Genomic DNA, 57,228 nt, shown 5'->3' on the forward strand with positions numbered 1-57,228 from the left:
AGCGCTACTACGAAGTCCGCCGCATGAAGGTGCCGATCAACCAGCTCGTCGTCGCGGCTGACGCGGTCCACTTGGCGAGGGCGCAATGACCGTGGGGGACTCGCCCATGACCCGTATGGACGGAACCAAACCTCGCGGTGCCAGACGTGTGGGCACATTCGACGGGCGGCGCCGCGGCGTTGGGTGCTGCATCCGCCTCTGGCGGACGACGGGTGCCAGATCCAGGTGAACGCCGACGCGGTCACATGGTGAGGCAATAGCCTTCCCCGTATGTCGCACGTCGTCGAGCTCTTCTGGCGCGCAATCACAGCCGCTGACTTCTTCAACATCGAGCGCAAGCGCAAGTACGCCCCTGCGGGTGGCGGTGGCCAGACCTACATCAGCATCTCCTTCCGTGGCCTCTCCTACGCCGAACTAGGCAAGTTCCTGGGAATCACGCCGCCGGGGTTGGTAGGGACGACTCGGCCCGAGAAGACACTGAGGGCCGTCGTGACCGCCTACGACCCGAAGGCTGCTGCGGACCTGACCTTCCGAGCGCGCTACCGTCCGCCGCAGTCCGACGATCGGTACTACATCGCGACGCAGAATCGCCAGTACCCGAATCAGTTGCGGCACCCAGCGTGGACGGCGCAATATGGCTTCCCGCAGGCGCACGACGAGGTTTCGTCGTCCCAGGATCCCCGCATGCCGGACCTCACCTACCTGAAGGTGTGGGTGGCGAAGCTTGACGACGGCTCGTATGCGGCTGGCTACTTCAACTCCGGTTCCGTCCCTCCGGCGCTAGCGTCCGTGACTGCTCTTCGCCCGCTATTCGAGCCATATGACGAAGGGAATTCGGCTGGTGTCATCGATCTCGGCGGACGTGGAATCACGTTGGCTGACCTCGCGGGCGACGCCAACCCGGACCAAGAGCTGGCAAGAGAGTCGCCCGAAATCCTCGAGGCCCTCGATGCCACCAAGCGAGCGTCGGGTCGCCGAGCAAGCGGCCAGGGACTACGAGCCAGTGCTGCCGAGCGTCAGGCTATCGAGAGGCGGGCAGTCGAAGTCGCAACCGCTGCGCTGAAGGCAGACAAGTGGAAGGTGGAGGACGTGGGGCTCTACCGGCCGTACGACCTCCACTGCACACGCAGGGGCGCAGAGAAACGTGTTGAGGTGAAGGGCACGACTGGTGATGGGTCCGCCGTGCTTCTCACTCCTGGTGAGGTCGCGCATGCTCGCGACAATGCCAACGTCGCGCTCATGATTGTTTCCGGCATCACTCTCACGGCCCAGAGCGACGGCTCGGTTGTGGCATCGGGCGGTGTCTTGCGAGTCATGGACCCCTGGGCCATCGATGGCGATGGGGAGCTGACGCCGACCGGCTACGGCTACCGGCTGGTGTAAGCCCGCTCAGTCCGTTCGGATCATGTAGAGGTACTCGGTGACCGTGCCGCCTACGCCACCTCGGTTCGACTTGAATCGCTGATGCGGGAAGTCGAAACGCTTCACCTCGCCGAACTCTGAGAAGAGGCCGGTCATGGTGCCCACGTCAAGCAGGCCGTCCTCGCTGTAACTCACGAAGAACAGTGAGCAGTCCATCTTGTTGAACGTCGCGGCGAAGGCATCCGCAATGTTCCGCTTGCTGCAGAAATCCGAGTACTGATCCCACCAGTCACGGAGTCCGCTAACGCCGATGGCCTCAGGGTCGTCACCTCGGGCCAACGTCTCCAGGATGTGGTAGTTGGCGGCGTACTGGCGCTTCATGTACGGCGGATCCAGGTAGCAAGCGTCCGCGCTGATCTCGCTCGCAATCTCCTCGACAGCACCTTGAAGGACGATGTGGTCCTCGGTAGGCCCTTGCTCGAAGCCAGTCGGGCGCAGTGTGATTTCGCGGAGGGCGCTGGAAGACCAGGTCGAGCGGTAGTGACCGTACGTGCCCGCGATGTTCGCAACACGGTTCGCCGCGAGCACGAGGTCGTGGTGCAACAACGACGACTCGACATCTGACAACCTCGGCTGCCAAGCTCGGAGTTGCTCGCGGATCGCGTCGATTCGTGCAGCGTTTGTTGAGCTGAAGTACTTGCGGGCGGCACACCCGGCAGCGGGCGTTCCGTCGGGGCTGTACTCCCGCCAGAACAGACCCTCAGTCGGTTCAAGAGCGTTCAGGCTCGCGAGGACTCCGGCGTAGTTCATCCCGAGGCCATCGAAGGACGGAGCCGCATCAAGCTGCAATCGGACCCGTGCGTGATGGACTGCGAAGGTGAGGAGATCGCTAGCCACAACTCGGTATCCGCGCTGGCGGAGAGCCGCTGACATGGAGGCGGTTCCGCACATCGGGTCCGCGACGACGGCTTGGGGGGGCAGGTAGTCCGCCACCACGCCGAGGATTACATCGGCGATGCGAGTCTTGTTGCCGATGTAGCGGTATGACATCAGGCAGCTCTCTCGGCCTGCAGGCGACCAGCAGCCTCGGTCCGAAGATGCGCGAAGGCCTGCAGCGACTGAGTGCCAGAGAGAACGGAGTCGACCCAGGCACACCCTTCTGAGTCCAGTCCATACAGGCCGGCCACTAGCCGGTCTACTGCGGACTCGGCTTCTGCACGGCCTTCCATGGGTGCTGAGCGTACGTTGCGCGCCGCACGCGCGATTGCCTGGGCCTGGAGCCAGTCGGGCGTGTCAGGCTTCGGAGTTGGGATGGGGAGAGTCGACAAGACCTTTGGTGTGACGTATGGGTGGGACCGCCACTCCGTTTCGCCGGTTCGCGAAAGGTGGACTGCGAGCAGGACACGCGAGCACAACATGCCCTCCAAGTAGTCCAGCACAAACTCTGGGGCGTGGGGCTTCGGCGTGTAGTGAAAGACGACCTGCGTGGTGTAACTGCCGGAGGTGTCAAGCGACGCGTTGAGTCCAAGGCCGGTCTTGCGAACGAGCAGCTTGTCACCTGCGTAGAGCGACTCGTCCTTGTACTGCACTCCGTCAAGTCCGATGCGCAGCCAGCGTGAAGGCGATGCGTCGTAGCGACGCACGTCCTCGCCGACGATCAGAGGCACCCATCCTGCGGGGTCTGCGGGATCCTGAAGTGAAGCGGCCGTCACGACCTCCCAGGAAAACGTATTGCCGCATGCAGTGCACATGGGGTCTCCGGCTCGGGGAGGCTGGCGGTGAATGCCGCACGCCCCGCATCGGACTAAGGCTCCAGACTTGCCCATTTCAACGCCGCGGCCGGCTGTGACCCAGGAGGTCCATTTTCCCCCACGCGACTCGATGTGGCGGATGCTTCGAGCTGCTTCCGCGGAGCCCGCCGGCAGGAAGTTCGCTGCGGGATCCGCGGCCCACTCCCGCTGCTCGCACACCGTTTCGATCCGTGTGACCTCTTCTGCCAAGGTGACGCTTCCGTCGCGAATGCGTCGGCGGGCGTGGTACGGAAGGCGAATGCACTGGATCGTTCCGTCAGTGACCTCGCCTGTCGTGAAGACAATCACGGCGACGCCGCGGAAGACACCTTCGAACCACCCCTCACCTAGTCGGGCGACTGAATGCAACCGCGTGCGGGTGAGCAGAAGACGGCGAGCTGCCTCGTGCTCGGGAAGGAAGATCGCATCGGGCAGGATTGCCGCGACCGTAGTGCCGACCGGCAGTGCCTTGACGCTCCACTCAACGAAGAGGTCCCAACTGTCGTACTGCCCGTTGGCGAGCTCGTAGCCGAGTTCCCGCAGTTCGGCACGAGAGATGTCGAGTTCCGCCCCCCAGGGCGGATTCATAATCGCGGCGTCCGCGTCGCTGACCGCGGGGGCTGTCAACCGCAGGGAATCAGCAACGAGTGTCGTCGCGCGCTCCCCCCAACGGACCTTGACCTCGTTGGTCGCGGCAGCCGAGAGATCGATGCCTACGACAGACTCCAGCTCAGGCACTTCGGCGCTGACTGCGCCGAGTAATGCGCCGTCTCCGCAAGCGGGGTCGAGTACACGCCGGATCGGGCGACGCGAGTGGCTGCGCAATAGCGAGGCGACCCAGCGCGCGAGTAGATCCGGCGTGTAGACAGCGCCTAAGAGTCGCCTATCTGACTGCGGTCGGATGCCTCCGACAACCGGCGTGGCCGCGTCCACCTCGAAGAGTGCGAGCTCCGCAGTCATTGGCCCTCCTCTCGGGCAGTTGGTCGAGGGCCTGCGGGGAGGCCGAGATCCGTGTCAGAGTAGTGAGTAGCACGCTACTCGTTAGGACCGACAGAACCCGACATGACAAGCCGCCAGCTCAACATTCGGCTGAGTCCGGATGCCCGGGATCAGCTCGAAGCGCTTGCCTTCGTGCGGCGGACATACGCTTCAACGTTGGCTCGGGACGTCGTGCTGGACTACCTCGGTCGGTACGCCAATGAGCCCGGGGTGAAAGAGGCCTTGGCAGCCCTTGCCGCCCATGACGCTGCCGATCAACCCAAGCGCAACGTGCACCGGCTCGACGTCGCGTGGACCGATCCTCCGCGCTGAAGTAGCCGACCCTCTGAGGTTGACCTCGCGAGTCGCCAGTCAGCAACTCGTCTCGGCGTCGCGGTGGAAAACCGAGCCTGTGGAAGGTGCTGCTGATACTCAGAGCGATACTGACTCTGACGTGCATGGAGTCTCCGGCGGCGCTCGTCGAGCGGGGACCTCGGGTATCGCACGCTCAGCCCGCCCGCGTCGGACCCCAATGTCACCGCTGAAAGTTGAGTTCAACTCCCCCCTCGCGCACCAGCAGACAGCCCGAGGGCCGTCCGTCCGACGAGGACGGACGGCCCTCGGTGCTTCCTGGGCCTCGGAGGCGACCGGAGTCGCTCAGTCGCGGTCCGGGTCGTACGGCGGCCGGAAGCCGGCGCGTCCGCTCGTGCCGGCCGAGCGCAGGGCGGCGCGACCGACGGCGCGAGCCGACCGGGTGAGGGAGGACTCGGGGAGACCGGAGATCGCCGGCGGCATCACCACGACGGGGCACATGGCGGCGTAGACGATCCGCTGGGCCAGCAGCGGCGACATCGACGGCGCCCGCGGCGCGTCGATCACCAGCACGTCGGCGTCGTGAGAGGCGTTGATCAGGCCGCGGCGCTTGCTGCCGTGGATCACGATGGTCTCCGCACCGTGGTCCTCGCCCAGCACCTCGGCCACGTCGCGGGCCAGGGCGGCCCGCTGCTCCTCCCTCGAGTGCTCGGCTGCCTGGGCGGCCGGGGACGGCGGTCCGGACGCCACCTCGGTCGAGGGTCCCGGGTGGACGCGGACGGCGACCAGCCGACCGCCGTTGGACCGGGCCAGCGACTGCCCCCACCTCAGCGCGGTCGGTGACTTCGACGTGGCGCTCACACCGACGACGACGGTGTAGGGCCTCTCCTGCTCGTTCATGACGCTCCCATGCTCTCGTCGTTCGGTGGCTGTCGGTCCTGCTCAGACCGGCAGGTGGGTGATCTGGTTGCCCTCCTCGTCGTGCTCGGTCAGCGGCGGGGCGATCTCCTCCAGGGACTTGCCCTCGGCGTCGACGCCCCACACCGCGGCCGTCAGGGCACCGAGGAGCATGACGGCCGTCGCCCCGAGGTAGCCCCAGAACATCGGCGTGCGGTCCGTGCCGTCCCCGATGAGTGCGCCGTAGAGGACCGGACCGAGGGCGCCGAAGCACTGCGCGATCGCGAAGAAGTAGGAGATCGCCTGACCGCGGACCTCCTGGGGGAAGATCTCCGAGACGGTGAGGTAGCCGGCCGACGCCCCCGCCGAGGCGAAGAAGAACGAGACGCACCAGAACGCGGTGTGCGTGTAGGGGTTGAGCGAGTCGGCCATGAAGAAGAACGCCGAGATGCCCAGCACGATGCCGCTGATCGCGTAGCAGCCGCCGATCATCTTGCGCCGGCCGACGGTGTCGAACAGCGGTCCGAGCAGCAGCGGCCCGAGCAGGTTGCCGACGGCGAAGGGGAAGAAGTAGAGCGCCGCGGTCGACGAGCTGAGGTCGTAGAAGTTCTTCAGCACCAGTGCGTAGGTGAAGAAGATCGCGTTGTAGAGGAAGCTCTGGGTGATCATCAAGGTGGCACCCAGGACGGTCCGGGTCGGGTAGAGCTTGAAGAAGACGTAGACCAGCTGCTTGGGGGTCAGACCCGAACCGGCCTTGATCCACTTGGCGTCCGAGTCGGGGTGGTCGGGGAGCTTGTTGCCCGAGTCCCGCACCTGCTGCTCGATCCCCTCCACGATCTCCTCGGCCTCGTCGGCGTGGCCGTGGGTGACCATCCAGCGCGGGCTCTCGGGGATGTGGCGGCGCAGGTAGATGATCCCCAGGCCCAGGATCGGGCCGATGAAGAACGCGATGCGCCAGCCGATGTCCTGGCCGAATCGGTCGGTGTCCAGGAGGATCGAGCTGGCCACGGCACCGAGGGCGGCACCGGCCCAGTAGGTCCCGTTGATCGCGAGGTCGACGCGTCCTCGGTGCTTGCCCGGGATCAGCTCGTCGATGGCGGAGTTGACCGCGGAGTACTCACCGCCGATGCCCATGCCGGAGATGAAGCGGAAGAGCAGGAACACCCACATGTTGGGGGCCAGACCGGCGAGCGCGGCGCCCACGAGGTAGACGACCAGCGTCAGGGTGAACATCTTCTTGCGACCGAGGGTGTCGGTGAGGCGGCCGAACAGCAGTGCTCCCACGACCTCGCCCGCGAGGTAGACCGTGCCGGCGAGCCCGACGTCGGCCGAGCTCATGTGGAGGGTCTTCTCGAACCCACCCGCGGCGACGATCTGGATCTCCAGGCCGTCCAGGATCCACGCGGTCCCGAGCCCGAAGATCACCATCCAGTGGAAACGCGACCACGGCATGTCGTGCATGCGGGCCGGAATCATGCTCTTGACCGGCTTCTCCTGCACTTCTGCGGAGGCGGACATGGAACACCCCTTCTCTCCCTCGACGTATGTGCCCTTTACCCGATGTGTCCTCACTCACACGGGTCGGCGCGAGCCGTTTCCGCGGCAGGCATGCCTCGACGGCACGTCTGGCGGTGCGCGGCTTCCGTGGCTCGGGCAGGTGTGGTTGCGAGGGGCGCTGGGTCCGTTCTCGGGCGTGACCCGGCCCGGACGTGGGTCCCTTTGCCTTCGTGCCCAATGGCACTCACGTCGCCCGCCCGACTGACCTACACATGACTCAGCGCCCAGACCCCGCGCCACTGTCGAAGCAGTTGAGGCAGACGCTCAGCGTCTGCAGACGGGGAGCAAGCCGTGGGCGCACTTCTTCCAAGCACGCAAGGGATTCCGAGGCTTCTGCCGCCTGATCCCCGCTGTGCCGCCCCCTCCCCTCACCGCGTCCCCGCCACCCCGGCCCATCCCCTCCGGAGGCTCGCATGAGCAGCTTCGCCCTGCCCCTACGTCACGGTCGGCGGACCGCCGCCGTCCTCGGTGCGGCGGCCCTCGTCGCGGCCACGCTCGGCTCCGGTGCGTCGGCCGAGACCGCGGTCGCGCCCGCGGGTCCGGCCCCCGGCTATCCCGCACCGGTGTCGCCGGACGTCGCGCCGGCAGGACCCCTGCCGGTGCGGGGCGGAAGCGTCCCGGTGACCAGCGGGCTCACCGTCGTCGGCGGCACGGCGAAGGCGTCGACGACCACGAGGACCGCCACCAAGGCCCCGTCCACCACGTCCACCACCTCCACCACGTCCACCACTGCGTCGACGACGAGCACGGCAGGCACCACGAACACCGTGGCGACCTCGACCAGGAAGGTCGCGCTGAGGGCGCTCGTGCTCGCGCAGTCCGACGACGACCTCGAGCTGCCGGCCTGGACCTCCACGCTGGACCGCCTCGGGGCGTCGTACGACGTCGTCCACACCCGGTCGCAGGACCTCACCGCCTCCTCCCTGGTGCGTCCCGACGGGACGGGCCGCTACAACGCCGTGCTGCTGACCGACGCCATGCAGGCCTACGTCGACGACTCGGGGGCGTTCGTGAGCGCGCTGTCCGCCGACGAGTGGAACCTCCTGTGGGCCTACGAGCGGGACTTCGGGGTGCGGCAGGCGACGCTCTACGCCAGCTACGGCTCGTGGCCGGAGGACTACTGCCTGACGCCGGTGTCGGAGGGCGGGACCGGCAGCTCGACGATCACCGCGGGGCTCACCGGTGCCGGCGCGCCGCTGATGAGCTTCCTCAAGCCGACCGCCCAGGTCCCGATCACCGAGTCCTACGTCTACCGCGACGCGATCGCCGACGGGTGCGACGCCCAGCCGGTCCTGACGGCCGACAACGGTGACGTGCTGGGGGTCAGGTCGGTCTCGACGGACGGCCGCGACCGGATGGCGCTGACCTTCACCTCCAACCAGTACCTGCTCCAGGCCAGGCTGCTCGCCTTCGGCCTGTTCCGCTGGGCCAGCCGGGGGATGTACTTCGGCGAGCAGCGGCACTACCTCGAGGTGGACGTCGACGACTGGTTCAACTCCACGGACGAGCGCTACCCCGACGCGACGATCAATTCCGACCCCGGGTTCAGCATGTCCGGGCACGACGCCTACAACGCGAGCCAGCAGCAGAAGGCACTGATCGCGTCGTTCCCGCAGCTGAGCGGCTTCCAGCTCAACCTCGCCTACAACGCCGGCGACGCCGACACCTCGGCCGGGAAGACCTGCTGGCCCAACGGAGGGATCAACCGGCTCACCGCGACCTCTCGGTGCCTCAAGGGCGAGTTCCAGTGGCTCAACCACACCTTCACGCACCCGAAGATGAACTTCACCGACTACGCCACGAGCTACTCCGAGATCACCCAGAACCTCACCGTCGGCAAGGACCTCGGCCTCAACGCGCCCAAGGCGGTGCTCAAGACGGGTGAGTACTCCGGGCTCGGCGTCTACAACCCGGACCCGGACAACGACATCGACCCGCCGATCGACCACGGGCTGATGGCGTCCAACCCCGACCTCCTGGCCGCGGCCAAGGCCGCCGGTGTCAAGTACGTGCACGGCAACATGTCGTTCGCGTCCCACCGGCCGGCGTGCTTCAACTGCGGCGTGGTGCACCCGATGGAGCCGTCGATCATGGTCGTGCCCGACTGGCCGACGAACATCGCCTACTTCGCCACCACGCCCGACGAGGAGACCTCGTTCTACAACTGGTTCTACGGACCTGGCGGGAAGTTCCCGTTCTTCCCGGCCGACCAGACCTACCAGCAGGCGATCGACCACGAGTCCGACCAGGCGCTGCTGCAGCTGACCGAGGGGTCGATCTACACGCACACGATGCACATCGGCAACCTGCGGGACTACGGCTCGGGCAGCACCCTGGCCTTCGACTGGATCAGGGCCGTCGCCGCGAAGTACACCGCGCTGTACTCCGTGCCGCTGCTGAACCCCACGTGGCCCGAGCTCGCGTCCTACGTCGCGGACCGCAACAAGCACTTCGACGAGCTGCAGCAGGGCGTCGGCGCGGTCTACGACCCGGTCAACAACAACATCACCGTGCTCACCCCCAAGGCCGGCAAGGCGACCGTCAGTGGTGCCAGGGCAGGTGGCGCCACCACGTACGGCAGCGACGTCTCGTCGGCGCTCACCCTCAAGCGCAACACCGCCCTCGTCGTCCCCGCGAGCCCGCTGCCGTGAGGATCGCCCTCGTCTCGGAAGGCACCTACCCCTTCGCCATGGGCGGTGTCAGCGTCTGGTTCGACCAGCTGATCCGCGGGATGCCCCAGCACTCCTGGGGAGTCGTCGCGCTCACGGTCGACGGCACCGAGGAGCCGATGTGGGAGGCCCCGCCCAACCTGGTCGGGGTGCGCACCATCCCGCTGTGGGGCCCCCACCGGTTCCGGCCCGGCGCGGAGGTGGGCGAGGAGTTCGTCTTCCCGTTCTCGGTGCTGGTGGCCTCGATGATGGCCCCGGTCGCGACGCGGTCCGAGCAGGCGTCGAAGGACCGCACGGCGTTCCTCGTCGCCCTGGAGGCGCTGCACGACCTGGCGCAACGCCAGGACGTCGCCGACGCCCTGACCTCGCCCGCCGCGCTGACCGTGCTGATGGACGAGTGGAACAGCCTGTACGGCGACGGGCTGAGCCTCGGCGACGCGCTGCAGGTGGCGCTGCTGCTGGAGCACATGCTGCGCCCCCTCTTCGCGGACGCGGTCCACGCCGACCTCGTGCACTGCTCGATGAACGGCCTGTCGATGTTGGTCGCCATGGCGGCCAAGTGGACCTACGGGACGCCGGTGCTGATGTCCGAGCACGGCATCTACCTTCGGGAGCGCTACCTGTCCTACGTCGAGGAGGACGCACCCCACGCGGTGAAGGTGCTGGTCCTCAGCTTCTTCCGCCTGCTGGCCGGGGCCGGCTACCTCGTCGCCGACGCACTCGCGCCGCACTCGAGCTACAACCGCCGCTGGCAGCTGGAGAACGGCGCGCGCCCCGAGCGCATGTGGACGATGTACAACGGTGTGTCCCCCGCGCACTTCCCCGAGGCCGTGGGTGAGCCGCACGTCCCGACCGTCGTCTTCATGGGGCGCATCGACCCGCTGAAGGACCTGCACACGCTGGTCCGCGCCTTCGAGATCGTGCACGCCGAGATGCCCGAGGCAGTGCTGCGCATCTACGGCGGCACCGCGGCGGAGAGCCGGGACTACCGCGACAGCTGCGTGAAGCTGGTCCACACGCTCGGGCTGGAGGACTGCGTCGTGTTCGAGGGCCGGGTCGACTCACCGGTCGAGGCCTACCACGCCGGGAGCGTCGTCGCCCTGAGCAGCATCTCGGAGGGCTTCCCCTACACGGTGGTCGAGGCGATGGCCTGCGCGCGCACCGTCGTCTGCACCGACGTCGGTGGCGTCAAGGAGGCGGTGGGCGCCTGCGGCCTCGTCGTGCCGCCGCGCGACAGCGCCGCCTTCGCCGCCGCCTGCCTGCGGCTGCTCCGCGACCACGAGCTGCGGCGGTCGCTCGCCGCGGGCGCACGGGCACGCATCCTCGAGCACTTCACGCTGGACCACTCCCTCGCCGCCTACTCGCGCCTCTACGACCACCTGACCGGGGTGGCCCCCCAGGAGGGTCCGCCTCCCGGGGCCGACGGCCTCGAGTGGACCGCGCTCGACGCCAGCCTCGTCGCCGGACCGGGGGTGGGTGAGCGATGAGCCGTCTCGACACGCCCTCGGCCGGCGTGGTCGCCGCGATGCAGTCCCTCGAGGAGCGGGTCGGTCCCGTCATCGCGCAGACCGTGGACGCGCTCCAGGTCGCCGCGCTCCTCGAAGCCGACGGCATCACCGACGAGGTCGCCCGCGACGTCTACGGCTGCAGCGACGTCTTCCGGCTGGCCGTCAAGGTGCGCCGACGCTGCCTGCCCGGCGCGGAGACGAGCCGGAGGGCACCGACCGTCCAGGCCTTCGGAGACCTGCGGGGCGTCGACCGGCACGGTCCGCGGCTCCTCGCCCACGGTCCGCTCTACCTCCTCCCGGCGACGCTCTTCCCGCCGGTGCTCGCGCTGCTGGGCTCGCACCGACTGGTCACCGGCCTCGTCGTGGGAGCCGGGCTCGCGTGGGTCTGGGCAGGGGTCTCGACGTGGCTGGCCTACCGGCTGCTCGGCCTGCACCGCGACACCGACGCGGCACGCCTGCTGCAGCTGTCCGCCCTCACCGGGCTCCCGCTCGCGGCCGGCGGCGCGGTGGTCGTGACGCTGACCAGTGGTGGGGGACCTGGGCTCGTCGCCGTGGCCTGCGGGCAGATGGCCTACCAGATGGGCGCCACGCTCCTGATGTTCCACCACCGCGAGCGACACCTGCTCCTCGCGATGCTCCCGGCCGTGCTCGCCGGCCTCACCTACCTCGCGCTGCCGCGGGCCGACGCGTCGGCCGTCCTGGCGGTCGCCGTCGGGACCGTGTCCGTCGTCGCGGTGCTCGTCCTCTCGCTGGACGACCTGCACGGGATCGCCCCACGCACGAGCCTCGCGGGGATGCTCCGGGCAGCGGCCGAGGCCCGGGACTCGGTCCGCACGGCGCCCGGTCAGGTCGGCCTCGTCGCGCTCCACACCGCGCTCTCGGCCGCCTACCTGCTCCACGCGCAGTCCCGCTACCTCGGGGGGTCGCTCCAGGTCTCGGCCGGCCTGCTGCCGCTCATCGTCGGGATGGGTCTCGTGGAGCTCCTCGCGCACCGCTTCCGTGCCCGGGCGCACGCGCTCCTCGGCGTGGTGAGCTATCCGTCCGAGCTCGCCGGACGGGTGCTCCGGCTCGTGATCGGCGACGTCGTGGCGTGCGTGGTCGGCGTGCTGGTGCTCGGCTCCGTCCTCCTCGTCGCCCTGGACTCCCAGGGTCTGCTGACCCCCGCGGGCGTCGCGATGACGGTGGCCGGTGCCTTCCTCGCCGCCGCCTACTACGTGAGCTTCCTGCTGATCGGGATGGGCATGCTCGGGCCCCTCATCGCGTCGGTCGGCCTCGCCCTGGCGGTGCACGTCCTCGTCGCCGCTCTCGTGCCGGCGGCCCGTCACGGGCTCGCCGACACCTCCGCCTTCGCCGGGACCGCCCTGCTGCTGCTGGTGGTCTCGCTGTCCCGACTCGTGCCGGCCGTGACCGACCCGAGGGCCCACGCATGACCACCACGTCAGAGAGGGAGAACCCGATGCACGCCGTCGTCCTCGCTGGGGGCAAAGGTGTCCGCCTGCGTCCCTACACCACCTCGTTGCCCAAGCCGCTGGTCCCGATCGGGGACCACCACGTGATCCTCGACATCATCCTCGAGCAGCTGGCGCAGCACGGGTTCCGCTCGGCCACGCTGGCGATCAACCACCTGGGCCGGCTCATCCGGGCCTACGTCGGCGACGGGTCGTCCTGGGGACTGGAGATCGACTACGTCGAGGAGACGCACCCGCTGTCGACGTGCGGCCCGCTGTTCGGCATCCCGGACCTGCCCGAGCACTTCTTGGTGATGAACGGCGACCTGCTCACCGACCTGGACTTCGGCGACCTGATGCGACGCCACGTCGCGTCGGGTGCGCCGCTCACGGTCGCCACGGTGCCGACCACGGCCAGGATCGACTTCGGCGTCCTGGACGTGCAGGAGCAGCAGATCCGCGGCTTCGCGGAGAAGCCGTCGATGGTCTACTCGGTCAGCACCGGGATCTACGGGATGTCCCGTTCCACGATCGAGCCCTACCCGGCCGGCCTCGCCTACGGCTTCGACCAGCTCATCCTCGACCTCATCGCCGAGGGCCGTTACCCGGCCAACTACCGGCTGGACGGCTACTGGTCCGACATCGGCCGACCGGAGGACTACGACGAGGCCAACCGCACCTGCGACGGGCTGCTCGAGAGGCTGCTCCCGGCCCGACGGGCAGCGGCGCAGGAGGTCCCGGCCCAGGTCGCGGCGGAGGTGCCGCGCCAGGTCCGCCGCGAGGTCCCGGACCCCGTCGAGCAGGCGACGGCATGACGACCGCACTCGTGCTCGGGGGGTCGGGCTTCCTCGGGCGGCACGTGGTCGCGGCGCTCGCAGCAGACCCCCGGATCACCCGGGTGCTGAGCCCCCCGCGGAACAGCTGCGACGTGATGACCGCCGCGCCGGGCAAGCTCCAGGAGGTGCTGGCGGGGTTCGACCCGGACGTGGTCGTCAACTGCACGGGCCGCCTCGACGGCAGCGCGGAGCACCTCGCCGAGGCCAACACCGCGGTCACCGCCAAGCTGCTCGCGGTGATGGAGCGGAGCCGTGCGCGCCTGGTGCGGATCGGCTCGGCCGGGGAGTACGGCGTGGTGCCGGTCGGGGTCCCGGTCGCCGAGGACGCCCCGGCCGCGCCGGTCGGGCCCTACGGTGCCTCCCACCTCGAGGCGACCCGCCTGGTGGAGCAGGCGCACCGCACCGGCCGGGTCGACGCCCTCACCCTGCGGGTGTTCAACCCCATCGGGACCGGCCTGAACGGCAGCACCGTCCTGGGCAGCGCGGCCACGCAGATGCGGGAGGTCCTGCGCGGAGCGCGGCACCACGTCCGCCTCGGCCCGCTCGGTGCCTTCCGTGACTTCGTCGACGCCCGCGACGTCGCCTCGGCCGTCGTCGCGGCGACGTTCGCGCCCTCGACCCGGCCGACGTACAACGTCGCCGGCGGGCGTGCCACGAGCGTGCGCGACGCGGTGAGCCTGCTGGCCCAGGTGGCCGGCTACACCGGGGAGGTCCGGGAGGCACCCTCGCTGCCCGGCCGCTCGGCCGGCGTGGACTGGATCCAGGCCGACATCGGTCGCGCCCGGGAGGACCTCGGCTGGCAGCCGCAGCACGCGCTGCGGGACTCGCTGACCTGCATCTGGCGCGACGTCGCGCCCGTCGACCGGCGTCCTGGGATGGACGCACCCACCGTGCCCCGCCGACCGGCGGCGGCCACCTCGATCCCACTTGGGGGAAGATCCTGATGAGCAAGAACATCGGCATCGTCGGCATGGGCTACGTCGGCCTGACCCTGACCGCCGCCCTGGCCGAGGCCGGCCACACCGTCCACGGCGTCGACGTGCAGCAGTCCGTCGTGGACGCGCTGTCGCAGGGGCGGCCGCACATCTTCGAGCCCGGCCTGGAGGAGGTGTTCCGGGAGCTGGTCGGGTCGCGGATCCTGATCAGCACCCAGCTGCCCCGCACCGGCCTGGACGCGGTCATCATCTCGGTGTCCACACCGGTGGACGAGGCGACCCAGGAGCCCAACCTGGCCAACCTCGCCGCCGCAGCGCGCGACATCGCCCGCTGGTGCGACCCGGACACGCTGGTGGTCGTCCGGAGCACCGTGCCCATCGGCGCGTCGCGCTCCGTGGTGCTCCCGGCGCTGCTCGAGGCCTGGCCCACCGCCCGCCTCGCGATGGCGCCGGAGCGCACGATCCAGGGTCAGGCCCTGCGCGAGCTGGTGGAGCTGCCGCAGGTGGTCGGTGGGCTGGACGAGCGCAGCCTCCAGGCCTGCATCGAGGTGTTCAGCGAGCTCTCGCGGGAGATCGTGCCGGTCTCGAGCCTCGAGGCGGCCGAGATGGTGAAGCTGTCGAACAACTGCCACACGGACCTGATCTACGCCTTCGGCAACGAGCTGGCGCTCATCGCGGGCGCCCACGGCCTCGACCCGCTGGAGGTCATCCGGGCCACGAACCTGCACTACCCGCGACCGGACCTGGCCAAGCCGGGCTACGTCGGCGGGGGCTGCCTGACCAAGGACCCCTATATCATGATCGACAGCTCCCGGGACCACGAGCCGTTCCTGGTGCGGCGGGCCCGTGAGCTCAACGAGCACATGCCGCGACACGTCGCCCAGACCGTGGTCGACATGCTGGTCGAGCGCCGCGGGACGGCGGCGGGCGCGTGCCTGGCGGTCCTGGGCTGGGCCTACAAGGGGGTGCCGGCGACCGACGACATGCGCGGGACCCCGATCGCGGCGATGATGCCGGTGTTCGCCGAGGCGGGCGTCACGGTCCTGGGGCACGACCCGGTCGTGACCGACGAGGTGATCCACGCCTACGGCGGGGAGCCGGTGAGCCTGGACAAGGCGCTCGGCGAGGCCGACGCCGTGCTGGTGATCAACGACCACCCCGACTACCGAGCCATCCAGGTCGACACGGTGTGGAGCGAGCGGCACCCCCTGTTCGTCTTCGACTCGTGGCGGGTGCTGGACGAGCGGGCCGTCACCGGGGCGGGCGCCCACTACGCGAGCCTGGGGTACGCCGGTCGGGGAGCCGAGCCGCAGGCGGTGCCGGCATGAGGGTCCTGGTGCTCGGCGGCGCGGGCTTCATCGGTGTCCACCTCTCCCGCCGCCTGCTCGCCGAGGGGGCGGACCTGACCATCGTCGACGACTTCTCCCGCGGGCAGGACGACCCGGAGCTCGCCGCCATCCGCGACCACCCGGCCGTCACCGTCGTCTCGGCGGACCTGACCTCGCCCGCGACGTGGGCTGCGCTGCCGCACGGCTGGGACCAGGCCTACCTCCTGGCGGCGATCGTCGGGGTGCGCAACGTCGAGCGCGACCCCGCCCGCGTGCTGCGGGTCAACACGCTGAGCGTCCTGCACCTCCTGGACTGGGTGCGGGGTGAACCGCGGGTGTTCTTCTCCTCGACCAGCGAGGTCTACGCCGGCGGGGTGGACGCCGGGATCGTGCCCGTGCCGACCGGCGAGGACGTGCCGGTGATGATCGAGGACGTCCGGTCCCCCCGGTTCGCCTATGCGATCAGCAAGCTCCTGGGCGAGGCGGCCTTCCTGCACGCGGCCACTCCGACCGGTGTGCGGGCCGTGGTGGGCCGGTTCCACAACGTCTACGGACCCCGCATGGGGTGCGACCACGTCGTCCCGGAGATGGCGCTGCGGGCGATGGGCGGGGAGGACCCGTTCCTCGTGCCCGGGGCCGACCAGTACCGCTCCTTCTGCTTCGTCGACGACGCCGTGGACGCGGTCGTCCGGCTCATGGCCGACGACCGGGCGGTGGGGCAGGTCGTGCACATCGGCGACGACACCGAGGAGACCAACATCGGGGACCTGGCCAAGCTGGTGTGCCGGGTCGCGGACGTCAGCCCGCGGATCCTTCCGCGTCCGGCGCCACCGGGCTCGGTCCACCGCAGACGCCCCGACCTGTCGAGGCTGCGGTCCCTGACCGGCTACGAGCCGGCCACCTCCCTCGAGGAGGGCGTGGAGCGCACGGTCGCGTGGTACCGCACGAGGTACGCACCCACATGACCCGGCGACCGCTGGCGTTCTACTACGGGACCGGTGCGGTGCCCGAGCTGACCGCCTACCAGCGGGTCGTGCTGCAGCGCGGCTCCTACTCACCGCTGCAGCTCGCTTCTCTGACAGGGGCACGCACGCACCCACTGGCGTACGTGTCCCTGTCGGAGGACGAGGGACCGCCGGCGCCCTGGCAGCGCCGGGACCGGGACCCGGACTGGGGCGGGGTGCGCGTGCACCTGGACGACCCCCGGTGGACCCGGCACGTGACCCAGCAGGCTGCCGAGGCCCTGGAGGCGGGCTTCGCGGGCCTCTTCCTGGACACGCTCAACGTGGAGTGGACCCATCCCGAGGACATCCCCCACCTGCTGGCCCTGGTGGCCACGCTCCGGGAGGTGGTCGGGACGGCCTACCTCCTCGCCAACCGCGGCTTCGCGCTCCTGCCGATGCTGGCCGAGCTGGTCGACGGGGTGGTCTTCGAGTCGTTCTCGGTGCGCTGGCTGGCCGGTGACGGCTATGCGCCCTGGCCGCCGGACGTGCTCGAGGGCCATGCTCGCGTCGCCGAGCGGCTGCTGGGCTTCGACCTGGACCTCTTCGCGCTCGACTACGCCGACGACGAGGCGCTGGCCGCCTTCGCCGAGCGCAGGGCCCGCCAGTTCGGGATGAGCTGCTTCGTCTCGGACCGGTTGCTCTCGCGCCTCCCCCAGCGAGCACCGGTCGGCTGAGCCCCCAGAGCCGACCGGTGCTCCCCTTCCCTCAGCTCACCAGACGGTGGGCGAGGTGGTCGCGCACGGGACGCGCCCACCGTTGTTGGGCAGGCCCAGCTGGAACCTCGCGGTGTTGAAGTGCCGGTTCCTGGAGTCGCTGCAGATCGTGCTCCACCGCTTGAGCATCGGCTTGTACTCCGCGACCCAGACCGCCTTGTTGAGCTTGGTGAAGCTCTGGAGGCCGGGATAGGTCTTGCCGTCGGCGGGGTTGTAGACGCTCGTGCACTCGCGGTACTGGTAGCACTCCTCGGTGAGGTTCCAGTCGAAGTACGGCGCGAGGTCGTGGGCCTGCTCCAGGTCGCCCTTCATGCCGACGCTCAGCCCGAGCTCGTGGGCCCAGGACGCGACGGCGATGTTGTAGCGGATCTGGTCGGCGTAGGTGAGCGGGAACCCGGACCGGTTGCTCCACCCGGTCATCTCGTCGGGCTCCACGGCGTCGAAGCCCTTGTCCTTGCAGCGCTGCATGCGTGCCTTCATGATCGGCGCCAGCTCGTCGACGCGACGGATGTCGAGCCAGTAGGAGTCGTTCCAGCCCGAGTCGGCGTTGCCCCAGATGCGGGGGGTGATGGCCTGGAACTTCGCGGCGTCGTCGCGGTAGGTCTCGTAGACGCCGACGTCGATGTAGCAGATCACCTTCTTGCCCATCGCGTGCAGGGCGCTGACCGTCGCCGCGGAGTTGTACTCCAGGTCGATGTCGTAGACGTCGGGTGCCGGCAGCGGCTTGCCGGTGGGGTCCTGCAACCCCATCTGCACGGGGTCGTCGAGGTCGAGCGTGTCCTCCAGGACCCACTGGAAGGCCAGGGGCCTGTCGGCGGTCGGTGACCAGACTCCGGTGGCGGCGCCGGCCGGGCTGGAGAGGCCGACGGCCGTGAGGCCGGCGGCGCTGGTGAGCGCGAGAGCGGCGAGCGCTCCCGAGCGGAGTCGGCGCACCAGCCGTGGGGCGTGGCGGTGCAGGTGGTGGGTGAACGACATGGAGTCCCTCCCAGGCTCTGTCGTGTGCGGGTCCCCCGAACACGGGAACACTAGGGAGGAAACGGATGAAGAAGAGTAAAACGGGACAAATGGGTGCAGCACCCAAGCATCTGTCTAGAGGACTAGTCCGCGCGCCGGGAGCGCGCGCCCTCACCACCGGCGCGGCGAGGTGGTCCGGCACGGCAGCCGGCCACCGCCGGTGGGCAGGCCGAGGCGGTAGCGCGCGGTGTTGACGTGGTGGGTCCGGGAGTCCGCGCAGATGCTGCGCCAGCGACTGCTGGAGAAGCGGTGGTACTCCGCGACCCACACCGCCTTGTGCAGCCTGGTGAAGCTCTGCAGCCCGGCGTGCACCCGACCGTCGGCCCCCGGCCCCTCGTTCCACACCCGCGTGCACTCGCGGTACTGGTAGCACTCCTCGGTGAGGTTCCAGTCGAAGTACGGCGCGAGGTCGTGGGCCTGCTCCAGGTCGCCCTTCATGCCGACGCTCAGCCCGAGCTCGTGGGCCCAGCGCGCGACCGCCTTGTTGTAGCGGATCTGGTCGGCGTAGGTGAGCGGGAACCCGGACCGGTTGCTCCACCCGGTCATCTCGTCGGGCTCGACGGCGTCGAAACCCTTGTCCTTGCAGCGCTGCATGCGTGCCTTCATGATCGGCGCCAGCGCGCGGACCCGTCGGATGTCGAGCCAGTAGGAGTCGTTCCAGCCCGAGTCGGCCCTGCCCCAGATGCGGGGCTTGATCGCCCGGAACTTCGCGGCGTCCTGGCGGTAGGTCTCGTAGACGCCGACGTCGATGTAGCAGATCACCTTCTTGCCGCGGGCGTGCAGCGCCCTCACCGTCGCCGCGGAGTTGTACTCCAGGTCGATGTCGTAGACGTCGGGTGCGGGCAGGCGCGCCCCGCCGAAGGTCCGCAGCCCCATCTGGACCGGGTCGTGCAGGTCGAGCCGGTCGGCCAGGACCCAGTGCAGCCTGGAGGGGTGCGCGGACGTCGGCCTCCACCACCCGGTCGCGGCGGCGCTCGTGGGGGCGGCGCGGACCAGGGTCGCGGCGCAGAGGAGGGCGAGCGCGACCAGGAGCAGACCGCGAGGGCGGGAGGTGGCCATGACCCAGCGTAGGTCGGTCGGACGGGCACCGTCAGGTCGGACGAAGGGTCCTCTTTCGGGGGTTCCGGTTGCCGGGCCCCCCGGGCTGGGGCAGAGTCACCCCGTGCCGTCCGAGTCCTCCGGCGACCCCTCGACCGGGGCGAGGAGGTTCACCTCCGTCCGGGAGTCCTGGGCCGAGTTCTGGGCCAGCCCGGTGCGCATGCGCGTCTACTACTCCCTGGTCATCGTCTCCGCGCTCGTCCTGCCCTGGGCGGTCCCGCTCGGCCTGGAGGTCACCGCCCCGGAGTGGGCGACCGTCCTCACGCTCGTCGCGATCTCCGTGCTCAACGTCGAGATCAGCCGGCACCTCTCGGGCGGGATCGCGACCACGCACCAGCCCCACAAGGCGCTGTCGGCCTGGGCGTTCGCCAGCGGGCTCCTCCTCGCCACCCCGTGGCTGCTGGTCGTCGTGCCGCTCTCCTACGCCCACGCCCGGTGGCGGGGCATCCGGGTGCCGCTGTGGAAGTGGATCGGCTCGGCGGCGTACCTCGTGCTGTGCGGCTACGCCGTCGCCTGGGTGCGTCACCTGCTGCTCGGCGACCGGGTCAACTGGATGGACGGCCAGGGCGGTCGAGGCCTCGCCGTCATGCTCCTGGCCGGGGTGGTGTTCCTGGCCCTGGAGGGGTCGCTGTTCTGGGGCAGCGCGCTCTTCAACCACCGCGAGGACGAGGTGTGGCTGCGCGCCACCCTGCTCAGCCCGAGCTTCTACCTCGCCGAGGGCGGCGTCCTGCTCGTCGGCGGCCTGCTCAGCGCGGTCTGGACGGGTGGGTCGTGGTTCAGCCTCTTCTTCGTCCCGATCTACGTGATGATCCAGCACGCCGTCCTGCTCGTGCCCCTGCGCGAGCGCGCCGCCGCCGCCGAGATGCTGGCGGCGAAGAACCGCGCGCTCGGCGAGCTCAACGAGGACCTCGAGGAGGCCAACCAGTTCAAGGTCGACCTGCTCGGCATGCTCGGACACGAGCTGGGCAACCCGCTCACCTCCATCGTCGGCTTCGCGGAGTTCGGTGCCCTCTCGGCCGCGCGACGCCGCGAGACCGAGTCGCAGCGTTCCTTCGACGTGATCGGGCGCAACGCCGAGCAGATGCGGACCGTCCTCGCCGACATCCTCAGCCTGGTCACCAGCGAGCGCGGCGCCCTGACCGCCGTGCCCGAGCCGTGCGTGCTGTCGCTGCGGCTGACCCACGTGCTCGCGGGCCTGCGCCGCGCCGACCTGCCGGCCGTCGACTGCCCACCGGACCTGACGGCCATGGTCCAGCCGTCACACCTGGACCAGATCGTCGGCAACCTGCTCAGCAACGCCGAGAAGTACGGCGGCGGGGTCGTCGCCGTGCGGGCCTCGACCGTCGAGGACGGCTGGGTGGAGGTGGCCGTCGTGGACCACGGGTCGGGGGTGCCCGAGGAGTTCCGTCAGCACCTGTTCAACCGCTACACCCGGGACACCGCCACCGCCGAGCAGGTGATCGGCACCGGTCTCGGGCTCTTCATCAGCCGCGAGCTCGCGCACGCCAACGGTGGGGAGCTGCTCCACCGGGAGGCCGAGCCGCAGGGGTCGGAGTTCGTGCTCCGGCTGCCCGGGACCCGACCGGGTCCTAGGGCAGTGGGCGTCCCATCGGTCGCGCCCGCGCGCTGACCATCGCCGGGTCCGCGGACCGGGCGCGCCACACCTCGAGGTCGCCCTCCTGCCGCACCCGCTGGTAGTTGCGGGCCAGGACCTTCATCGCGTGGGTGTCGTCCATGCCCCAGTCCTGCAGCTTGTCGGTGCGCGTGACCACCCAGGTCGCCCGCTGCTGGGCGAGGACGGGGGTGAGCTTGGTGAGGTCGGGGTCGTCGGTGAGGACCGGGACGCTCCACAGCTGGGGGTAGGGGCTGTTCATGTCGGCGGCCTCGAGGATGGTCGGGCGCCCGAACGCGACGACGGCGGTGCGGCCGAGGTGGGCGTGCTCGCGGAGGTAGGTCGCCACCGCCTTCTCGTCCGCCGAGCCCTGCGGCGGGTCCTGGAGGAAGGGCACGGTCACCACGCACGTGGCGGCGACCACGCCGCCGACGATCGCCAGGCGCGGCGCCCAGCGCCACCAGCCCGCCCGGGGGTGGAGCCGTCCCAGCGAGAGGGCGAGCACGAGCGTCAGCCCGGGCACGGTCCCGACCAGGTAGTGCAGCCAGAAGCCACCGCCCCCCTTGACCGAGAAGGCCTCGAACAGCACCAGTGCGGTCGCCACCCACGCCAGGGCCGGGTCGTCGGGACGGATGCTCCCGCGGGTGGCGGCCGGTCGCGCCGCCGCGCGCTCCGGCGTACGACGGACGCGGCGTGCCAGGGCGCGCCAGGCCCGGCGCGGGACCAGGAGGGTGGGGAGGAGCAGCAGGACCCACGGGGCCCCGCTGGAGGTGAACGCGCCGACCATCTCGCCCCAGCGCTCGGACTTGGCGTGGCTGGGACGACCGAGGACCTCGGCGGCGCGGAAGCGGTACATCACGACCGCGTCCCACAGACCGCCCAGGCTCGTGCCGCGCTGGATCGCCAGGAGCAGGAGCGGGACGACGAGCGCGACCGCGCCGGCCAGGGCGCCGAGGACGACGTCGCCCACCGGCCGCCAGGCCCGTCGTGCGGCGAGCACGAGCACCAGGCCGCCCAGCAGGACGCCGACGTCGAGGAGGTTCTGCTTGATCGAGAGGGCCGCCGCCCCCGAGGCGCCGGCGCAGACCGCCCACCACAGCCGGGCCCGGCGGGACGGGTCACCGACGGTGGCGCGGAGGGCGCCGAGGATGCCGGCCATGAGGAACGGGAGGGCGAGGATCTCGCCGTCGACCACGTTGACGTCGAGGTTGGGGGTGGAGAGCAGCGCGGCCGTGAGCACCCCGGCCCAGACCGCCGGCCAGGTGCGGCCACGCGTGAGGGTGCGGGCCACGGCCACGGCGAGCAGGACCGAGGCGACGGCGGCGAGCAGGCCGATGACCCGCAACGTGATGCTGCCGCCGAGGTGGGCGGCGAGGCTGTAGATCGCGGTGATCCCGGGCGGCCGCGAGACCCAGTAGTCGCCGTAGAGGCTGCTGCCGTGGGACCACTGGGCCCCCATGCGGAGGAAGCCGGCCTCGTCGGGGCTCAGCGGGGCGTGGATCAGCGCGAGGCGGACGCAGGTGACGCCGGCGAGGGCGGTCAACAGGACCGCGAGGGCGCCGCGGCGCTGCCAGCGGGGAGGAGCCTCGGCCCGCGGCCGGGCAGGCCGGGCAGGTGGGGTGGTTCCCGTGACACCCGCGTCACCGGTCGTCGGCTCGGGGCCTCCCGAGCCCTCCCAGGTCGTCTCTCTGCGCACACCCCCAACGTGCTCAATTGACCCGGCACTCATGCCAACAGCGGGTGACGTTCTTCTGGACGACACCTGGCTCCTTCCCTCTCTCGCGCCCCCGGTGTGAGCATCCCCACCTCTCCCACGGTTCTACACGGTCGGCGGGTGCCAGGCGTGGCCCGGCCGGACGGCCCTCCAGACCACCAGGTCGCCGGACCGGAAGGCCGGGCGGTAGTTGCGCGCGAGGAGCCGCTCCGCGCGGGTGCCGTCCAGGCCCCAGGCGGTCAGGGCGCGGGGGTCGACCAGCACCCACTGCGCACGCCGGTGACGGATCAGCGGCGCGAGCTGCCGCAGCCGGGGGTCCTCCACCCGCATCGGCAGGCTCCAGATCAGCGGGTAGGGGCTGCGCATCCCGGCGGCCTCGAGGATCGACGGGTGCCCGAACGTGACCACCGCGGTGCGACCCAGGTGGGCGTGGTCGCGGAGGTAGCGGGTGACGGCGACCTCCGCGGCCGGTCGCGACGGGGGGTGCACGAGGACCACGCCGAGGCCGACCACGGCGGAGGTGACCGTCGCCCCCAGGACGGTCCAGGTCGGCAGCGCCGGCAGGTGGCCGCTGCGGTGGCCCGTGGTGAGGGCCAGGACGAGGGCGAGCCCCGGCACGAGCCCGACCAGGTAGTGCAGCCAGAACGAGCCGCCCGCGGTGACCGAGACCAGCTCCCACGCGACCAGCACCGCCGCGACCCAGCCGAGCAGGGGGTCGGACGCGGTCACGGGTCCGCGCCTCGCGCCGGGGCGGTGCAGCAGCTCGGGCAGCCGCAGCAGCACCAGCGGGGCCCCGGTCAGGACCAGCGCGAGCCCGAGGTCGCGGGCCCGGGTGGCCGCGGCGTGGGTCGGGGCCGAGAGCACGTCCGCGGCGCGGAGCCGGAACAGCACCACGGCGTCCCACAGCGCCGGCGGCGACGTGCCCCGGGTCCAGGCCAGACCCAGCACCACGGCACCGGTCAGGGCGGCTCCCACGACCGCCCCGCCGGCGAGCAGCAGGGCCGCGCGCGGACGTCGTCGTACGGCGAGCACGACGGCCAGGCACGCGACGGCCACGACGACGTCGGCGAGGTTCTGCTTGACCGAGAGGGCGGCGGCGCCGGCCGCCCCCGCGGCGAGCGCCCAGCCGAGGTGGCCCCGTGGCGCCAGGGTGGCGCGCAGGGCGGCGACCAGGCCGGCGAGGAGGAACGGCAGCGCGAGGACCTCGCCGTCGACCATCGTCACGTCGAGCAGGCGGCTGGAGACGAGAGCGGCGACGAGGCCGGCGGTGGTCGCCGGGGCCCAGCGACGGTCGGGTGCGACCGTGCGGGCGAGCCGGGCGGCGAGCAGCACGGACACGACGGCGGCCAGGACACCGAGCAGGCGGAGGCCGGTCGCGCCGTGTGCGAGGGCGAACAGCGCCAGGAGCCCCGGCGGCCGGTCGACCCAGTAGTCGCCGTACAGGCTGCGTCCCGGCGACCACTGCCGGGCGATCAGCAGGAAGCCGGCCTCGTCGGGGCTGAGCGGCGCCGCCAGGAGCAGGAGCCGGACCGCCGCTGCCAGCGCGGCCGCCAGCACGACCACCTGGGTCGGGCCGGTCACGCGCGGACGCCGCATGCCTCCTCATCGTCGGCACCTGACCTGCCAGCGACCTGACCGGTGCGGGTCCGCGTCAGTGGGCGGTCGGCAGGACGACCTCGAAGGTGGCGCCGGGGCCGCCGCCCGGTCGCAGGCGCACGTCGCCGCCGAGGCTGCGCGCGACCCGCCGCGCGAGCGGGAGGCCGAGGCCGCGGGTGGTGAAGACCTCCTGGTCGCCGACCCCCGGCCCGTCGTCGCTCACCAGGACCCGCACGCGCCCGTCCTCGACCTCGGCGGTGACCGAGACGTGGTCGGCCAGCCGCAGGGCGTTGTCGACCACCGGTGCCAGGGCGCGGGCGGCGAGGTCGGCCGGAGCGGCCACCCCGGTGGCCGGCACGCGGACCGTGGTGCGGTCCTGCCCCCCGAGCCCGCGCACGACCTCGGCGACGGTCTCGGCCAGGTCGCAGCGCCCGGTGCCGTGGGCCAGGGCGCGCGCGACCTCGAGGAGGCTGGTGATGGTGGCGGCCATCGAGCGGCAGGACGCCCGGATCTCCTCGACGTCGGCCCGCAGGTCCTCGTCGAGGTCGTCGCGCTGCGCCACGAGCTCGGCGGCGGCGGCCACGGTCGTCAGCGGCGTGCGCAGCTCGTGGGCCAGCTCGGAGGTCAGCCGCTGCTCGGCGAGGATCGCGCGGGCGACCTTGTCCAGCAGCCCGTCGAGGGTGTGGCCGAGCTGCTCGATCTCGTTGCGGGGCGGCCCGAGGTCGAAGCGGCGGTCCAGGTCGTGCTCGCTCCACTCCTCGGCCGTGCGCGCCATCGAGGTCACCGGTGCGAGCACGCGGCGGCTGACCAGCGCCGCCGCCAGGGTCGTGAGGACGACGATCACGACGCCGGCGACCGCGGCGACGAGGAGCGCCTCCTGCTGCTCGTCGGCGTAGGGGTCCAGGGGCTCGGTCACCACGACGACCCCGACCGCACCGGTGCCCAGGACGAAGCGGCGGGCCATCACCTTGACGGCGCCGCGCTCCGTCGTGGCTCTCACCACCCGGTCGCGGGGGGAGGTCGAGAGCCGGGCGTAGAGCCGCTCCAGCCCGCGCGGCGGGACCCCGGCGACCGCGGTCGCCGCGGCGTCGTACACCACGACGTCGGGGGGCAGGCCGCGCACCACCGGGACGCTGCCGGTCGACAGTCCCCGCGCCTCGGCGACCACGCCCTCGGCGCGGGTGCGGAGCACCCGCTCGACGGCCGCGTCGGAGGTGTCCTCGAAGGCGAGGTGGGCCACGAGCAGGAGCACCAGCGCGGCGAGGGTGGCCAGGGCCGCGGTCGCGACGACCGCACGGCGGCGGTACGACGACAGCGGCTCCGCCCCCTGCGGGGTGCTCACGGGGTGCTCACGGGGTGCTCATCGCAACCGGAACCCGACCCCGCGGACCGTCTCGATCCGGACCGGGGACCGGATCTCCTCGAGCTTGGTGCGCAGCCGGCGCACGAAGCTGTCCACGGTGTTCTCGCTGACGATCGCGCCGTCGGGCCAGGCCGCCGCGACCACGGAGTGCCGCCGGACGACCTCCCCCGGGCGGGAGGTGATCGCGGCCAGCATGCGGAACTCGGTGGGGGTGAGCAGGACCTCGGCCGACTCGGTGCGGACGGCGTGGGTGAGGGGGTCGAGCACCAGACCGACGGGTCCGGGGTCGGCCACCGGTGCCCGGCGGCCGAGCACCTGGAGGCGGGCGAGCACCTCGCTCAGCTCGAACGGCTTGACCACGTAGTCGTCGGCGCCCACCGCGAAGCCCTCGAGCTTCTCGTGGGTCGCGCCGAGCGCGGTGAGGAAGAGCACCGGGGTGAGCTGCCCGGCCGACTTGAGCGCGCGGACCACGTCGCGGCCGTCGGCGTCGGGCAGTCCGATGTCCATCACGATCGCGTCGAGGGTCGCGTCGGTGAACTGGCGCAGGGCCTCCCCGCCGTCGTGGGCGACCACGACCTCGTGCCCCGCGCCGCGCAGGCCGCGGACGAGCAGCCGGCGGATCGGCTCGTGGTCCTCGCAGACGCCGATCCTGAGCGCGGTGGTCACGGGTCCTCCTGAGGTGGGAGGGCCCAGCCTGACGCAGCAGGGGGAGGCTGCGCCAGGCCGGGTGTCCGGGGTGGGGTCAGGACGGGTCGGCCTGACCGTGGGGGTGGTGGGGCAGCAGGTCGTGGCGGTGGTCGTCGTGGTGGCCCTCGGGCGGCTCCTCGTCGGCGCGGGTGACGGTCAGGTAGAGCACGACGGCCAGGATCGTGCCGAGGAAGATCAGGCTGGTCCACATCGTGCCGAGACCCAGGCCGCCCTCGCTGCGGTCGGAGGCGAGGAAGTCACCGATGTTGGCGCCCAGCGGGCGGGTGAGGACGTAGGCGACCCAGAACGACAGGACGGCGTCCAGGCCGGCCCGCCACGCGAGGAGCACGGCGATGCTGAGGCCCAGCGGCAGGAGGATCGAGACGCCCGGGCTCCAGCCGGTCAGGTCGAGGGTCCAGTCGCCCAGGGCGGTGCCGAGGGCGAAGGTCACCAGGACCACCAGCCAGTACCACGCCTCGCGCGGCGTCGTCGTGATCGAGTGGATCGACAACGTGCCCTCGCGGGCGTACCAGAGGCCGAAGACCACGGCGAGCAGGATCGAGAACACCGTGGAGCTGATCCACAGCGGGACGTCGTGGGCGTCGGTGAGGTTGTCGGTGAGCAGCGTGCCGAGGACCGAGATGAGGACGACGGCCAGCCAGTAGACCGACGGGACGTACCTGCGGAGGCGGAACTGGACCGCCATGACGACGACCGTCGCGACGCCGAACAGCACCGTCGTGGGGACCAGGCCGAAGCCGAGGGTCTCGTTGACGTAGTCGGCGAAGCTCTCGCCCACCGTGGTGCACAGCACCTTGATCACCCAGAACCACAAGGTGATCTCGGGGACCTTGCTGAGCATCTGCCGGGCGGTGCGCGAAGGGGCGGTAGCGGTCATGCCTCGAAGGGTGCGGGGTCGAGCCTGCACAGAGCCTGACTGGCGCGAGGACGCTCAGGACGCTCAGGGCGCGCGAGTCTCAGCGCCAGTGGCGGCGCAGGACCGTGGTGGCGGAGAAGGGGTCCGTGCCCTGGGCCGCGGCCAGGGCGCCCGCGCCGGCGGGGCTGCCGGTGAACAGCACCTGCCCGTCGCCGACCCAGTGCCGCCAGGCCGCGAGCAGGCAGGCCGCCCGCTCGGCGTTGACGCCCAGCATGTCGGGGACCTGGTGCCACACGACCCCGTCGGGAACGAGGGCGGCGAGGGCGGCGACGGCTGCCCGCGGGGTGCGCAACCGCACCCGGTCCGGCAGCTGGGGGCGGCCGGTGAACGTGGACCGCGACACCACGTAGCGCGGGGTCCCGACCGGCGCGAGCAGGTCGTCGAGGGTCTCGGCGAACAGGTGGGCGTCCTCCTCGGAGGAGTCGAGCCGGCAGCGGTGCTCCCCTCCGGCGTGCACCTCGACGACCACCGCCTGGGCCCCCGCCCGGGTCAGGCTCGCGGCGTGCAGCGCGTCGGCGACGGCCGCCGCGCACCGGGAGGCGGTCGGGGTGTGCCCGGCCCGCTCGGCCTGGTCCACCGCCCAGGCGGCGTAGGCGTGGTCCCGCCGTCGTCGCCGATCGCGAAGGACCGCCACCCCGCCCGCGACCCCGGCGAGGCCGCCGAGCCCGGCCAGGCCCACCAGGGTGGTCGCGGTGGTGAGCAGGGGCGTCCCCCCGGCGACCACCGCGGAGGCGAGGACGGCCCCGGCCGCGGTCGGGTCCTGCCAGCCCGAGAGGTCGTCGGGGCCGAGGTCGGGGTCGCGGACGTCGACCCCGTGGGGACCGAGCAGCACCGTCGGCGGCACGAGCGCCGGCCGGGAGACCGACTCGTCGCCGACCGCCACGACGGGGGCCGCGTGCGGGCCGACCACCCGCAGCGTGGCCGCCACCTGGTCGGCGTACGGCTCCCCGACGCGCCAGCGCGCCCGCACCTCCTCGCGTCTCCCGGCGCGCTCGCGCATGCGCGTGTTGACCGCGGCGAAGTCCGCCACCGGCGGCGGGGCGTACGGCGAGAACGTCGCGTCGAGGTGCGCGACGCCGTCGACGACGTCCCCGTCCCCGTCGACCCCGAAGAAGCCCTGGTGCTTGCGGACCAGCCGGCCCCAGTCGTTGGCGCCCTTGGGGTGGGCGTCGCTGACGCAGACGACCGTCCAGCTGGTCGCGACCTTGTCCGGCCAGGCCGGGTCGGTGCGCAGCGCGCGGCCGCGGGTCTGGACGACCGCCGTCAGGGTGGTCGCGGTGGTGAGGTCGACCAGGCCGGTGATGCTGCGCGCGTCCCACCCCTCGCCGAGCAGCCCGCGCGTGCCGACCAGCACCTGGGTGCCGCCCTGTTCGAGGAAGGCGGTGACGTGGCCGACCCAGTGCCGGGGGGTCCACGGGCCCTCGACCGTCGCGACCGGGCCGTCACCGACGACCTCCAGCCGGCCCGCCCACCGGGGGTCGCGGCCGGCGACGAGGTCGACCAGCGCCTCGAGCGTGGGCCGGGCGCCCGCCACCGTGGAGCCGGTGACCAGCATCGGGGAGAGCGTCGCGGTCGTGGGGTCGGTGACCAGCGCCTCCACGGCGGCCAGGGCCGACCCGGACTGCACGTCGAGGACGCCCTGGAGCCCGGTCGGCAGGGTCGCCGAGGCGCGCTCGTGGTCGCAGAGCACCAGCATGCGGGTCCGCGCGCCCAGCACGGACAGCTCGTGGGCGACGATCCCCACCGCGGCCGTCGTCTTGGCGTGGGAACGGGCCAGCACGCGGTCGATCGGGGTCCGCCCGCGGCGCACGCCACGGCGGGTCAGGACGTAGCCCACCGACGGGAGCGCCCGTCGTACGGCGTCCAGGACCTCGGCGTCGCGCGGGTCCTCGCTGCGCAGGAGGTGGCGCCGCGCCCAGTCGTCGACCAGGTCGGCCCAGTCGTCGGCGTCGGGGCCGCGGCGGTGCTGCTCCAGCAGCCGGGCGCCCTCGGGCAGGTCGAGCAGGCCGGTGTGCACCAGCCGGAGCGCCGCGTCGGTCAGCGCCGGCTCGGCCTTGGCCAGCTCGGCCCAGGTCTGCACCTGCGGGACCGGGGTCACGAAGCGCGCCCGGGTCCACTCCAGGAACGGGACGGAGCCGAACGCCGGGTCCGTGAGGTACGCCGTGAGCTCGCGCCAGCGCGTCGCCTCGGCGGCCAGCCACTCCTCCTCGTGGGCGGTCGGGGTGGTCAGCCAGGCCAGCTCGGCGAACGGCGCGAGGTGTCCCTCCTTGACGACCGCGGGGACCCCCACCCGGAAGACGACCTCCCCGAACAGCTCGTCGACCTGCCGGGCCTCGTCGGGAGTGAGCGCGTCGGGAGGGGTGGCGGTCAGGCCGAGCACGGTCGCGTCCCCGACGAGGTGGAGCAGCTCACCGAGCAGGCGGCCCCAGACCTCGAGCAGGTGGTGGCACTCGTCGAGCACGAGGACCAGGCCGTGCCCGTCCGACGCGACCTCGGCGAGACGCTCGACCAGCTCGCGGCCGTTGGCGTGGAGGCGGTCCAGGAGCACGCCGCCCAGGCCCTCCTCGACCGTGGCCCCCGGGTCGTCGTCGACCTCCGCGTCGGCGTCGAAGACCGCGACGGACTGGTAGGTCAGGCAGGTGACGGGGAACGTCAGGTCGCGGTCCACGCCCGCGACCAGCCCCTGGTCGCGGGCCGCGGCGACCCACTGCGCCTGGATCGCGGTGTTGGGCGAGAGCACGACCGCGCGGGTGGCGCCCTCGCCGAGGAGCCGGGCGACCGTCTCCAGGCCGACCCGGGTCTTGCCGGCCCCCGGGGGCAGCACCACCCAGGCCCGTCGCCGGTCCGCGGCCCACGCCTGGTCGAGCGCCGCCAGCGCGCGCGCCTGGTGGGTCCGCAGCGGAGGCAGGCTCTGCGGACGGGAGGCACTCACCCGTCCTATGGTGCCGTCCGGGACGCCGTGCGGCGTCGGGAGGCGGGGAGGCCGTGCGCAGGAGTCGGCTCGAGGCGTTCAGCGACGGCGTGCTCGCCATCGTCATCACGATCATGGTGCTGGAGCTGCACCGGCCGGAGGGTCCGCACTTCGCGGACCTGGCCGAGTCGTGGAACGGCCTGCTCTCCTATGCGATCTCGTTCGTCTACGTCGGGATCTACTGGAACAACCACCACCACCTGTTCCAGCTCGTCCGGCAGGTCGACGGGATGGTGCTGTGGGCCAACCTGCACCTGCTGTTCTGGCTCTCGCTGCTGCCGTTCACGACCGCCTGGACCGACGAGACGCACTTCGCGCAGGACCCGACGATGGTCTACGGCGTCAACCTGCTGATGGCCGGCGTGGCCTACTACCTGCTCCAGCTGACGCTGAAGCGGCTCGACCCCCACGGCCACCTCGACCGCGCCCTGGGCGCGGACCTCAAGGGCAGGTCCTCGCCGGTGCTCTACGTGATCGGCATCCTGGCGGCCCTGGTCAGCACCTGGCTCAGCGTGGCCGTCTTCGTCGGCGTGGCGGCGATGTGGCTGGTCCCGGACCGGCGGGTGGAGCGGACCATCGCCGAGGTCCACGGTGACGGCTCACCCGAGCCGCTCTAGCGTGGGGAGATGACCACTCCCAGCTCCCTCCTGGTGGACGCCGTCGGACGCGTGCACGAGGACCTTCCCGGACTCCTCGACGGCCTCGACGACGAGACGCTGCGCTGGCGGCCGGACCCCGCCGCCAACCCGATCGGCTGGTTGGTCTGGCACCTCACCCGCGTGCAGGACGACCACCTCGCCCAGGTCGGCGGGGTCGAGCAGGTCTGGACCTCCCAGGGCTTCGCCGACCGGTTCGCGCTGCCGTACGACGTCGGGGACATCGGCTACGGCCAGTCCAGCGACCAGGTGGGTGCGTTCCGGGCCTCGGCCACCGACCTCCTCGCCTACCACGCCGCGACCCATGAGCTGTCGGTGCGCGTGCTCGAGCAGGAGCAGGACCTCGACCGGGTGGTCGACGACCGATGGGACCCGCCGGTCACGGCCGCGGTGCGGCTGGTCTCGGTGGTCAACGACATCACCCAGCACCTCGGCCAGGCGGCCTACGTCCGCGGTCTGCTCGACCGCCGGTGACGGCCCGCCCTCCTGCCCCCGGGTTCGCGGTCATCGCGCTGCTGGCCACCCTCACGGCCTTCGGGCCGATGTCGCTCGACCTCTACCTCCCGGCGTTCCCCGACATCGCCCGCGACTTCGACGTCGACAGCCACGCCGTCCAGCTCACCTTCTCCGCGGCGCTGCTCGGCCTCGGCGTCGGCCAGGTGGTGTGGGGGCCGCTGGGCGACCGCTACGGCCGGCGCGGGCCGCTCGTGCTGGGCATCGCGGTCTACTCGGTGGCCTCGCTGCTCATCGCGGTGGCGCCGTCGCTGCCGGTGATGGTGGCGCTGCGGTTCCTCCAGGCGGCGGCCGGCTCGGTCGGCATCGTGCTGGCCCGCGCGATCACCCGCGACCTGTGGCGGGGCCCCGACCTGGCCCGGGCGCTGTCGACGATCATGCTCGTCTTCATGGTGGCCCCGATCCTGGCGCCGGTGCTCGGGGTGAGCGTCCTCGCGGTGGCCTCGTGGCCGTGGGTCTTCGTGCTCCTCACCGGGTTCGGCGTCGTGTGCATCGTGGGGGTGCTGCGGCTCCCGGAGACACTGCCGGCGGACCGTCGTACCGACCACGGCGTGGGGGGCGCGCTGCGCCAGTTCGGCACGATCGTGCGGCTGCCCGGCTTCGTGCCCTACGCCGTGGTCTCGGCGCTGGGCAGCGTGGCGCTGTTCACCTACATCTCGTCCTCGCCGGCCGTGCTGATGGACGGCTTCGGGCTCAGCCAGACCGTCTACGCCGCGTCGTTCGCGGGCATCGCGGGCGGCATCGCGGTCGGCGGCCAGGCCAACCGGCGCATGCTGGCGGTGCTCTCGCCCCGCCGGGTGCTCCGCGGTGCCCTGCTCGTGCAGTGGCTCGGCGGCCTGGCGGTCCTGGTCTCGGCGCTGACCGAGGCGCCGGTCTGGGTCTACCTGCCCTGCCTGGCGGTGGCGATCGCCACCGTCATCCCGGTCAACGCCAATGCGGTGGCGCTCGCGATCGATCCGTTCCCGCACGCCGCGGCCTCGGCGTCGGCGCTGGTGGGCGGCGCCCAGCAGGTGCTGGCCGGTGCGGCCGTGACCGGGCTCGGCGCCCTGGCCCTCGACCCGTCGGTGGCGACGCCGGTCGGCATCACGCTGGCCGCGACGCTCGGGATGGTCTCGCTCACGCGGGCTCACATGGTGGGTCACGACTAGCGACTGCGCATACCATCGGACGGTGCTCCCGCTGCGCTGGGCGAAGGGACGCTCGAGCTGAGGAGTGGGGCCGAACGATGGTGACCAGGCGAGCCGCAGGACCCTCGGAGCCGCTGACGGCGGTCAAGCGGGTGAGCCCGACCCACGAGGTCCGCGAGCAGTTGCTGGCCGCGATCGAGTCGGGGCAGTACGCCCCCGGTGCGCCCCTGCCCTCCGAGCGCGAGCTGTGCGAGATCTTCGGGGTGAGCCGGGTCAGTGTCCGCGAGGCGATCGCAGGCCTGGAGGCGATGAACCTCATCACGGTTCGCCACGGGCTCGGTGCCTTCGTCCAGCAGAGCATCAACGAGCGCTACGCCGGCTCGTTCGCCAAGTACCTCGAGCTCCACCGTGACCAGCTGATCGAGCTGGCCAAGGTGCGCGCTCCGCTGGAGGCGCTCGCCGCCGAGGAGGCCGCACGCCACGCCGACCCGACCGCCCTGGCCATCGTGCAGGAGGCCGCGGTCGCCTTCGAGGAGGCGGTCGAGTCCGCTGACCGGGCGCGGGCGGCCGCGCGCGACCGCGAGTTCCACCTCGCGATCGCCGACGCCTCGATGGGCCGGCTCCTGCCTCGGATGATCCACGAGCTCAACAGCCTGCTCACCGAGGCCAGGACCGCCACGTTCGCCCAGCAGGGCCAGCTGGAGCAGTCGGTCGCGGACCACCGCGCGATCCTGGAGGCGCTGGTCCGCGGCGACGCCGACGGTGCCCGTGGCGCGGTCGAGCAGCACATGAGGCGCATCGGCGAGTGGCTCGCCGGGCTGCCCGACGGCGAGGGCTGAGCGGCCGCCTCCGGCCCCATGACAACCTCGACCCACAGCCCTAAACTGGTCTGACGTCTGTTGTCTGCTGTTATGGAGGTGTCGCGTGTTCACCAAGGTGCTGGTCGCCAACCGTGGCGAGATCGCGATCCGTGCGTTCCGCGCGGCCTACGAGCTCGGCGCCGCCACCGTGGCCGTCTTCCCCCACGAGGACCGCGGGTCCGAGCACCGGCTCAAGGCCGACGAGGCCTACGAGATCGGCCAGCGCGGCCACCCGGTGCGCAGCTACCTCGACTCGGATGCGATCGTCGCGGCCGCGCTGGCCTGCGGGGCGGACGCGGTCTACCCCGGTTACGGCTTCCTCTCGGAGAACCCCGCGCTGGCCGAGGCGTGCGCCGCGGCCGGGATCACCTTCGTCGGTCCCTCGTCCGAGGTGCTCACCCTGACCGGCAACAAGGCGCGGGCGATCGCCGCCGCCCGCGCGGCCGGCGTGCCGACGTTGCGCAGCGTCGCGCCCTCGACCGACGTCGAGGAGCTGGTCGCGGCAGCCGCGGAGATCCCGGTCCCCCTGTTCGTCAAGGCGGTCGCCGGCGGCGGCGGGCGGGGCATGCGTCGGGTCGAGGACCGTGCCGAGCTGGCGGAGGCGATCCGGACTTGCATGCGCGAGGCCGAGGGCGCCTTCGGCGACCCGACCGTCTTCGTCGAGCAAGCGGTCGTCGACCCGCGCCACATCGAGGTGCAGATCCTGGCCGACGGCACCGGCTCGCCGGACGGCGTGATCCACCTCTACGAGCGGGACTGCTCGGTCCAACGGCGTCACCAGAAGGTCGTGGAGATAGCTCCTGCCCCGCGGCTGGACCCAGCGTTGCGGGACCGGATGTGCGCCGATGCGGTGCGGTTCGCCCGCGAGATCGGCTACACCTGCGCCGGCACGGTGGAGTTCCTGCTCGACCCCGCCGGCACCTACGTGTTCATCGAGATGAACCCGCGGATCCAGGTCGAGCACACCGTGACCGAGGAGGTCACCGACGTCGACCTGGTGCAGGCCCAGCTGCGCATCGCCTCCGGCGAGACCCTGGCCGACCTCGGCCTCTCGCAGGAGGCCGTCCAGCTCCGTGGCGCCGCCTTGCAGTGCCGGATCACCACTGAGGACCCGGCCAACGAGTTCCGACCCGACACCGGCACCATCACGGCGTACCGTTCGCCCGGCGGCGCCGGCATCCGAGTGGACGCCGGGACGGCGTACGCCGGCGCCGAGGTGTCGCCGCACTTCGACTCGATGCTGGCCAAGCTGACCTGCCGAGGCCGGACCTTCGACGACGCGGTGCGCCGCGCCCGGCGAGCAGTCGCGGAGTTCCGCATCCGCGGTGTGGCGACCAACATCCCCTTCGTCGCTGCGCTGCTGGACGAGCCGGAGTTCCTGGCCGGCGGGGTCACGACGTCGTTCATCGAGCGGCATCCCGAGCTCCTGACCGCCCGTTCCCAGGGCGACCGCGCCACGAAGCTGCTGGACTACCTGGCCGACGTGACGGTCAACCAGCCGCACGGCCGGGTGCCGGTCTCGGTCGAGCCGGCCGCGAAGCTGCCCGCGCTCGACCTCCGCGCCCCGATCCCCCCAGGGTCGCGCCAGCGGCTGCGCGCGATCGGCCCGGAGGCGTTCGCCACCGAGCTGCGGGAGCGCACCGCGGTGGCGGTGACCGACACGACGTTCCGCGACGCGCACCAGTCGCTGCTCGCCACGAGGGTTCGCACCCACGACCTGCTCGGGGTGGCCGGGCACGTGGCTCGGACGACCCCCGAACTGTGGTCCCTGGAGTGCTGGGGCGGCGCGACCTACGACGTCGCGCTGCGGTTCCTGTCCGAGGACCCGTGGGACCGGCTGGCTCGACTGCGGGCGGCGGTGCCCAACCTCTGCCTGCAGATGCTGCTGCGGGGGCGCAACACGGTCGGCTACACGCCCTACCCCACCGAGGTCACCAGCGCCTTCGTCGAGGAGGCGGCCGCGACCGGGGTCGACGTGTTCCGGATCTTCGACGCCCTCAACGACGTCGAGCAGATGCGACCCGCGATCGAGGCCGTCCGCGCGACCGGGACCTCCGTGGCCGAGGTCGCACTGTGCTACACCGGCGACCTGTCCTCGCCCGCCGAGGACCTCTACACCTTGGACTACTACCTCCGGCTGGCCGAGCGGATCGTCGAGGCCGGCGCGCACGTGCTCGCGATCAAGGACATGGCGGGACTGCTCCGCGCGCCCGCGGCGCACACGCTCGTGACCGCGCTGCGCGCGCGGTTCGACCTCCCGGTGCACCTGCACACCCACGACACGCCGGGGGGGCAACTGGCCACCCTGACCGCGGCGATCGCCGCCGGTGTCGACGCCGTCGACGCCGCGGCCGCCCCGATGGCGGGCACCACCTCCCAGCCGCCGCTGTCCTCGCTGGTCGCGGCCACCGACCACTCGCCGCGTGCGACGGGCCTGTCCCTGGCCGCGGTCAACGCGCTGGAGCCCTACTGGGAGGCGGTGCGGCGGCTCTACGCCCCGTTCGAGTCCGGCCTCCCCGCACCGACGGGCCGGGTCTACCGCCACGAGATCCCCGGTGGCCAGCTGTCCAACCTGCGCCAGCAGGCGATCGCGCTCGGCCTGGGCGAGAAGTTCGAGCAGGTGGAGGACATGTACGCCGCCGCGAACGACATCCTCGGCAGGATCCCGAAGGTCACACCGTCCTCGAAGGTGATCGGCGACCTCGCCCTGGCCCTGGTCGCCGCCGGTGCTGATCCGGCCGCGTTCGCGGCGGACCCGTCGTCGTACGACATCCCGGCGTCGGTGATCGGCTTCCTCCACGGTGAGCTCGGCGACCCGCCCGGAGGGTGGCCGGAACCGTTCCGCACCCGTGCGACCGCCGGGCGCTCCTGGTCGCCGTCGGTGGGCACGATGACTCCGGAGCAGGCGATCGCGCTCGAGAAGCACCCGCGCCGCACCCTGCACGAGCTGCTGTTCCCGGGCCCCACGCGGGACTACGACGAGGCCCGCGCCCGTTGGGGCGACCTGTCGGTCGTCCCCACACCGGAGTTCCTCTACGGGCTGCGGGCCGATCGCGAGCACGCGATCGACCTCGACGAGGGCAAGCGCGTGCTCCTGGAGCTGGAGGCGATCGGCGACCCGGACGAGCGCGGCTTCCGCACGGTCCTGGCCCGGGTCAACGGGCACCTGCGACCGGTCAGCGTCCGGGACCGCTCGGTCGCCGCCGACGTCGCGGCGGCCGAGAAGGCCGACCCGACCCGGACGGGCCACGTGCCCGCCCCCTTCCCGGGCGTCGTCTCGGTGAGCGTCGCCGAGGGGGAGGAGGTCGCCGCCGGCGAGGCCGTCGCGACGATCGAGGCGATGAAGATGGAGGCCACGATCACCGCGCCCGTCGCGGGCACGGTGGAACGCGTCGCCGTGGGCGGCCCGACCACGGTCGAGGCCGGTGACCTGGTGCTGGTGGTCCAGCCCTCTCGACGCGACCCCGCAGCACTGGCATGATGTGTGACATCTTGACTGTGACCGGTCCGGGTCGCCGAGGGTGACCAGGGGCCGCTGAGGAGGCGACATGCGCGGGCTGCAGGACAGAGGCATCGTGGTGACCGGGGCCGCCGGCGGCATCGGCGCGGCCGTGGTCGAGCGGCTCGTGACCGAAGGTGCCAAGGTCGTCGCGGTCGACCTCGTCGCACCGGAGCTGGACGGCGTGGTCGCCGCGCGCGCGGTCGACGTGACCGACGAGGACTCGGTCGCCGCCGCGTTCGCCGAGGTCGGTGAGCTCATGGGCGGGATCGACGGCCTCGTGGCCGCGGCCGGCATCCAGGCCTCGGGGCCGACCCACGAGCTCGAGCTGGACACCTTCCGCAAGGTCCTCGACGTCTCGGTCATCGGCACGTTCCTGTGCGTCAAGCACGCGGTCCCCGCGATGCTGGAGCGAGGCGACGGGCGGATCGTGACGTTCGGCTCGACGGCGGCGGTCTGCGCCGCGCCGGAGCTGACCTCCTACGCCTCCGCCAAGGGCGCCGTGCTCCAGCTGACCAGGTCGGTGGCGGTGGAGTACGCCGCCCGCGGCATCCGTGCGAACTGCCTGTGCCCGGGCGGGACGATGACACCGATGATGCGCGCGATCGACGAGCGCCGCACCGGGCCCGACCACTTCCGCGAGCGCCACCCCATCGGGCGCTACGCCGAGCCGGCCGAGATCGCCTCGGCTGCTGCGTTCCTGCTGTCGGACGACTCCTCGTTCGTCGTCGGCGCCGCCCTCATGGTCGATGGCGGCTACTCCTGCGCGTGACAAGCGCTGGAGGCAGGACGTAAGATGTCATACAAGTGACGAGAAGGAGAGCTCCATGGAACGACCTGACGGCGAGGAGGCCCTCGGCCTGCTGCGGCGCATGCTCTTGATCCGCCGGTTCGAGGAGCGGGCGGCCAAGCTGCGCGCGGGAGGGCTCATCCCCGGGTTCCTGCACCCCTACATCGGTCAGGAGGCCGTCGCGGTCGGCGTGTGCGCCGCGCTCGGTGACGACGCCGTGCTGACCTCCACCCACCGCGGGCACGGTCACCTGATCGCCCGTGGCGCGGACCCCGCCCGGATGTTCGCCGAGCTGTTCGCCCGGACCACCGGCTACAACGGCGGCAAGGGTGGCTCCCTCCACATGATCGACGCGGCCCTGGGGTTCCTCGGGGCCAACGGCATCGTCGGCGGCGGCATCCCGCTGGCGGCCGGCGCCGCGCTCCAGCTGCGGCGCGCCGGCCGCACCGCGGTCGGGGTGACGTTCTTCGGCGACGGCGCGAGCAACGAGGGCTCCTTCCACGAGACGCTCAACCTCGCAGCGCTCTGGAAGCTGCCGGTGCTGTTCGTCTGCGAGAACAACCTCTACGGCGAGTTCACCCGCCAGGACCGCCACCAGCTGATCACCGACGTGGCGGAGCGCGCGTCGTCGTACGGGATGGCCGGTGTGGTCGTCGACGGCAACGACGTGCTCGCCGTGCGCGACGCCGCGGCCGACGCCGTGGCGCGTGCCAACGCCGGCGAGGGCCCGACCCTGCTGGAGGCGAAGACCTACCGCCACCGCGGCCACTTCGAGGGCGACATGGGGCGCTACCGGCCCAAGGACGAGGTGGCCGCCTGGATGGCGCGTGACCCGATCGACCTGTTCGCCCAGCGGATCCAGGACGAGTGGGACCTCCCCGAGGAGGCCGTGGTCCAGGTGCGGGCCGAGGTCGAGCAGGAGCTCGACAAGGCGACCGCGTGGGCCAAGGAGCAGCCGCACCCGGTGCCGAGCGGTGCGCTGGAGGACGTGTACGTCGAGACCTACGAAGGAGCGGTGCTGCGATGAGCCGGTTCACCTACGCCGACGCCGTTCGGCAGGCCATTGCCGAGGAGATGGAGCGGGACGAGTCGGTCTTCATGATCGGCGAGGACGTCGGCGAGCCCGGCGGCGTCTTCGGGGTCACCAAGGGCCTCTGGGAGCAGTTCGGCCCGGACCGCCTGTGGGACACCCCGATCTCCGAGGAGGCGATCGTCGGCGCGGCCGTCGGTGCCGCACTGGTCGGCGGCCGCCCGATCGCCGAGATCATGTTCGGCGACTTCGTCACGCTGGCGATGGACATGATCGTCAACCAGGCAGCCAAGATCCACTACATGACCGGCGGTCGGCTCTCGGCTCCCATGGTGGTGCGGATGGTGACCGGCACCGCTGGCTCGACGGCCGCCCAGCACTCCCAGAGCCTCGAGTCGTGGTTCGTCCACGTGCCCGGGCTCAAAGTGGTCGCGCCCAGCACGCCCGAGGACGCCAAGGGCCTGCTCCGCAGCGCGATCCGCGACCCCGACCCGGTCATCTACTTCGAGCACAAGCAGCTCTACGGCGGTCGGGGCGGCCCTGCCGGCGACGTCGTCCAGGTCGAGCCCATCCCCTTCGGGGTCGGCCGGGTCCACCGGGAAGGTGAGCACGTCACGATCGTGTCCTACCTCAAGACCCTGCACCACGCCCTCGCGGCCGCCGAGGCCCTCGCGGAGGAGGGCATCTCGTGCGAGGTCTGGGACCCCCGGACACTGGTCCCCTTCGACCACGCGGGCCTCCGCCGCTCGCTGACCAAGACCGGTCGCCTGCTGGTCGCGCACGAGGCCGTGACCCGCGGCGGCTTCGGCGCGGAGATCGCGGCCTGGGCCGCTGAGGAGTGCCACGACGTGCTCACCGCACCGATCACCCGGGTCGGCGCCCGCAACGCGCCGGTGCCCTACGCCCCGGAGCTGGAGTCGCACGTCATCCCGGACGCCGACCGCATCGCCGACGCTGTCCGCAAGCTCGTCGGCTGAGCGCCGGCACCGACCCGCAAGGAGCAAGCATGGCAACGACCTACCCGATGCCCCAGTGGGGGATCACGATGGAAGAGGGCACGGTCACCGAATGGATCGCCCAGCCCGGTGACAAGGTCGCCGAGGGCGACGTCCTCGCCGTGGTCTCGACCGACAAGATCGACGTCGACTTCGAGTCGCCCGTGGCCGGGATCGTCGCGGCCCACCTCGCCCAGGAGGGCCAGACGGTCCTCTGCGGCGGTGATCTGGTCGTCATCGCCAGCGACGAGGCGGACCTGGCCGACTATGAGGCCTCCTAGCCGCCGGAGAGCCCACCCCGAGCGCGGGGGCCGAGTCGTGCCATTCTGGAGAGGAGCTGGTCGTGACGACCGGCAATGACGCGGGCCCGATCTTCACCACGGTGAAGCGGGTCAGCCCCACCCACCAGGTGCGTGAGCAGCTGCTCGCGGCCATCCAGCGCGGGGACTACGGGCCCGGTGCTGCCATCCCTTCCGAGCGGGTCCTGTGCGAGACCTTCGGCGTCAGCCGGGTCAGCGTGCGCGAGGCGATCGCCGGGCTGGAGTCGATGGGACTGATCCGCGTCGAGCACGGCCGGGGGGCCTTCGTCCGCGAGTCGGTCAACCAGTCGTTCATGCGCCCGTTCGGCAGGTACCTCGAGGAGCACCGCGGTGAGCTGCTGGAGCTGATCAAGGTCCGAGGCGCCCTCGACGAGCTCGCGGTCGCCGAGGCGACCGAGCACGCCGATGCCGTCGGCCTGGACCGGCTGCAGGCGGCCAACGACGCGTTCGGCGAGGCGGTCGACGCCGGTCGCGACGACGTCGACGTCGCGCGGTGCGACGTGACCTTCCACCTCACCATCGCCGAGCTGGCCGGCGGCGTCCTGCTGCCCCCGCTGGTGCGCGAGCTCAACGGGGTGCTCGGGGAGTCGCGCCTGCTCATGCTGGCCCGGCCGGGACAGCGCGAGCGCTCGGTGGCCGAGCACCAGGCGATCATCGACGCGCTGGTCGCCCGCGACGTCGTCGCCGCGCGCCGGGCGGTGCGCAAGCACCTCGAGCCGATTCGCGACTGGCTGTTGGAGTCCGCCCAGGAGACGGCCCAGGAGTCGGCCCAGGAGTCGGCCCAGGGGTCCGAGGAGACCCCGGACTGACCGCGCACCGAGCTCCACACGGCGACCAGCCGGCTCCACCTCGCGGGTGGAGCCGGCCCCTGTGCTGGCCAGGCTGGTCGGGCCGGCGCGCCGACCCCCGCGCCTCAGTCGTACAGCGTGGTCGTCGTCGGCACGGCGTCACCCAGCCCGGCGCGGGCCACGATCGCTGCGGCCCGCTCGCGCGCCTCGGCACGCAGCGCGGTCTCGTCGACCGTGGCGACCCGGCCCTCGGCGAACAGCGGGCGTCCGGCCACCCAGGTCTGGGCGATGCTCGCAGCGCTGACCGACCAGACCACGGCCTGCACCGGGTCGGCGTACGGCGTCCACTCGTGGTGGTCGAGGTCGAAGAGCACCAGGTCCGCCTGCTTGCCGACCTCGAGCGAGCCGATCTGGTCGTCCCAGCCGAGGGCCGCGGCGCCGTCGATCGTCGCCATGCGCAGCGCCTGCCGGGCGCCGACCAGCGTCGCGTCGAGGCGGGCGTCCTTGAACAGCCCCGCCACCAGGTGCACCTGGCGGTGCAGGTTGAGGTTGCCGGCCGCGGAGACCCCGTCGGTGCCGAGCCCGACCTTCACCCCGGCCTGGATCATCTCGGGGTACTTCCCGATCGCGGTCGCGCCCTTGGCGAGCTTGAGCGAGGTGGAGGGGCAGAACGCGACCGAGGCACCATGCCGGGCCAGCAGGTCGACCTCGTCGTCGCGGACCGCGACCGCGTGGGCGAGCACGAGGTTGGAGCCGAGTCCACCTGCCTCGGCGACCCGGGTGATCGGCCAGTGGCCGTACTTCTTCTCGCTGACGCGACTCTCCTCGATGCTGGAGGCGATGTGGTAGGTCGTCCCGACCCCGAGGCGCTCGGCGAGGTCGCGGGCACCGACGTGCAGCTCCAGCGAGCACGGCTCCTTGCCCTCGATGTTCACCCAGCACCGGATGCGGCCGTCGGCATGGCCGTTCCAGCGGCGCACGGACTCCTCCAGCGCCTGGAGGGCGACCTCGTGGTCGGGAAAGAAGTGGTGGTCGACCATCTCCTGGGACCAGCCGGGCGGGATCACCTCCGGCTTGCGGTCGGCGGCGTGGCGCCCGACCACCCCTCGGATTCCGAGGTCCCCGGCCGCGGTGGCGGTCAGACCGGCGTCGTTCTGGGCGCCCATGTCGAGGAAGCACGTGGTGCCCGAGCGCAGCATCTCGGCGGCGCCGAGGGTGACACTGACCCGCTCGTCCGCCTCGTCGACGTGAGCGTAGAACGGCTTGGCCCAGTGGAAGACCCAGGCGCGGGTGGCCAGGACGTCGGGGAAGACCGCGCGGGAGAGGGTCTCGGACAGGTGCACGTGGGTGTCGATCATGCCGGGCATCACGCCCAGACGTCGGCCGTCGACGACACGGTCGACCGCGCGACCACCCAGGCGACGACGCACCTCCTCGGCCGGGCCGATGTCGACGATGCGGGTGCCCTCGACGAGCAGGGACGCATCCCGCAGGACGGTGTCGTCGCGGTCCACGGTCAGCGCGAACGCGAGGTGGTCGATCAGCGTCCGCTGCAGCGGAGCCTCCTGGTCGGCGTCGGACATGCCTGTTCCTGTCGCTTTCTCGTCGGCCGCCCATCCGCGCGGTCCGGAGATCGTTCGCGGCGAGTCGGTGTGAAGGGGGTTGACCTCAGTAGGTCGAGTCCTATCATATCTGTTGTATGACCAGTTGCAAGGAGCGAGCATGACCCGTCCCGTCCTGACCAAGCTGATCAAGCACCTCGCCGACGAGGGGCTCGACGCGCTCGTGTGCGTCTCGCCGGAGAACATCGCCTACGCCGCGGGCTTCGTGATCCCCTCGCAGACGTTGATGCGGTGGCGCCACGCCGCGGTCGTCATCACCGCTGCCGGCGACGAGGCGATCCTGTGCGTCGACATGGAGGAGACCACGGTGCGCGCGGCGCGCCCCGACGTCCGGGTGGAGGCGTGGACCGAGTTCGGCGGCGACGCGATGACCTCGCTGGCCGACCTCCTGCGCGAGATGGGCCTGGCCGACGCCCGGGTCGGCATCGAGCTGGGCTACCTCGCCCAGGCCTCCTATGCCCAGCTCGTCGGCCGCCTGCCGGACATCGACCTCGTCGACGCCGACCGGCTGCTGGTCGAGGCCCGACGGGTCAAGACGCCCGACGAGGTGGAGCTGCTGGGTCGGCTCTCACGGATCTCCGACCAGGCGATCCACGACGCGCTGGCCGGCGTGCGCGCCGGCGACACCGAGATGGACATCGCCGCGACGCTCACCCGCCGGGTCTACGAGCAGGGGGCCCAGCAGTTCAAGCTGATGATCGTGGCCACAGGCGAGCGCAGCGAGCTGCCCAACGTCGGCCCGACCTCGCGGGTCCTGGTGCCGGGGGACGTGTGTCGTGTGGAGATCTTCTCGGTGATCGACGGCTACCAGGCGGGCGTCTGCCGCACCGCGGTGGTCGGCGATCCCTCCGCCCAGGCCCGGCAGGTCTACGAGAACCTCGTCGAGTGCAAGCACCGAGTGCTCGAGGCGATCAGGCCCGGGACGCGGTGCGCCGACGTGTACGCGACCTACCGCCAGACCTTCGACCGACTCGGTCTGGCCCCGATCTCGTTCGTCGGCCACAGCATCGGGGTCAACCTGCACGAGGCCCCCTACCTCGGTCCTCAGTCCGAGGCGGCCCTGGAGGAGGGGATGGTCCTCGGCATGGAGCCGCTGGTCTATCGCACCGGTCACGGCTTCGGCATGCAGATCAAGGACATGGTGACGGTCACCGGCGACGGGTGCCGCCTGCTGTCCGACGTCACCGACACCGACCGGCTCTTCCGGATCGAGGCCTGATGACCGTCCAGCCGGAGACCCACACGACGGAGAAGGTGAGCCGGGTCCGTCGGGTCATCGCCCAGCGGATGAGCGAGAGCCTGCGCTCGACCGCCCAGCTGACCAGCGTCGTGGAGGCGGACCTGTCGGCGGTCATGGAGGCCCGTCGACGGTCCGGCGCGGCGTTCCGCGAGCGGCACGGGGTCTCGCTCTCGCCGTTCGCGGTGGTCGCCCGGGCCGCCCTCGACGTCATCGCGGACCACCCCAAGATGGCCTCCACCCTGGACCTCGAGGCGGGCACGGTGCGCCACAGTGCCCTGGTGAACCTCGGCGTGGCCGTCGACACCCCCGAGGGCCTGATCGTGCCCAACGTGAAGTCCGCCGAGCAGCTGACGCTGCCCGACCTGGTGCGGGCGATCGCCGACCTCGCCGACCGGACGAGGAGCCGCCGCCTCCGGCCCGAGGACATCGAGGGTGGCACGTTCACGATGACCAACACCGGGTCGCGGGGCTCGTTGCTCGACACCCCGATCCTCAACTACCCCGAGCTGGCGATCCTCGCCGTCGGACGGGTGGTGCGCCGGCCCGTCGTACGCCGCGACAGCGACGGGGCGGAGACGATCGCGATCGCCGACACCGGGTTCCTGTGCCTCACCTACGACCATCGCCTGATCGACGGCGCCGACGCCGCCCGGTTCCTGGAGGACATCCGCACGCGGTTGGAGAGCGGGGAGCTGATCTCGGCGTCCGCGCTGGGGCTGGACGGGTCATGAGCACGGGACCGGAGCACCGCCTCGACCACGTGGGGATCGTGGTGCCTTCCCTCGACGACGCGATCGAGTTCTTCGCCGAGCACCTCGGCGCGCGGGTGGAGTTCTTGATGGACCCCTTCGAGGACCCGACCGGCGCAGCCCCGGCCCGCTTGGGGGCGGCCCACGGACGGTCGTTCGCGCTCGGCATGCTGCGCCTGGGGAACGCCCGGCTCGAGCTGCTGCAGTGGTGGCCCCCGCACGACGCTCCTGCCTCTCCCGCCGACGGCGTGGGCGGCGTGCACGTCGCGGTGGAGGTGGCCGACGTGCCGGCGGCTCTCGCACGGCTGCGCGCGGTCCCCGGGGTGCGGGTCCTCGGCGAGCCGGCCACCTTCCGTGGCGGGCAGACCCCGAACCTGGTCAATGCCTTCGTCACGACACCGTGGGGACTGCTGGTCGAGCTGCTGACCTGGCTCGGTCCCGATGAAACCGACGTGTGACCCTTGACACCATGACAAGACTGTTGTCTGGTATAACACATCAGACCAGTGAGGAGAGCTGATGAGCACCGCAGAGCAGCGAATCCCCCCCGTCACGACCGCCTCGTCCCCGGAGCCGGCGCCCCCCGCCCACCGGCCCCCGGCGCTGCCCCACATCCGGGTGGCCGACGTGGCCAAGACCTATCCCAACGGGACGATCGCCCTTGCGCCGGTGGACCTCGACATCAGGGAGGGTGAGTTCGTCTCCCTGCTCGGGCCCTCGGGGTGCGGCAAGTCGACCCTCCTGCGGATCATCGCCGGCCTGATCACGCCCACGAACGGCGAGGTGGAGATCAGCGGCAGCGCCCGGCGCGCCTTCGTCTTCCAGGACCCGACGCTGCTCCCGTGGCGCACGGTGGTGAAGAACGCCCGTCTGCTGCTGGAGCTGGAGGGCATCCCGAAGGCCGAGCACGAGTCGCGCGTGGCCGAGGCCCTCGCCAAGGTCGGGCTGGCGGGGTTCGAGAAGTCCTACCCGCGTGGCCTGTCCGGCGGCATGCGCATGCGGCTGTCGTTCGCGCGGGCCCTGGCCCTGCGCCCGCAGCTGTTCCTCATGGACGAGCCGTTCTCGGCGCTCGACGAGATCACCCGCGAGACGCTCCAGGACGAGCTGCTGGAGATCTGGGGCGTGGACGGCTTCACCTCGGTCTTCGTCACCCACAACCTCTACGAGGCCGTCTACATGTCCCACCGGGTCGTGGTGATGTCGCCGCGTCCGGGCCAGATCGAGCGGATCTTCGACATCCCCTTCGACTATCCCCGCAAGCCTGAGCTGCGCGCGACGCCGGAGTTCGCCGCGATCACCCAGGAGATCTCGACCTGCATGAGGGAGATGAAGCGATGAGCACCACGTCCCGCGCCGCGGCTCCCAGCCTGCACGCGTCCCGAGGAGAGCGAGTCGGGCGCCGGATGCGCGACCTCCTTCCCCCGTTCGTCGTCTTCGTGCTCTTCATCGCGGCCTGGTGGCTCCTCGCCGCGACCGTCTACGGCGACCAGAACTTCCTCCTGCCACGGCCCTGGGCCGTCGCCGAGGCCTCGATCGAGCACCGCGACACCCTGCTCTCCGGCCTGCGCCTGACCTTCATCGAGGCGGTCAGCGGCTTCGTCGGCGCGATCGTCGTCGGCATGGCGGCCGCGATGCTCATGGGCCTGGCCAAACCGCTGGAGCGCAGCCTCTACCCCTACGCGGTGCTCCTGCAGACGGTGCCGATCGTGGCGGTCGCCCCGGTCATCGTCCTGTGGTTCGGCTACGGCACCCGTTCGGTGATCGTGATCGCCTTCATGATCGCGCTGTTCCCGATCATCAACAACACGCTCCTGGGCCTGCTGAGCGCCGACCGCAACCACCTCGACCTGTTCCGCATGCACAACGCCTCGCGCATGGTGGTCTTCGGCAAGCTCCGCCTCCCGGGGGCGCTTCCCAGCATCTTCGCCGGTCTGCGGATCTCGGCCGGGCTCTCGGTGATCGGCGCGATCGTCGGCGAGTTCATCATCGGCTCCGGCGGCGAGGAGGGCGGCCTCGGTGTGAAGGTCCTCTTCGCCCAGAGCCGGCTGGCCACGGACCTGCTGTTCGCGGAGGTCCTCGCCGCCACACTTCTCGGGTTCTCGTTCTTCGTCGTCGTCAGTGCCATCTCCAACCGGCTCCTCCGGTCCTGGCACGAGTCGGCGCTGAAGGCGGACGCCTGATCCAGGCGCTCGCTGACCGTCCCTTCATCCCGTCCCGCTACCTGTCAGGAAAGAAGCTGTCATGAAGCAAGTACGTCGTCGCCTGGGAGCGACGCTCGTCGCCCTCTCGGTGCTGCCCGCCATGTTGTCCGCCTGCGGCTCCGACGACGGTTCGTCCGAGGGTGGGGACAAGTCCGCCACCTTGCTGATGAACTGGTTCGCGCAGGCCGAGCAGGGCGGCTACTGGGCCGCCGATGCCGAGGGCCTCGCCAAGGACGACGGGGTCGACATCAAGGTCCAGCAGGGCGGGCCCGGCATCCAGACCGTCCCGCAGGTGACCGCCGGCAAGGCCGAGTTCGGTGTGGGCAATGCCGACGAGATCATGGTCGCGGTCGAGAACGGCCTGCCGATCGTCGTCGTCGCCTCGGCGTTCGACGAGAACCTGCAGTGCATGATGTTCCACAAGTCCACCGGCATCTCCGGCTTCGCCGACCTCAACGGCCACATGGTCGCTCGGGTGCCCAGCCCGTACTGGGACTACCTGAAGAAGGAGTACCACCTCGACAAGGTCAAGGACGTCAACTTCACCGGCTCGATGGCCGACTTCAAGCGCAACAAGGACCTCGTCCAGCAGTGCTACATCACCGCCGAGCCCTACGTCGCCAAGCAGCAGGGCATCAACGACGTCGGCTACCTCTCGGTGGCCAAGGACGGTGGGTTCAACCCCTACGGCAACGTGCTGTTCACCACCGAGAAGCTGATCAAGCAGGACCCCGACCTGGTGCGCGCCGTCGTCCACGCCTCCGTCAAGGGGTGGGAGAACTTCCTCGACGACCCGAAGCCCACCAAGGACCTGATCCTCAAGACCAACCCGGACGTGGACGGTGACGGCTTCGACTACGCGCACGACGCCCTGGTCAAGGACGGCTACCTCGGCGACGACATCGGCGGCATGACCGACGACCGGTGGAAGACGCTGCGTGACCAGCTGGCCAGTGTCGACCTGGTGCCCGCGGACTTCGACTACAAGAAGGCCTACACCACCGAGTTCCTGCCCTGAGCCGGCTGAGCGCCTGAGCTGACCGGGCCCGGTCCCCCGGGACCCGGTCAGCGGCCCTGACCCACCACCTTTCCTGCCGTCCTCCGGCGTGCGTGCCTGACGTACGCCGGAGGACGGTCTTCGGAGTCCCCCATGAGCGCAGAACCCCTCACAGTCCTCCGTGGTGCGACCGTCGAGGGCCGCGGCGTCGTCGACGTGCACCTCCGCGGCGAGCTGATCGAACGGATCGTCCCGCACCAGGCCGCGGACCCGGCCGGGACCGGAGAGCCCGTCGAGTCGGTCGACCTCAGCGGTCACGTCCTCCTCCCCGCCGCCGTCGAGCCGCACGCCCACCTCGACAAGGCCCTGCTGTGGAGCAGGGCGGCCAACCCGGGCGGCGACCTCGCCGGGGCGATCGATGCCCACCACCGCGTCGCCGGCTCGATCGGCGCCGCGGACGTCCGCGACCGGGCCCTGGCCGCGCTCCAGGTCGCCGTACGCCGCGGCTACACCGCCGTGCGCAGCCACGTCAACGTCGAGCAGGAGCCGGGCACCTGCTCGCTCGAGGCGCTGCTGGGCGTGCGCGAGGAGGTGGCCGAGGCCGTCGACCTCGACCTGGCCGCGATGGTCGGGCTCCCGGTGACCGGTGAGGCGGGCCGCGCCAACCGCGACCTGCTCGACCGTGCCCTCGAGCTCGGCGCAGACCTCGTGGGCGGCGCCCCCTGGCTGGACGACCGGCCGCACGAGGCCGTCGACCTGCTCGTCGGTGCCGCGGCGGCGGCCGGACGCGGGGTGGACCTCCACCTCGACGAGACCCTCGACGACCGCATGCTGGCGGTCCGGACCTTCGCCCGGGCAGTGGAGCGCCACGGCCTGGGTGGGCGTGCCACGGCCTCGCACTGCGTCAGCCTGGGGCAGCAGACCGAGGAGGAGGCCCGGTCGGTGGCCGCGGTGCTTCGCGAGGTCGGCATCGCCGTGGTCACGCTGCCGCAGACCAACCTCGGCCTCCAGGCCCGTGGAGTCCGCACCCGTGCGCCCCGCGCGACCGCGCCGGTCCAGCTCCTGCGGGAGGCCGGGGTCACCGTCGCCGGTGGTGGTGACAACTGGCGAGACATGTTCAACCCGGTGGGGCGCATCGACCCGCTGGAGACCGCTGCCCTGCTCGTGGCCGCCTGCCACGTCTCCCCGGCCGAGGCCTACCTGATGACCTCCGCGGAGGCCGCGGTCGTCACCGGACGGCCGCGGCGGACGGTCGAGGAGGGCGCGCCGGCCGAGCTGCTGGCGGTGCGGGCCGACGACGTCGCGGGCGCGGTGGCCGACGCCACCGAGCACCGCACGGTCGTCCACCGAGGGCGCGTGGTCGCGAGGACCGAGGTCACCCATCGGCCGGTGCGCAACTGGCCTGACATGTGATATGTTGTGAGTGTCGCTGAGAGAGAAGGCTGTCCGATGACCGACACGTTCGTCCGGCCCGACTGGACCCCCCTGGACCTGCCCCGCGCCGAGCAGTCGTTCTGCGTGACCAACGGGGACCGGTTCGACACCACCGACCCGACCACCGGCGAGGTCGTCGCCTCGCTGACCGCCTCGACGCTCGAGGACGTCGCCGGCGCCGTGGAGCGCGCCAGGGCCGCCTTCGGTCGCCGCGGGTGGCGCAACGACGGGCAGGTGCGCTGCCGGGTGCTGTTCCGCTACGCCGAGGCGCTGCGGGCCAACCGCGAGCGGCTGGCCGAGCTGCTGACCCGCGAGCAGGGCAAGACCCTGGCCGAGTCACGCAACGAGATCGAGGGCTCGGCCGACATGGTCGAGTTCTACGCCGGCCTGGCACGCAGCACCTACGGCCGGGCGATCCCGGTCGGGGACGACGCGCACTCGGTGATCCTGCGCGAGCCCCTGGGCGTCGTGGGGGTGATCACCCCGTGGAACTGGCCCGTGGTGCTCCTGATGCGTGCGCTGGCTCCTGCCCTGGCCGCCGGCAACACCGTCGTGGTCAAGCCCGCCAGCCTGACCCCCGCCGTGACCGTGGAGTGCCTCGCGCTCCTGGCCGCCGACCCCGACCTGCCCGAGGGCGTCCTGACCTGCGTGCTCGGCTCCGGTGCGGTCGTCGGGGACGCCCTGGTCACCAACCGCCATGTCGAGATGATCGCCTTCACCGGCGAGTCCGGCACGGGGATCAACGTGCTCAAGCAGGCCGCCAACGACCTGCGCAAGGTGTCCCTGGAGCTCGGCGGCAAGTCCCCCAACATCGTCTTCGCCGACGCCGACCTCGACAAGGCGCTCGACGGCGCCGTCAACGCCGCCTTCACCACCAGCGGCCAGATCTGCACTGCGGGGAGCCGGCTCCTGCTGGAGGACTCGATCTACGAGGACTTCCTGGCCCGGCTCACCGAGCGGGTCCGGGCGCTACGCCTCGGCGACCCGCTGGACCCGACCACCCAGATGGGTCCGGTCGTCTCCCGCTCGCAGCAGACGTCGGTCAACGGCTACGTCGAGCTGGGCCGCGCCGAGGGCAAGCTGCTCGTCGGCGACGACCTCGATGACACCGAGGCGCTGCGGCAGGGCTGCTACGTCGCCCCCGCGATCGTGACCGACCTGCCGCGCTCGTCACGCGTGGTGCAGGAGGAGATCTTCGGACCGGTCCTCGTGGTCCAGCGCTTCTCCGGCGAGGCGGAGGCGATCGAGATCGCCGAGGACTCGCAGTTCGGCCTCGCGGCGGGCATCTGGACCAGCGACCTCAACCGCGCCTGGCGCGTGGGTCGGGCGGTCAGCTCCGGGACGATCTGGATCAACACCTACCACCACTTCTACCCCGAGGCGGAGGTCGGCGGGTTCCGCCAGTCCGGCCTGGGACGTCAGCAGGGCCTCGAGGGGATCCACGAGTTCACCGAGACCAAGCACCTCAACTTCGACTCCAAGTCCACCCTCTTCTAGGAAGGGCCACCCCATGCCGTTCGTGATGGTTCACCTCTGGGAGGGCAGGACCCTCGACCAGAAGCGCGCGCTGACCAAGGCGATCACCGACGCGATGGTCGAGCATGCCGACGCCAACCCCGACGCCCTGCACGTCACCGTGCAGGAGTACTCCCGCGAGAACTGGGCCCGCGCCGGCGTCCTGGGCGTGGACAGGACCGACGCATGAGCCTCGACCTGCTCCGCGCCGAGCGCGCCGCGCTGCTGGTCATCGACCCGCAGAACGCCTTCTGCCACCCCGAGGGCACCCTGGGGATCTCTGGGGTCGACGTCGCCCCCGCCCAGGCCGCCATCGGCAGGATCCGCGAGCTCGCCTCGGCCTTCCAGGAGGCCGGGCTCCCGGTGGTGTGGACCCAGCAGGTCCACCTCGCGCGCGACGTCAGCAGGTCCCGCAAGGTCCTGCCGTCCCACACCCAGAAGCGCAACCGGGTCTCGGCCCTGTCGGGCACGTGGGACGCCGACTTCGTCGACGAGGTCAAGGACCTCGTGACCGACCCGACGTACGTCGTGGTCAAGCACCGCTTCGGCGGCTTCTACGAGACGCGCCTGCAGGCCCTGCTCGACATGCTCGGCGTCAACGCGCTGTTCATCGTCGGCGTCACCGCCAACGCCTGCGTCGAGACCACCCTGCGCGAGGCCTACCTCCGTGACTACGACGTCGTCGCCGTGCGCGACGGCATCGCGGCCGTGCGTCCGGAGTGGACCGAGACCGCGGAGGGCGTCTGGGCCCACTACCTGGGCGTGGTCTCCGACACCGAGGAGGTGCTCGGCTGGCTCTCCCGCGCCACCCGCCCCCAGGCGCTCGGCGTCCACCACCTCCTCCTGGAGACCCAGGACCTCGACACCTCGGTCGACTTCTTCGTCGACGTGCTCGGGTTCGACGTGCGCAAGCGCGAGGACTTCCGCGACGGCCGGCGCCTGGTGGTCACCCACCAGGGTCTCGGCCTGACCGAGGGCGGCAGTGGCGCGACCGGGGTCCTGCAGCACCTGTGCTTCAGCGCGCGCCACATCGACGCCATCGCCGAGCGGGCCAAGGCGGCCGGCCACACCATCGTGCGCGGCCCCGGCCCCGGCCCCTACGGCCACACCGTCTACGTCCTGGACCCGGACGGCAACGAGATCGAGCTCTTCGACGCCGAGACCAACTGAAAGCCGAGACACGACCCGTGAAGATCACCGACATCCAGATCCACCTGGTCAAGCTGCCCGCACGGCGTGACCACAACTGGGCCAGCAAGATGGCCACGCCGATCGGCCACCACGCGATCCTCGAGCTGACCACCGACGAGGGCATCGTCGGCTGGGGCGAGGCCCCGGCCGGCGGCACCTGGGGCGGGGCCCACATGCGCTACTACGGCGAGACGCCCGAGACCGTCCGTCACGTGGTCCTCGACCACCTGCTGCCTGCGATCCAGGGCCTCGACCCGCTGGACATCAGCACCATCCACCGCCGCATGGACCAGGTGATCAAGGGTCACCCCTACGCCAAGGCCGCGGTCGACATCGCCTGCTACGACGCGGCCGGCAAGGCCCTGGGCGTCCCGGTCTCGTCCCTGCTCGGTGGCCGCCACCGCGAGGGCATCGAGGTCGCGCACTCTCTCGGCATCATGGACCTCGACCGGTGCTTCGCCGAGGCCGAGGAGGCCGTGGCCGAGGGCGCCCGCACGATCAAGTGCAAGACCGGGCTCGACCCCGAGCGTGACGTCGCGCTGGTCCGAGGCCTGCGGGAGCGTCTGGGCGCCGAGGTCAAGATCCGCGTGGACGGCAACGAGGGCTACAGCTCGGTCAACGAGGCCGTCGACGTCACGCTGCGCCAGGAGGAGTACGACATCCTGCTGTGCGAGCAGCCGGTGGCCGGGGCCGAGGGGCTGGCCCGCGTCGCCTCGCGCATCTCCAGCCCGGTGATGGCCGACGAGTCCGCCTGGACCGTCCACGACATCCTCGAGCTGGACAAGCTCGACGCGGCGGCGTGCATCTCGCTCTACGTGACCAAGCCGGGCGGCCTCTACCGCGCGCGCCAGGTGGGCGAGGTGGCCGGGCACCTGGGCATCTACACCGACATCGGTGGCTCCATCGAGACCGCCATCGGCAACGCCGCGAACCTCCACCTCGGCACCGCGATGGCTAACGCCGTGCTGCCCAGCGTCTGCCCGGTCTCCCAGCCCGAGGGCCGCGAGGGGCCGCGCATGGCCGGGGTGTACTACCTCGACGACCTGGTGACCGAGCCCTTCCGCTTCGTCGACGGCGTCGTCATGGCCCCGACCGGTCCGGGCCTGGGGATCGAGGTCGACCGCGAGAAGATCGCGCGCTACACGGTATGAGCGCATGAGCGTCGTCACGGTGCTCGGCGGCGGCGGCGGAGGTCTGTCCGCTGTCGTCGAGCTCACCCAGGCCGGCCACGAGGTGCGGCTGTGGAACCGCAACGAGCGCACCATCGCGCCCTACCTCGAGCGCCAGGTGCCCCACGCGGGCGTCCTGGGCAAGGGCCGCGCCGAGCCGGCCCTGGTCACCACGGACCTGGCCGCCGCGCTGGCGGGCGCGGAGGTCGTCGTGGTGTGCCTGCCGAGCCTGGCGCACGGCCGGTTGTTCGACGACCTGGCCGCGCTGGGCCTCGACCTCCCGGTCGTGCTCAACCCCGGTCACACCGGCGGCGCCCTGCACGCGCGCGGGGTGTTCCTGGAGCGCGGCGCGAGGCTGCCCCCGCTGGCGGAGCTCAGCACGCTGACCTACGTCGCGCGGGTCGGCAGCGACGCCACCGTCGGCATCACCGGGCGGGCTGCCCGCGTGCGTGCGGCTGCCCTCCCGGGCGGGAGCGAGGCGCTCGACTGGGCCCAGCGACTCTTTCCCGGCGCCGACCCGGTGCCCGACGTCCTGGCCTCGAGCCTGTCCAACGTCAACCTGGTCCTGCACCCGCCCGGAGCCGTGCTCGGCCTGGCGTGGGTCGAGGCCACCGGTGGCGACTTCACGTTCTACGTCGAGGGCATGACCCCGGCCGTCGCGGCAGTCATGGCCGCCCTGGACGACGAGCGCCGCGCCGTCGCGCGCCGCTTCGGCCACGACGTGCCCTCGCTCCTGCAGGAGATGGCCGGCATCGGCACCGTGGAGCCGGCGGCCGCGGAGGTCGGCGACCTGTGCGCCGCGATCCGCGGAGGCGAGGCCAACAAGGCGATCCGAGCGCCCGGGTCCACCGAGCACCGCTACTACCGCGAGGACCTGTACTTCGGCCTTCTCCCGTTCCTCGCCCTCGCCGAGGTCGGGGGCGTCGACACACCGGCCGCCGCCGCCCTGTTCGCCCTCGGCGACCTGGCGGTCGACGCTCCGGCCGAGGCCCGCCTCGATGCCCGTGCCCTCGGTGTCGACGGCCTCACCGCCGACGAGCTGCTGGCCGTCGTACGCCCCTGACCCGAAAGGAGATCTCGATGGACCTGTCGCACCGCACCATCGCTGTCGTCGGCGGCGACGAGCGCGAGCAGGAGATCGCGCGGCTGGCCGCCACCACCGGCGCCACCGTGCGCGCCTACGGCTTCCCGGTGCCGGAGGGAGGGATCCCCTCGGTCCTCGCCAGCACCAGCGCGGCCGAGGCACTCGAGGGCGCCGACTACGCGCTCTTCCCGATCCCGGGTCTCTCGGCCGAGGGCGCGCTGTTCGCTCCCGAGTGCTCCGAGCCGATCGTGCCCGACCGGGATCTCCTCGCCAGGATGGCACCCGGCGCCACGATCATCCTGGGGTGGCCCGACGACAAGCTCCGCGCCGCGGCGGAGTCCCTCGGGATCGCCTTCAGCGAGTACGAGCACGACACCGAGCTGATGCTGCTGCGTGGACCGGCGATCATCGAGGGCGCCCTGCAGGCGGCCATCGCCAACACGCGGGTGACCATCCACGACGCCACGGTCGCGGTGGTGGGGCACGGCAACGTCGGGCGCCTGCTGACCCGGACGCTGGTGCAGCTCGGCGCGCACGTGCACCTGTTCGCCCGCAACCCGGTCCAGCGCGCCGACGCCTACGCCGCCGGCGCCCGCCCCCACCCGCTGGAGGATCTGCCGCGCGTGGCGCCCCAGCTGGACATGATCTTCTCCACCGTGCCTTCGGCGGTGGTGTCGGCCGAGGTCCTGGCCGCGGTGCCCGCAGGGGCGCTGGTCATGGACCTCGCCGCGCCCCCCGGCGGCATCGACCTCGCCGCTGCCGAGAGCCACGGACACCGTGCGATCTGGGCCCGCGGGATGGGGCGCCGAGCGCCGGTCACGGTGGGGCGAAGCCAGTGGTCCGGCATCGAACGCCGGATCGAGCAGATCGAGGAAGGACGAGGCCATGCAGGCTGACCTGCTGTTCCGAGGTGGCCGCGTGGTCACCCACACCGGAGAGTTCCGCGGCGGGCTCGCGGTCAGTGACGGACGGATCGTCGCGATCGGCGCCGACGACGCGCTGCCGTCGGCGCGACGCGAGATCGACCTGGACGGCCGGGTGCTCATGCCGGGCGTCGTCGACCCGCACTGCCACCTCGGCGTCAACTACGACTACGACGAGGACATGCGCACCGAGACCGCCGGCGCGGCCAGCGGTGGGGTGACCACGGTCCTGCTGTTCATCCGCAACCCGGAGGGGTCCTACATCCCCTTCTACAAGGACCGCCGGGCGCGCGGGGAGCAGCAGGCCTCGATCGACTTCGGCTTCCACTTCGGCATCCAGCGCGAGGACCACATCCCGGAGATCGCGCAGGTCGCCGCGGAGACCGGCGTCCGGTCGTTCAAGTGCCACATGGGCTACGAGCGCGGCAACCCGATCGGCATCGTCTCCTCCACCGACGCGTGGGTCTACGGCGCCATGCGCGAGGCGGTGAAGCTGCCCGGCGGGGTGGTCTCCGTGCACTGCGAGAACACCGACATGGTGGAGCTGCTCAAGAAGGAGATGATGGCCACCGGGCGGCAGGACCTTGCGGCCTACACCGAGTCGCGGCCGACCTTCGTCGAGGAGGAGGCCATCGGGCGCATGATCAAGCTCGCCGAGCTGACCGGCTGCCCCCTGTACATCGTGCACACCAGCGTCGGGCGCGGCCCCGAGCTGGCGGCCGAGGCCCGCGCGCGCGGCATCGACGTGACCATGGAGACCTGTCCGCACTACCTGCTGCGGACGGCCTACGACGAGGACCTCGGCCCGACGGCCAAGATCTCCCCGCCGTTGCGTGACCTGGAGCAGCAGGCCGGGCTGTGGCGAGGGATGCTCAACGGCTCGATCGACACGCTGGGCACCGACCACGTGCCGTTCATCAAGACCGGTGGCGACCTGTGGAGCGAGAAGCCCGGGGTGGTCTCGTTCAACTGGGAGCTCCCGTTGATGCTGCACCACGCGGTGCACGAGCGTGGCATGTCGCTCTCGCGGCTGGTGCAGCTGAACTCCTACAACCCGGCCAAGCGCTTCGGTCTGGCTCCCCGCAAGGGCACGCTGGCCGTCGGCGCGGACGCCGACCTCGTCGTGGTCGACCTCGACGAGGAGCGCACCGTGACCCCGACCGGCAAGGGCACCTGTCTCTACGACGGCTGGACGCTGCGCGGCTGGCCGGTGATGACGGTCTCGCGCGGCAGGGTCGTGTTCGAGAACGGCGAGGTCGACCCCGATGCCGTCGGGCACGGCCAGTGCGTCAACCGGCCCGAGAGCGAGCGATCCTGATGCTGCGCTCGATCTCGATCCAGCTGATGTGGACCGACCGCCCGCACGCCGAGCGCGTGGAGGCCGCCGCGGCCGCGGGGTTCGACCTGGTGGACCTGTGGGACCGCCGCGACAGCGACCTCGACGGCGTCGCCGAGACGGCCCGTCGCCACGGGGTCGGCGTCAACGGGTTCTTCGGCAACCGTGACCACTCCCTGTGCGACCCCGACGACGTCGACGCCGCGATCGCCGAGATCGCGGAGAACCTCGACGCCGCGGTCAGGGCGGGCGCCCGCCAGCTCCACCTGTTCAGCAACGCGATCCGCCCCGGCGGCGTCGTGGCCCCGCTCCCCGAGCTGGACCGTGCCGAGCTGATCAGCACGGGTGTCCGCGCCCTGCGCACAGTCGCCCCTCGGGCGGCCGAGGCGGGGGTGCAGCTCGTGCTGGAGCACCTCAACACCGTCTTCCTGCCGGGCTACCTGTGGGACGAGGTCGCGGTGACCACCGAGGTCGCGCAGGCCGTCGACCACCCCTCGGTCGGCGTGGTGTTCGACGTCTTCCACCAGCAGCTGGTGCGCGGCAGGCTCACCGACAACCTCGTGGCGTGCCTGCCCTGGCTGGTGCGGGTCGACATCGCGCAGGTCCCCGACCGAGCCGAGCCCGGGCTGGGTGAGGTCGACCTGGGGTTCCTGCGCGACGTCCTCGCGCGCCACGGCTGGGACGGCACGATGACCTTCGAGATCGTGCCCAGCGACGGAGATCCCGCCACCGCCGTGAAGGACATCGACCGGCTGTTCCCCAAGGTCTCGGCATGAGCGCGCACCAGCTCACCGACAAGGTCGTGGTGATCACCGGCGTCGGCTCGATGCGTGGGCAGGGCGCTGCCGCCGCGCGGCTCT

51 protein-coding genes (2 of these 51 only partly in view) are annotated in these 57,228 nt (G+C 71.7%); 38 read left to right on the forward strand and 13 right to left on the reverse strand.

The features are described from left to right. A protein-coding gene (locus tag J2S63_RS09715) for a DUF7660 family protein (RefSeq protein ID WP_310301697.1) crosses the window boundary here: on the forward strand, positions 1 to 89 show its final stretch. It extends 613 nt beyond the left edge of the window; only the last 89 of its 702 coding nucleotides appear in the window; the start codon falls outside the window, past its left edge; the stop codon is at positions 87 to 89. 181 nt (positions 90 to 270) lie between these two features. Beyond that, positions 271 to 1,383, forward strand: coding sequence for a protein NO VEIN domain-containing protein (locus J2S63_RS09720; protein WP_310301698.1), 1,113 nt, complete (start codon positions 271 to 273; stop codon positions 1,381 to 1,383). A 6-nt stretch (positions 1,384 to 1,389) separates the two neighbouring features. Here the strand turns inward: J2S63_RS09720 and J2S63_RS09725 are convergent, their stop codons facing one another. After that, positions 1,390 to 2,412, reverse strand: coding sequence for a DNA adenine methylase (locus tag J2S63_RS09725; RefSeq protein ID WP_310301699.1), 1,023 nt, complete (start codon positions 2,410 to 2,412; stop codon positions 1,390 to 1,392). Beyond that, the gene (locus J2S63_RS09730; protein ID WP_310301700.1) at positions 2,412 to 4,112 is read right to left on the reverse strand and encodes a TaqI-like C-terminal specificity domain-containing protein; all 1,701 of its coding nucleotides are present in this window, start codon (positions 4,110 to 4,112) and stop codon (positions 2,412 to 2,414) included. The genes J2S63_RS09725 and J2S63_RS09730 overlap by 1 nt, the downstream gene beginning before the upstream one ends. A gap of 102 nt (positions 4,113 to 4,214) precedes the next feature. On the opposite strand from J2S63_RS09730, the gene J2S63_RS09735 reads away from it, so the two are divergent. Continuing rightward, entirely contained in the window at positions 4,215 to 4,463 is a 249-nt protein-coding gene (locus J2S63_RS09735) for a hypothetical protein (RefSeq protein ID WP_310301701.1), read from the forward strand. A 324-nt stretch (positions 4,464 to 4,787) separates the two neighbouring features. Here the strand turns inward: J2S63_RS09735 and J2S63_RS09740 are convergent, their stop codons facing one another. Beyond that, positions 4,788 to 5,342, reverse strand: a complete 555-nt coding sequence (locus J2S63_RS09740) for a universal stress protein (protein WP_310301702.1) — start codon at positions 5,340 to 5,342, stop codon at positions 4,788 to 4,790. A 42-nt stretch (positions 5,343 to 5,384) separates the two neighbouring features. Next, a complete protein-coding gene (locus J2S63_RS09745) occupies positions 5,385 to 6,857 on the reverse strand; it encodes an MFS transporter (RefSeq protein WP_310301703.1) in 1,473 nt (490 codons plus the stop codon). 452 nt (positions 6,858 to 7,309) lie between these two features. On the opposite strand from J2S63_RS09745, the gene J2S63_RS09750 reads away from it, so the two are divergent. The 8 genes from J2S63_RS09750 to J2S63_RS09785 are packed head-to-tail and all read left to right on the forward strand — an operon-like array spanning position 7,310 to position 17,298. Next, positions 7,310 to 9,547, forward strand: a complete 2,238-nt coding sequence (locus tag J2S63_RS09750; protein ID WP_310301704.1) for an Agd3-related carbohydrate-binding protein — start codon at positions 7,310 to 7,312, stop codon at positions 9,545 to 9,547. Further along, positions 9,544 to 11,052 (forward strand): GT4 family glycosyltransferase PelF, encoded by a 1,509-nt coding sequence (pelF, locus tag J2S63_RS09755; protein ID WP_310301705.1) that lies wholly within the window; start codon positions 9,544 to 9,546, stop codon positions 11,050 to 11,052. Before J2S63_RS09750 ends, pelF begins: the two co-directional genes overlap by 4 nt. Continuing rightward, entirely contained in the window at positions 11,049 to 12,503 is a 1,455-nt protein-coding gene (locus J2S63_RS09760) for a hypothetical protein (protein ID WP_310301706.1), read from the forward strand. Before pelF ends, J2S63_RS09760 begins: the two co-directional genes overlap by 4 nt. Next, the gene (locus tag J2S63_RS09765) at positions 12,500 to 13,336 is read left to right on the forward strand and encodes a sugar phosphate nucleotidyltransferase (protein ID WP_310301707.1); all 837 of its coding nucleotides are present in this window, start codon (positions 12,500 to 12,502) and stop codon (positions 13,334 to 13,336) included. Before J2S63_RS09760 ends, J2S63_RS09765 begins: the two co-directional genes overlap by 4 nt. Next, the gene (locus tag J2S63_RS09770) at positions 13,333 to 14,301 is read left to right on the forward strand and encodes an NAD-dependent epimerase/dehydratase family protein (RefSeq protein ID WP_310301708.1); all 969 of its coding nucleotides are present in this window, start codon (positions 13,333 to 13,335) and stop codon (positions 14,299 to 14,301) included. Before J2S63_RS09765 ends, J2S63_RS09770 begins: the two co-directional genes overlap by 4 nt. Further along, a complete protein-coding gene (locus J2S63_RS09775; RefSeq protein WP_310301709.1) occupies positions 14,301 to 15,620 on the forward strand; it encodes a nucleotide sugar dehydrogenase in 1,320 nt (439 codons plus the stop codon). The genes J2S63_RS09770 and J2S63_RS09775 overlap by 1 nt, the downstream gene beginning before the upstream one ends. Next, entirely contained in the window at positions 15,617 to 16,585 is a 969-nt protein-coding gene (locus tag J2S63_RS09780; RefSeq protein WP_310301710.1) for an NAD-dependent epimerase/dehydratase family protein, read from the forward strand. The genes J2S63_RS09775 and J2S63_RS09780 overlap by 4 nt, the downstream gene beginning before the upstream one ends. Then, complete coding sequence (locus tag J2S63_RS09785; protein WP_310301711.1) at positions 16,582 to 17,298, forward strand: putative glycoside hydrolase; 717 nt, start codon at positions 16,582 to 16,584, stop codon at positions 17,296 to 17,298. The genes J2S63_RS09780 and J2S63_RS09785 overlap by 4 nt, the downstream gene beginning before the upstream one ends. A 36-nt stretch (positions 17,299 to 17,334) precedes the next feature. Here J2S63_RS09785 and J2S63_RS09790 read toward each other — a convergent pair whose 3' ends face one another. Together J2S63_RS09790 and J2S63_RS09795 are read right to left on the reverse strand one after the other, a co-directional pair. After that, on the reverse strand, positions 17,335 to 18,312 hold the full coding sequence (locus J2S63_RS09790; protein WP_310301712.1) for an endo alpha-1,4 polygalactosaminidase: 978 nt from the start codon (positions 18,310 to 18,312) through the stop codon (positions 17,335 to 17,337). A 150-nt stretch (positions 18,313 to 18,462) separates the two neighbouring features. Further along, positions 18,463 to 19,410, reverse strand: coding sequence for an endo alpha-1,4 polygalactosaminidase (locus J2S63_RS09795; RefSeq protein WP_310301713.1), 948 nt, complete (start codon positions 19,408 to 19,410; stop codon positions 18,463 to 18,465). A 103-nt stretch (positions 19,411 to 19,513) separates the two neighbouring features. Here J2S63_RS09795 and J2S63_RS09800 point away from each other — a divergent pair, with 103 nt between their 5' ends. Further along, positions 19,514 to 21,079, forward strand: coding sequence for a sensor histidine kinase (locus J2S63_RS09800; protein ID WP_310301714.1), 1,566 nt, complete (start codon positions 19,514 to 19,516; stop codon positions 21,077 to 21,079). Here the strand turns inward: J2S63_RS09800 and J2S63_RS09805 are convergent. The 6 genes from J2S63_RS09805 to J2S63_RS09830 form a co-directional block, all read right to left on the reverse strand. Beyond that, positions 21,039 to 22,604 carry a hypothetical protein gene (locus J2S63_RS09805; protein WP_310301715.1) on the reverse strand — a complete coding sequence of 522 codons (1,566 nt, stop codon included), beginning with the start codon at positions 22,602 to 22,604 and terminating at the stop codon, positions 21,039 to 21,041. The two genes, J2S63_RS09800 and J2S63_RS09805, sit on opposite strands and share 41 nt — an antisense overlap. Positions 22,605 to 22,880: 276 nt before the next feature. Next, positions 22,881 to 24,371, reverse strand: coding sequence for an amino acid adenylation domain-containing protein (locus tag J2S63_RS09810; protein WP_310301716.1), 1,491 nt, complete (start codon positions 24,369 to 24,371; stop codon positions 22,881 to 22,883). Positions 24,372 to 24,426: 55 nt separating this feature from the next. After that, a complete protein-coding gene (locus tag J2S63_RS09815; RefSeq protein ID WP_310301717.1) occupies positions 24,427 to 25,713 on the reverse strand; it encodes a sensor histidine kinase in 1,287 nt (428 codons plus the stop codon). Positions 25,714 to 25,731: 18 nt separating this feature from the next. After that, a complete protein-coding gene (locus tag J2S63_RS09820) occupies positions 25,732 to 26,400 on the reverse strand; it encodes a response regulator transcription factor (RefSeq protein ID WP_310301718.1) in 669 nt (222 codons plus the stop codon). 76 nt (positions 26,401 to 26,476) lie between these two features. Next, a complete protein-coding gene (locus J2S63_RS09825; protein WP_310301719.1) occupies positions 26,477 to 27,319 on the reverse strand; it encodes a COG4705 family protein in 843 nt (280 codons plus the stop codon). Between the two features lie 79 nt (positions 27,320 to 27,398). Next, a complete protein-coding gene (locus J2S63_RS09830; protein ID WP_310301720.1) occupies positions 27,399 to 30,290 on the reverse strand; it encodes a DEAD/DEAH box helicase family protein in 2,892 nt (963 codons plus the stop codon). 53 nt (positions 30,291 to 30,343) lie between these two features. Between J2S63_RS09830 and J2S63_RS09835 the strand changes: the two genes are divergently transcribed. The 10 genes from J2S63_RS09835 to J2S63_RS09880 all read left to right on the forward strand — a co-directional run bounded on the left by J2S63_RS09835 (position 30,344) and on the right by J2S63_RS09880 (position 40,928). Continuing rightward, positions 30,344 to 30,946 carry a TMEM175 family protein gene (locus tag J2S63_RS09835; protein ID WP_310301721.1) on the forward strand — a complete coding sequence of 201 codons (603 nt, stop codon included), beginning with the start codon at positions 30,344 to 30,346 and terminating at the stop codon, positions 30,944 to 30,946. 9 nt (positions 30,947 to 30,955) lie between these two features. After that, complete coding sequence (locus J2S63_RS09840) at positions 30,956 to 31,459, forward strand: mycothiol transferase (protein ID WP_310301722.1); 504 nt, start codon at positions 30,956 to 30,958, stop codon at positions 31,457 to 31,459. Then, the gene (locus J2S63_RS09845; protein WP_310301723.1) at positions 31,456 to 32,646 is read left to right on the forward strand and encodes a multidrug effflux MFS transporter; all 1,191 of its coding nucleotides are present in this window, start codon (positions 31,456 to 31,458) and stop codon (positions 32,644 to 32,646) included. The genes J2S63_RS09840 and J2S63_RS09845 overlap by 4 nt, the downstream gene beginning before the upstream one ends. Before the next feature lie 77 nt (positions 32,647 to 32,723). Further along, the gene (locus J2S63_RS09850) at positions 32,724 to 33,464 is read left to right on the forward strand and encodes a FadR/GntR family transcriptional regulator (protein WP_310301724.1); all 741 of its coding nucleotides are present in this window, start codon (positions 32,724 to 32,726) and stop codon (positions 33,462 to 33,464) included. An 85-nt stretch (positions 33,465 to 33,549) separates the two neighbouring features. Beyond that, positions 33,550 to 36,966, forward strand: a complete 3,417-nt coding sequence (locus J2S63_RS09855; RefSeq protein WP_310301725.1) for a pyruvate carboxylase — start codon at positions 33,550 to 33,552, stop codon at positions 36,964 to 36,966. A 67-nt stretch (positions 36,967 to 37,033) separates the two neighbouring features. Then, the gene (locus J2S63_RS09860; protein ID WP_310301726.1) at positions 37,034 to 37,756 is read left to right on the forward strand and encodes an SDR family NAD(P)-dependent oxidoreductase; all 723 of its coding nucleotides are present in this window, start codon (positions 37,034 to 37,036) and stop codon (positions 37,754 to 37,756) included. Positions 37,757 to 37,811: 55 nt separating this feature from the next. Further along, positions 37,812 to 38,801 carry a thiamine pyrophosphate-dependent dehydrogenase E1 component subunit alpha gene (locus J2S63_RS09865; protein ID WP_310301727.1) on the forward strand — a complete coding sequence of 330 codons (990 nt, stop codon included), beginning with the start codon at positions 37,812 to 37,814 and terminating at the stop codon, positions 38,799 to 38,801. Next, a complete protein-coding gene (locus tag J2S63_RS09870; RefSeq protein WP_310301728.1) occupies positions 38,798 to 39,781 on the forward strand; it encodes an alpha-ketoacid dehydrogenase subunit beta in 984 nt (327 codons plus the stop codon). The genes J2S63_RS09865 and J2S63_RS09870 overlap by 4 nt, the downstream gene beginning before the upstream one ends. Before the next feature lie 29 nt (positions 39,782 to 39,810). Then, positions 39,811 to 40,080, forward strand: coding sequence for a DUF2118 domain-containing protein (locus J2S63_RS09875; protein ID WP_310301729.1), 270 nt, complete (start codon positions 39,811 to 39,813; stop codon positions 40,078 to 40,080). Positions 40,081 to 40,142: 62 nt separating this feature from the next. Then, a complete protein-coding gene (locus tag J2S63_RS09880; RefSeq protein ID WP_310301730.1) occupies positions 40,143 to 40,928 on the forward strand; it encodes a FadR/GntR family transcriptional regulator in 786 nt (261 codons plus the stop codon). A gap of 104 nt (positions 40,929 to 41,032) precedes the next feature. Here J2S63_RS09880 and J2S63_RS09885 read toward each other — a convergent pair whose 3' ends face one another. Next, positions 41,033 to 42,490: an amidohydrolase family protein gene (locus J2S63_RS09885; protein WP_310301731.1), complete on the reverse strand. Its 1,458-nt coding sequence runs from the start codon at positions 42,488 to 42,490 to the stop codon at positions 41,033 to 41,035. 139 nt (positions 42,491 to 42,629) lie between these two features. Between J2S63_RS09885 and J2S63_RS09890 the strand changes: the two genes are divergently transcribed. The 16 genes from J2S63_RS09890 to J2S63_RS09965 form a co-directional block, all read left to right on the forward strand. Beyond that, positions 42,630 to 43,748 carry a M24 family metallopeptidase gene (locus J2S63_RS09890; protein WP_310301732.1) on the forward strand — a complete coding sequence of 373 codons (1,119 nt, stop codon included), beginning with the start codon at positions 42,630 to 42,632 and terminating at the stop codon, positions 43,746 to 43,748. Next, positions 43,748 to 44,500: a 2-oxo acid dehydrogenase subunit E2 gene (locus tag J2S63_RS09895; protein WP_310301733.1), complete on the forward strand. Its 753-nt coding sequence runs from the start codon at positions 43,748 to 43,750 to the stop codon at positions 44,498 to 44,500. The genes J2S63_RS09890 and J2S63_RS09895 overlap by 1 nt, the downstream gene beginning before the upstream one ends. Beyond that, positions 44,497 to 44,976, forward strand: a complete 480-nt coding sequence (locus J2S63_RS09900; protein ID WP_310301734.1) for a VOC family protein — start codon at positions 44,497 to 44,499, stop codon at positions 44,974 to 44,976. The genes J2S63_RS09895 and J2S63_RS09900 overlap by 4 nt, the downstream gene beginning before the upstream one ends. 61 nt (positions 44,977 to 45,037) lie before the next feature. Further along, a complete protein-coding gene (locus tag J2S63_RS09905) occupies positions 45,038 to 45,856 on the forward strand; it encodes an ABC transporter ATP-binding protein (RefSeq protein ID WP_310301735.1) in 819 nt (272 codons plus the stop codon). Further along, complete coding sequence (locus J2S63_RS09910) at positions 45,853 to 46,698, forward strand: ABC transporter permease (RefSeq protein WP_310301736.1); 846 nt, start codon at positions 45,853 to 45,855, stop codon at positions 46,696 to 46,698. The genes J2S63_RS09905 and J2S63_RS09910 overlap by 4 nt, the downstream gene beginning before the upstream one ends. A 61-nt stretch (positions 46,699 to 46,759) precedes the next feature. Further along, positions 46,760 to 47,737, forward strand: coding sequence for an ABC transporter substrate-binding protein (locus J2S63_RS09915; RefSeq protein ID WP_310301737.1), 978 nt, complete (start codon positions 46,760 to 46,762; stop codon positions 47,735 to 47,737). 132 nt (positions 47,738 to 47,869) lie between these two features. Beyond that, on the forward strand, positions 47,870 to 49,129 hold the full coding sequence (locus J2S63_RS09920) for an amidohydrolase family protein (protein WP_310301738.1): 1,260 nt from the start codon (positions 47,870 to 47,872) through the stop codon (positions 49,127 to 49,129). A gap of 36 nt (positions 49,130 to 49,165) precedes the next feature. Then, complete coding sequence (locus J2S63_RS09925; protein WP_310301739.1) at positions 49,166 to 50,647, forward strand: aldehyde dehydrogenase family protein; 1,482 nt, start codon at positions 49,166 to 49,168, stop codon at positions 50,645 to 50,647. Positions 50,648 to 50,660: 13 nt separating this feature from the next. Then, positions 50,661 to 50,855 carry a tautomerase family protein gene (locus tag J2S63_RS09930; protein WP_310301740.1) on the forward strand — a complete coding sequence of 65 codons (195 nt, stop codon included), beginning with the start codon at positions 50,661 to 50,663 and terminating at the stop codon, positions 50,853 to 50,855. Continuing rightward, complete coding sequence (locus J2S63_RS09935; RefSeq protein ID WP_310301741.1) at positions 50,852 to 51,835, forward strand: isochorismatase family protein; 984 nt, start codon at positions 50,852 to 50,854, stop codon at positions 51,833 to 51,835. The genes J2S63_RS09930 and J2S63_RS09935 overlap by 4 nt, the downstream gene beginning before the upstream one ends. Positions 51,836 to 51,852: 17 nt before the next feature. Beyond that, on the forward strand, positions 51,853 to 53,007 hold the full coding sequence (locus J2S63_RS09940; RefSeq protein WP_310301742.1) for a mandelate racemase/muconate lactonizing enzyme family protein: 1,155 nt from the start codon (positions 51,853 to 51,855) through the stop codon (positions 53,005 to 53,007). Positions 53,008 to 53,011: 4 nt separating this feature from the next. Continuing rightward, the gene (locus J2S63_RS09945) at positions 53,012 to 54,088 is read left to right on the forward strand and encodes an NAD/NADP-dependent octopine/nopaline dehydrogenase family protein (RefSeq protein WP_310301743.1); all 1,077 of its coding nucleotides are present in this window, start codon (positions 53,012 to 53,014) and stop codon (positions 54,086 to 54,088) included. A gap of 17 nt (positions 54,089 to 54,105) precedes the next feature. Next, on the forward strand, positions 54,106 to 55,005 hold the full coding sequence (locus J2S63_RS09950; RefSeq protein WP_310301744.1) for a dipicolinate synthase subunit DpsA: 900 nt from the start codon (positions 54,106 to 54,108) through the stop codon (positions 55,003 to 55,005). Beyond that, positions 54,995 to 56,350, forward strand: coding sequence for a dihydroorotase (locus J2S63_RS09955; RefSeq protein WP_310301745.1), 1,356 nt, complete (start codon positions 54,995 to 54,997; stop codon positions 56,348 to 56,350). The genes J2S63_RS09950 and J2S63_RS09955 overlap by 11 nt, the downstream gene beginning before the upstream one ends. Then, the gene (locus J2S63_RS09960; RefSeq protein WP_310301746.1) at positions 56,350 to 57,144 is read left to right on the forward strand and encodes a TIM barrel protein; all 795 of its coding nucleotides are present in this window, start codon (positions 56,350 to 56,352) and stop codon (positions 57,142 to 57,144) included. Before J2S63_RS09955 ends, J2S63_RS09960 begins: the two co-directional genes overlap by 1 nt. Beyond that, positions 57,141 to 57,228, forward strand: partial view of an SDR family NAD(P)-dependent oxidoreductase gene (locus J2S63_RS09965; RefSeq protein ID WP_310301747.1) — the 5' portion only. Its footprint extends 650 nt past the window's final position; only the first 88 of its 738 coding nucleotides appear in the window; the start codon lies at positions 57,141 to 57,143; its stop codon lies off the right edge, out of view. The genes J2S63_RS09960 and J2S63_RS09965 overlap by 4 nt, the downstream gene beginning before the upstream one ends.

This window comes from Nocardioides marmoribigeumensis, assembly GCF_031458325.1.
Taxonomy (GTDB): Bacteria; Actinomycetota; Actinomycetes; order Propionibacteriales; family Nocardioidaceae; genus Marmoricola_A; species Marmoricola_A marmoribigeumensis.

Coding starts and splice junctions, on each gene's coding strand:
- J2S63_RS09720 (WP_310301698.1), top strand. CDS start 271: ATGTCGCACGTCGTCGAGCTCTTCTGGCGCGCAATCACAGCCGCTGAC.
- J2S63_RS09725 (WP_310301699.1), bottom strand. CDS start 2,412: ATGTCATACCGCTACATCGGCAACAAGACTCGCATCGCCGATGTAATC.
- J2S63_RS09730 (WP_310301700.1), bottom strand. CDS start 4,112: ATGACTGCGGAGCTCGCACTCTTCGAGGTGGACGCGGCCACGCCGGTT.
- J2S63_RS09735 (WP_310301701.1), top strand. CDS start 4,215: ATGACAAGCCGCCAGCTCAACATTCGGCTGAGTCCGGATGCCCGGGAT.
- J2S63_RS09740 (WP_310301702.1), bottom strand. CDS start 5,342: ATGAACGAGCAGGAGAGGCCCTACACCGTCGTCGTCGGTGTGAGCGCC.
- J2S63_RS09745 (WP_310301703.1), bottom strand. CDS start 6,857: ATGTCCGCCTCCGCAGAAGTGCAGGAGAAGCCGGTCAAGAGCATGATT.
- J2S63_RS09750 (WP_310301704.1), top strand. CDS start 7,310: ATGAGCAGCTTCGCCCTGCCCCTACGTCACGGTCGGCGGACCGCCGCC.
- J2S63_RS09760 (WP_310301706.1), top strand. CDS start 11,049: ATGAGCCGTCTCGACACGCCCTCGGCCGGCGTGGTCGCCGCGATGCAG.
- J2S63_RS09765 (WP_310301707.1), top strand. CDS start 12,500: ATGACCACCACGTCAGAGAGGGAGAACCCGATGCACGCCGTCGTCCTC.
- J2S63_RS09770 (WP_310301708.1), top strand. CDS start 13,333: ATGACGACCGCACTCGTGCTCGGGGGGTCGGGCTTCCTCGGGCGGCAC.
- J2S63_RS09775 (WP_310301709.1), top strand. CDS start 14,301: ATGAGCAAGAACATCGGCATCGTCGGCATGGGCTACGTCGGCCTGACC.
- J2S63_RS09780 (WP_310301710.1), top strand. CDS start 15,617: ATGAGGGTCCTGGTGCTCGGCGGCGCGGGCTTCATCGGTGTCCACCTC.
- J2S63_RS09785 (WP_310301711.1), top strand. CDS start 16,582: ATGACCCGGCGACCGCTGGCGTTCTACTACGGGACCGGTGCGGTGCCC.
- J2S63_RS09790 (WP_310301712.1), bottom strand. CDS start 18,312: ATGTCGTTCACCCACCACCTGCACCGCCACGCCCCACGGCTGGTGCGC.
- J2S63_RS09795 (WP_310301713.1), bottom strand. CDS start 19,410: ATGGCCACCTCCCGCCCTCGCGGTCTGCTCCTGGTCGCGCTCGCCCTC.
- J2S63_RS09810 (WP_310301716.1), bottom strand. CDS start 24,371: ATGCGGCGTCCGCGCGTGACCGGCCCGACCCAGGTGGTCGTGCTGGCG.
- J2S63_RS09825 (WP_310301719.1), bottom strand. CDS start 27,319: ATGACCGCTACCGCCCCTTCGCGCACCGCCCGGCAGATGCTCAGCAAG.
- J2S63_RS09840 (WP_310301722.1), top strand. CDS start 30,956: ATGACCACTCCCAGCTCCCTCCTGGTGGACGCCGTCGGACGCGTGCAC.
- J2S63_RS09850 (WP_310301724.1), top strand. CDS start 32,724: ATGGTGACCAGGCGAGCCGCAGGACCCTCGGAGCCGCTGACGGCGGTC.
- J2S63_RS09860 (WP_310301726.1), top strand. CDS start 37,034: ATGCGCGGGCTGCAGGACAGAGGCATCGTGGTGACCGGGGCCGCCGGC.
- J2S63_RS09865 (WP_310301727.1), top strand. CDS start 37,812: ATGGAACGACCTGACGGCGAGGAGGCCCTCGGCCTGCTGCGGCGCATG.
- J2S63_RS09870 (WP_310301728.1), top strand. CDS start 38,798: ATGAGCCGGTTCACCTACGCCGACGCCGTTCGGCAGGCCATTGCCGAG.
- J2S63_RS09875 (WP_310301729.1), top strand. CDS start 39,811: ATGGCAACGACCTACCCGATGCCCCAGTGGGGGATCACGATGGAAGAG.
- J2S63_RS09885 (WP_310301731.1), bottom strand. CDS start 42,490: ATGTCCGACGCCGACCAGGAGGCTCCGCTGCAGCGGACGCTGATCGAC.
- J2S63_RS09890 (WP_310301732.1), top strand. CDS start 42,630: ATGACCCGTCCCGTCCTGACCAAGCTGATCAAGCACCTCGCCGACGAG.
- J2S63_RS09895 (WP_310301733.1), top strand. CDS start 43,748: ATGACCGTCCAGCCGGAGACCCACACGACGGAGAAGGTGAGCCGGGTC.
- J2S63_RS09900 (WP_310301734.1), top strand. CDS start 44,497: ATGAGCACGGGACCGGAGCACCGCCTCGACCACGTGGGGATCGTGGTG.
- J2S63_RS09905 (WP_310301735.1), top strand. CDS start 45,038: ATGAGCACCGCAGAGCAGCGAATCCCCCCCGTCACGACCGCCTCGTCC.
- J2S63_RS09910 (WP_310301736.1), top strand. CDS start 45,853: ATGAGCACCACGTCCCGCGCCGCGGCTCCCAGCCTGCACGCGTCCCGA.
- J2S63_RS09915 (WP_310301737.1), top strand. CDS start 46,760: ATGAAGCAAGTACGTCGTCGCCTGGGAGCGACGCTCGTCGCCCTCTCG.
- J2S63_RS09920 (WP_310301738.1), top strand. CDS start 47,870: ATGAGCGCAGAACCCCTCACAGTCCTCCGTGGTGCGACCGTCGAGGGC.
- J2S63_RS09925 (WP_310301739.1), top strand. CDS start 49,166: ATGACCGACACGTTCGTCCGGCCCGACTGGACCCCCCTGGACCTGCCC.
- J2S63_RS09930 (WP_310301740.1), top strand. CDS start 50,661: ATGCCGTTCGTGATGGTTCACCTCTGGGAGGGCAGGACCCTCGACCAG.
- J2S63_RS09935 (WP_310301741.1), top strand. CDS start 50,852: ATGAGCCTCGACCTGCTCCGCGCCGAGCGCGCCGCGCTGCTGGTCATC.
- J2S63_RS09945 (WP_310301743.1), top strand. CDS start 53,012: ATGAGCGTCGTCACGGTGCTCGGCGGCGGCGGCGGAGGTCTGTCCGCT.
- J2S63_RS09950 (WP_310301744.1), top strand. CDS start 54,106: ATGGACCTGTCGCACCGCACCATCGCTGTCGTCGGCGGCGACGAGCGC.
- J2S63_RS09955 (WP_310301745.1), top strand. CDS start 54,995: ATGCAGGCTGACCTGCTGTTCCGAGGTGGCCGCGTGGTCACCCACACC.
- J2S63_RS09960 (WP_310301746.1), top strand. CDS start 56,350: ATGCTGCGCTCGATCTCGATCCAGCTGATGTGGACCGACCGCCCGCAC.